Origin of the sequence: Streptomyces hygroscopicus (assembly GCF_026168105.1) — a bacterium.
GTDB lineage: Bacteria > Actinomycetota > Actinomycetes > Streptomycetales > Streptomycetaceae > Streptomyces > Streptomyces hygroscopicus_D.
Genome location: NZ_LBMW01000011.1, coordinates 115,152 through 170,937, shown reverse-complemented (window position 1 = coordinate 170,937; position 55,786 = coordinate 115,152). Strand labels below are relative to the sequence as shown.

Genomic DNA, 55,786 nt, shown 5'->3' with positions numbered 1-55,786 from the left:
ACCTGCACATCTCGTCGGTGAACGAACTGGCCGCCGCGATCGAGGCGGACGCGCTGCACGATCTGAAGGGCTTCGGCGAGAAGACGCAGGAGAACCTCCTGCACGGCATCACCCTGATGCGGCAGTCGGGCGGCCGCATTCCGCTGCACCTGGCCCTCGACACCGCCGAGGAGATCGTCGCCGAGCTGTCCGGGGTCACCGGCTGCAAGCGCTGCACCTATGCCGGATCCCTGCGCCGTATGCGGGAGACCATCGGCGACATCGACGTCCTCGTCGCGGCGAAGCGGTCCGCCCCGTTCATGGACGCCCTCGCCGCCCTGCCGGCCACCGCAGAGGTGATCGCCCACGGCACGAAGAAGACGTCGATCCGCACCACCAGGGGCATCCAGGTCGACCTACGGGTACTGCCGCCGGACTCGTGGGGCGCCGGACTGCAGTACTTCACCGGCTCCAAGGGGCACAACATCCGCACCCGCACCATCGCTGTCCGCCAGGGGCTGAAGCTCTCCGAGTACGGCCTGTTCGACGTGGACAGCGGGGAGTCGCTGGCCTCCCGCTCCGAGGAGGAGGTGTACGCCCGGCTCGGCCTGCCGTGGATCCCGCCGACGCTGCGTGAGGACCGGGGCGAGATCGAGGCCGCCCTGCGCGGGGAACTGCCCGATGTGGTGACCGAGCGGAGCATCCGGGGCGACCTGCACACCCACACGGACCTCACCGACGGCCTCGCGCCGCTGGAGACGATGGTGGCGGCCGCGGCCGAGCGCGGCTACGCGTACTACGCCGTCACCGACCACGCCCCCAACCTGTACATGCAGCGCATGACCGACGAGAAGATCCTCGTCCAGCGCGAGCAGCTGAAGGAGCTGGACGGCACCCACCACGGGATGCGGCTGCTGCACGGTACCGAGCTCAACATCGGCCCCGAGGGGGACGTGGACTGGCCCGACGAGTTCCTGGCCGGCTTCGACATCTGCGTGGCCTCACTGCACTCGCACTTCGACCTGGGCCGCAAGGCGATGACCCGGCGGCTCGTGCGGGCCTGCGAGAACCCGTACGTCAATGTCATCGGCCACCCGACCACCCGTCTCATCGGCAAGCGGCCGGGGGTCGACGCCGACTGGGACGAGGTGTTCGCCGTCTGCGCCCGCACCGGAACGGCACTGGAGGTCAATGCCCAGCCGGACCGGCTGGATCTGCGCGACGAGGACATCCTGCGCGCCAAGGAGCACGGCGCGAAGTTCGCCGTGAACACCGATGCCCACTCCGTCCTCCACCTCGCCCAGCTGCGTTACGGCGTCGGCACCGCCCAACGCGGCTGGCTCACACCGGACGACGTGATCAACACCTGGCCGCTGCGCCGCCTGCGGCGGTTCCTCTCCAAGGGCCGGGGGGCGTGAGGTACCTCGCGTTTGCCGCCCGGCGGACCGGAGACCCGATCGGCACGCATGGGACCAAGTACGTGAGGCGGTGCGGAAGTGACCGGGAACACCATGGGTGACGAGGTTTACCAGCCCCAGGACGACGAGGAGGTGCCGGCGGACGTCGGACCGCTCGAACCCGGGGACACCCTGGTCGACCGGGGTGCGGAACCCATGGAGGAGGGCTACTCGCCGCCCGGGAAGCCGCTGGCGGTGGACCAGCCGGGCACCACCGCCGCCGAGCAGCGCGAGGGCGAGCCGCTGGACCGGCGGCTGGCCCGGGAGGTACCGGAGGAACCCCGTCCGGGAGCCGACGGGATCGGGGACATGGCCGGTGCCGAGGGCGAACCGAGGGACGAGGAGGTCGGCGACCGGGATGCCGGTCGGCTCGTGGGTCCGGACGAGGGCGCGCACGCCGGCACCGACGCGGAACTCCTCGCGTTCGACGTGGGTGTCGACGGCGGTGCCCGCACCGCCGAGGAGGCGGCCGTGCACATCGTCCCCGAGACTCCCGAGAACCCTGGGAACCCCGGGAACGACGAGGAAGACGCGCACCCGTGACGCGTCCTCGGGTCAGGTGCCCTGGGCCGCGCGCAGCGGGCGGACAGTGAGCGTGCCGTCGGGCTCGCGGTCGACGCGGGTGGCGAAGTCCCGGCTGATCCTGTCGAGCACGTCACGCAGCCACGCGGTGTCCTCCGCCGAGGCGTGCTCCAGCCGCATCCTCCGCGTCTGGAAGGGGACCATCCGGACGGCCGCCGGGCGGCCGGTGTCCGGCTCGACCGACACCAGGTACAGCAACCGCAGGTCGTCCCGGTACCGGTCGTAGCCGCCGATGCCCTCGTAGTCGTCGACAAGGTCCCCGCAGCCGTACAGGATGAGCCTGCCCCGGTACGCCTCCAGCGGGCGCGGGTGGTGCGAGGAGTGTCCGTGCACGATGTCCGCGCCCGCGTCGACGAGCGCGTGGGCGAAGCCGACCTCGGCGCGGGAGACGCCGTAGCCCCAGTTGGCGCCCCAGTGGACCGAGGCGACGACGATGTCGCCCGGTCGCTTCGCCCGGCGCAGGCGGTCGGCGAGAGCCGCCGCGGCGGCCACCGACGGCGCCGCGACGAGGTCGACGCCGGGCCGCTCCTCGGTGGCGGCCCAGTCCTCGGGGATCCCGCTGGACGGCATTCCGAAGGAGAGGACGAGCACCCGTCCGCCCCCGTCCAGGGGGACGATCGCCGGCTGCTCGGCCGCGATCGCGTTCCGGCCCGCACCCGCCGTTCGCAGCCCTTGCGCCGCCAGGGAGTCGAGCGTCTCGCCCAGGCCGCGCCGGCCGAAGTCGAGGACGTGGTTGTTGGCCAGGACGCAGACGTCCGGGCGGGCCGCGGCCAGGCACGGCAGGTTGGCGGGGCTCATCCGGTAGTGGACGCCCTTGCCGGGCGCGAACTCGCCGTTGCGGGTGACGGCGGTCTCCAGATTGATCACCCGCACGTCGGGCGCGGCGTCGTCCAGCACGGGCAGTGCCTCGCCCCAGGGCCAGGGGAAACCGACCGGCCGGGGGATCGGCCCGTTCGCCGCCTCGGCCAGGCCGACATAGGCCCGGGCGTCGTGCACGTAGGTCTCCCGCAGCGCCGGGTCTCCCGGGTGCGGAAGGATCTGATCGACGCCCCGGCCGAGCATGACGTCACCGCCGAGGAACAGGGTGACCACGCCGTCCTGCACCCTCCCACGCTAAGGCGCGCGCGGGCCCTGAGGGAAGGATCTTCGCGTACGGGAGACGGGGCTGGGCCCACGGACCCGGCGCTCCGCGTGCGCCTTCGGAGCTCCGGAGCCCGGCTTGGCTCCCGGAGCCGGAGGTCCGGGGCGCTGCCGGAGTTCCGTGGCGCCACCGCAGTTCCGTGGCGCCACCGGAGTCCGTGCCGCGCCACCGCATTTCCGTGGCGCTACACGTGGGCGGGGGCCATGTGGTCGGTGAACCAGTGGCGGGCCAGGTCGGTCACCGCCTCCAGCGCGCCGGGCTCCTCGAACAGGTGCGTGGCGCCGGGGACGATCGCGAGCCGGTTCTCGCTCCGCAACTGGGCCTGCGCCTGCCGGTTGAGGTCGCGTACGCCCGGGTCGGCGCTGCCGACGACGAGCAGTGTGGGGGCGGTCACCGCGGGCAGCCGCGGCCCGGCGAGGTCGGGTCTGCCGCCGCGGGAGACGACCGCGGCGATGCGCGCCTCCGGCTCCGCGGCGGCCCACAGCACTGCGGCGGCTCCGCCGTCCGCGCCGAAGTACCCGATGGGCAGTCCCTCGGCCGCCGGCTGTCGGCGCAGCCAGCGGGTGGCGTCGGTCAGCCGTCCGGCCAGCAGACCCGTTTCGAACACCTCCGCCCGGTCCCGCTCCTCCTCGGTGAGCAGGTCGAACAGCAGCGTGCCGAGGCCGGCCCGGTTCAGCCCTTCGGCCACGAACCGGTCGCGCGGGCTGTGGCGGCTGCTGCCGCTGCCGTGCGCGAAGATCACGATCCCCGTCGCGCTCTCGGGCACCGTCAGCCCTCCCTCCAGCCGGACGGCACCTGCCACCACCTCCACCTCCTCCTGGCCCCCGGCGCCGGAGCCGGAGCCCGGGGAACGGCCGGCCGTACGTCGCAGACAGTCGGCGACCTCCTCGTCGTCGACCTCGGAGAAGTCGGCGTAGAACTGACCGACCGCGAAGAAGTCCCGTGGCGTGTCCAGGCAGACCAGGTCGTCGGCCTCCCCGCCCAGCCGCTCGGTCCAGTCCCACGGCGCCACGGGCACGGCCAGCACGATCCGTGCCGCTCCGCGGGCCCGGGCGATCCGGCACGCGGCCCGCGCGGTCGACCCGGTGGCCACGCCGTCGTCGACCACCACCACCGTCCGGCCCTCGACAGCGACCGGTGCGCGCGCACCCCGGTAGCGGCGGCCCCCGCGCTCCAGCACCTCGCGCTCGCGCTCCTCGACCTGCGCGATCTCCCCCTCCGTGACACGCGCCCCCTGCACCACCTGGTCGTTGATCACGCGCACGCCGTCCTCACCGAGCGCCCCCATGGCCAGCTCGGGCTGGAAGGGCACGCCCAGCTTGCGGACGAGGCAGACGTCCAGCGGCGCGTCGAGCGCGTCGGCCACCTCCGCGGCGACCGGCACCCCTCCCCTGGGGAGCCCCAGCACCACGACGTCCTCGCCCCGAAGGTGCCGTAGGCGGGCGCCCAACTGCCGTCCCGCTTCGAGACGATCCACGAAGACCACCATGGGGCCTCCTCACTCCTGGGCCGGCCAGAGCGGGGCGGGCGCGGGCTCCTCCGCCGCCCCGACCGCCGCGATGTCACCCTCGGCGCTGCGGAGCAGCTCCCGGCCCAGCGAGATCAGCGCCCGTCCGGCGGCGAGCTCGTCGCCGATCTCGGGCACCGCCTCGTCGTACGGGCTGCGGTGGGCCTCCGCACAGCTCTCCAGCACGTTGTCACCGGTGTCCAGGACGACCCGGGCGGTGGTGGCCGGATCGTGTTCGGAGAGGTACAGGCTCAGCCTCCACTCCTTGCCGCACGGAGGCCGGTCGCCGGTGGCTCGAGTCATCTTCCGTCCCTCCTGACGCCGGTGACAGGCACGGGACACGGGGGTGCGCGGCTGCCGACCCCGGCGCCTCCGGCCCCTTCCACTGTGACTCCTCAGGGCTCGCGCCGCACGGCGCCAACGGCCCTCGGCCGCACCCGGCGTGGCCGGGGCGTCCCGGCCCGGGGCCGCGGGGGCACTCGCCGGAGCGGGCAGAATGGCGGTCATGACCACGCGTTCCTGTCCCTGCGGGCTGCCCGGGGCGTACGAGAAGTGCTGCGGCCGTTACCACTCGGGGGCCGCCCTCGCGCCGACCGCCGAGGCGTTGATGCGGTCGCGGTACAGCGCGTTCCTGAAGCGGGACGCGGACTATCTTCTGCGCACCTGGCACCCGCGTACCCGGCCCGCGCGCCTCGACCTCGACCCCGGGATGCGCTGGACGGGTCTTGAGGTCCTTCAGACCACGGAAGGATCCGCCTTCCACTCCACGGGGACCGTGACCTTCCGCGCCTCCTACCGGGGCGGCACCCTGCACGAGCGCAGCCGGTTCGAACGGGTCGACGGGGCATGGGTGTACGTCGACGGAAGCTTCCTCGACTGACGGTGGCCTCGTCCCACGACGGCAAGGACCGTCCGCTACGGCGCCAGGATGTCCAGCTCGTGCAGCGCGCCGACGGTGATCTCGCGGGTCAGCTCCTCGGCACGGCTCGCGTCCCCCTCCCGTACCGCCTCGGCCACCTGCACATGGAGAGTGACCGCGGCCGGGTCGGGGTCCTCGAACATGACGTCGTGGTGGGTGCGGCCCGACAGGACCTCCGCGACGACGTCACCGAGGCGGGCGAACATCTCGTTGCCCGACGCGTTGAGGACCACCCGGTGGAACGCCACGTCGTGGACCAGATAGGCCTCCAGCTGATGGCCGCGTGAGTTCGCGACCATGCCCAGGGCGCACCGGGTGAGTTCGGCGCACTGTTCGGGAGTGGCGTTGCGCGCGGCCAGGCCCGCGGCCGCAGGTTCGATCGCCGAGCGCAGCACGGTGAGCGAGCGCAGTTGGTGCGGGCGGTCGGCGCCGGCCAGACGCCACCGGATGACCTGGGGATCGTAGACGTTCCACTCGGCCTTGGGGCGGACCGTCACGCCCACCCGGCGGCGGGACTCCACCAGGTGCATCGATTCCAGCACGCGCACCGCCTCGCGCATCACGGAGCGCGACACCTCGAAGTGCTGGGCGAGTTCGTCGGTACGCAGCACGCTGCCAGGCGGGTACTCGCCCGCAGTGATCGCGGGGCCGAGGGTGTCCAGTACACGGCCGTGCAGTCCCCGGCCCGGTGTGGTCATGCACTCAGCGTACGAGGCGGATCACGCGCAGAAAAAGTCAGACTTATTCGTCACAGAGTCTTGAATTCGTCGTACCTAATCGGTTTCAGTGACGTCGACATCAGATGTCGACGAAGACAGCGAGAGAACATTGCAGCCACTGCGTTCCCCCCACGTCGTCGTGGTCATGGGCGTCGCGGGCACCGGCAAGACCACGGTCGGTCCCCTGCTTGCGACCCGGCTCGGCGTTCCGTACGCCGAGGGCGACGACTTCCACCCCCAGGCCAACATCGCCAAGATGTCGGCCGGTGTCCCGCTCACGGATGAGGACCGGTGGCCCTGGCTCGACGCCATCGGCGACTGGGCGAACGGGCGGGCGGGGCACGGCGGGGTGGTCAGCAGCTCGGCGCTCAAGCGGGCGTACCGCGACCGGCTGCGGGCCGTGGCTCCCGATGTCGTCTTCGTGCACCTCACGGGCGACCGCTCGCTCATCGAGGAACGGATGGCGCACCGTCAGGGGCATTTCATGCCCACGGCGCTGCTGGACTCCCAGTTCGCCACGCTCCAGCCGCTGGAGCCGGACGAGAGGGGGGTCGCGGTGGACGTCTCGGGCAACCCCGAGGAGACCGCCGCCCGCGCCGTCGATGCCCTGCGGACCCTCGAGCGGTCTCCCGCCGGGCCCACGCAGTAACCCCTCGCAGTAACCCCTCGCAGTAACCCCTCGCAGTACCCCCGGTTCGGGGCCCCCTCCCCCGGGGGCCGCCGTGCCGCGGACCACCTCACCAGAAACCGAGAGTTCCTCTCCTCACCCAAGGGAACCCCCCGTGACCAGACTCAGCGTCGAGATGCTGGCAGCGGACACCGTCGCACCGATCACTTCGGCGGGCCACGCTCAACTGGGCATCGCGGTACTGGCGGGCATCGCCGTCATCGTGCTGCTCATCACCAAGTTCAAGCTCCACGCCTTCCTCGCCCTGACCATCGGCTCGCTCGCGCTCGGCGCGTTCGCCGGGGCGCCGCTCGACAAGGTGATCCTCAGCTTCACCACCGGGCTCGGCTCGACCGTCGCCGGTGTCGGCGTCCTGATCGCCCTCGGCGCCGTGCTCGGCAAGCTGCTCGCCGACTCCGGCGGCGCGGACCAGATCGTCGATACGATCCTCGCCAAGGCGGGGGGCCGGGCGATGCCATGGGCCATGGTGCTGATCGCCTCCGTGATCGGTCTGCCGTTGTTCTTCGAGGTCGGCATCGTGCTGCTGATCCCGGTCGTGCTGATGGTCGCCAAGCGCGGCAACTACAACCTGATGCGCATCGGCATCCCGGCGCTCGCGGGCCTGTCCGTGATGCACGGTCTGGTTCCCCCGCACCCCGGCCCGCTCGTCGCCATCGACGCCGTCAAGGCCAACCTGGGCGTGACGCTGGCGCTCGGCGTGCTGATCGCCATCCCGACGGTCGTCATCGCCGGTCCGCTGTTCTCCAAGGTCGCGGCCCGCTGGGTGGACGCACCGGTCCCGGAGCGGATGCTCCCGCCCCGCGCCTCCGAGGAGCTGGAAACGCGCCCCGGCTTCGGCGCCGCCCTGGGCACCATGCTGCTTCCCGTCGTCCTCATGCTGTCCAGGGCACTCGTGGACTTGGTCGTGGACGACCCGAAGGACCAGGTGCAGCGTGTCTTCGACGTGATCGGCTCCCCGCTGATGGCCCTGCTCGCCGCCGTCGTCGTCGCCGTCTTCACGCTGGGCCGCCCGGCCGGGTTCAGCAAGGAGCGGATCTCCCGGACCGTCGAGAAGGGACTCGCGCCCATCGCGGGCATCCTGCTCATCGTGGGCGCGGGCGGCGGCTTCAAGCAGACCCTGATCGACTGCGGTGCGGGCCAGATGGTCCTGGACATCTCCAAGCACTGGTCGATACCCGCGCTGCTGCTGGCCTGGCTGATCGCGGTGGCGATCCGGCTGGCGACGGGTTCCGCGACCGTGGCCACCGTCTCGGCCGCCGGTCTGGTCGCGCCGCTCGCGGCCGACATGTCGACCACCCACACCGCCTTGCTGGTGCTGGCCATCGGTGCCGGATCGCTGTTCCTCAGCCATGTCAACGACGCCGGATTCTGGCTGGTCAAGGAGTACTTCGGGCTCGGCGTCGGACAGAACTTCAAGACCTGGTCGGTCATGGAGTGCATCATCTCCGTGGTTGCCGGGGGCCTGGTCCTGCTGCTGTCCCTCGTGATCTAGGGGTCCGGGACGAGCCACCCTCTCTTCGACATCGGCGGCCGCACGCGCCGGTGACCGGTCCGCCGTCGACGTGACCGACGGCCCCTCGGTCGCGGCGGGCATCGCGGATGTCGAAGAGCGGGTCGGCCCGCGGGACATGCTGGTCAACAACGCGGGGGTGCAACTGCGCGGTCCACGCCCCGAGTTCACCGACTCCGACTGGAAGCGCATCCTGGACACCGACCTCACCGGCGCGTTCCTGGTGGGCCGTGAGCCGGCCCGGCTGATGACGGAACGCGGCTGCGGAAAGCATCGTCAACATCTGCTCGCTGCAGGCGAGGTGGTGCGCCCCGGCATCGCCCCGTGCCTCCTGGCGGCTACGGCCGCCACAGCGGATGTTCCCGCTCCGCCCAGGCACGGCTGACCAGGCCCGTCCGCAGGCCCCGCCGGGCCTCCGGGTCGCCCAGGGCCATGCCGATGTGGCCGGCGACGACGACGCCGATCGTCAGGGCGAGCCAGTCGTGGACGAAGGTCGCCGAGGTGCGCCACATCAGCGGGGTGAGGTGGGTGAACCACATCAGCAGTCCCGTGCCGAGCATCACCAGGGTGGCGCCCGCGATCCAGGCCGCGTACGTCTTCTGGCCCGCGTTGAACTTGCCCGCGGGCCGGGAGGCCCGGCGATGGTCGCGGCGAAGGGCCGCCCGCAGCCAGACCCGGTCGTGCGGCCCCCAGCGGTTGAGGTGCCCGAGGTCGGCGCGGAAGGCACGGGAGACCAGGCCCACCAGGACCGGGACCGGAAGCAGCACTCCGGCGATCTCGTGGACCCTGACGACGAGTTCGCGGCGCCCGACCAGCTCGGCGAAGGCCGGGATGTAGAGGCAGGCCGCGGTGGCCACGCACACCCCCATCAGTGCGGCCGTCGTGCGGTGGACCCAGCGCTCGGCACGTGTGAAGCGTCGTACCCGGGCGGGTGCGGCGACGGGATGAGCGGCGTCAACTCGTGGGGGCATCGTCACGTCCGTTCGACCGGCCGACCCACGCGTCCACGTCGTAGCCGCGGTCCTCCCAGTACCCGGGCTGCACGGCCTGGGTGACGGTGATGCCGGAGAGCCACTTCGCGGACTTGTAGAAGTACATGGGGGCGACATAGAGACGGACCGGGCCGCCGTGGTCGTGGCTCACCGGCTTGTCCTGCATCTTCAGGGCCACCAGGACGTCGCTGCGGCGCGCCTGTTCGAGGGTGAGGCTCTCGGTGTACGCACCGTCGAAGCAGGTGAAGTGGACGGCGCCCGCAGAGGAGCGGACGCCCGCGGCGTCCAGCAGCGTGGCGAGCCGTACGCCCTCGAACGGCGTCTTCCGCACGCGCCACCCGGTGACGCACTGGACGTCCTGCACAAGCCGGGTCTGGGGCAGCGCCCGCAGCTCGGCGAGTGTGTACGACTTCGGGTGGTCGACCAGGCCGCCCACGGTGAGTCGGTAGTTCGTCTCGTCGCGGCGGGGAACGGACGCGGTCACCGAGTAGTAGCGGAAGCCGCCGCCGTTGGGCAGCAGATCGGTCAGGCCCGTCGGGTCCTTGCCGGAGACGCCGCCCAGGAAGGCCTCCAGGCCCCGCTGAAGTGTGGGGGCGGCGACGACGCCGAGCGCGCCGAGTCCCAGGGTGCCCAGCAGGACCCTGCGGCCGATCGGGGTGCCGCTCGCCGCGGGACCGGGCGCCTGCGCGGGCTCGGTCGCCTCCCGGTCCGCGGGCTGCGGTGCCTCCCGCTCTTCGGGTGGTTCAGGGTTCACACTCCGATTCGAGCACCCGCCACCCCCTCGGTGCCAGGGCCGACGGGTGCCCGTCAGAATTCCGTAACCACTTCTCACCCGGTTCTCAGGGACCTATCCCGCCGATTCCGCCGCCTTGTCGAGCTGGAACGCCTCGTTGCCCAGTCCGATGCGGGCGTGCGCCTGCGGTCTGCGGGAGCGCAGCAGCAGACCCTGGACCAGGCCGAACACCAGCGCCATGCCGATGATCGCCGGGAGCAGCCGGCCCAGCGACGAGTCCGGACCCGTGCCGACCAGGACGTCGAAGTCCTTGACCGTGTAGCCGACGATCACGAGCAGGGCGAGGCAGGCCACCGCGGAGGTGGCGACCCTCCAGGTCTGGGCGCGGGCGGATCCGCGGCGGGCGAAGAAGACGATCACCGAGGCGGAGGCGGCCACCATCAGCACCGTGACGCCGAGAGCACCGACGCTGCCGAACCAGGTGAACAAGTGCAGGACGGGTGCGGTCGGGTCGCCGTTCGGCTTGTCGTCGGCCATCGCGAAGGCGATCACGATGAGAGTGGACACCGCGCTCTGCAACAGCGAGCCCGTGCCCGGGGCCCCACTCGTGCCGGTGGTGCGGCCGAAGGCGGCCGGCAGCAGGCCCTCGCGGCCCATGGCGAACGCGTACCGGGCGACCACGTTGTGGAAGCTGAGCAGCGCCGCGAACATGCCGGTCACGAACAGCACATGCAGCACATCGGTGAAGGTGTGCCCGAGGAGGGACTCCGTCAGCCAGAACAGCAGGCCGGCGCTCTGCTTCTGCGCGGCGGGGACGATCGCCGAGGGACCGGCGGCGACCGTCAGCGCCCAGCAACTGAGCGCGAAGAACACGGCGACGAAGCCGACGGCGAGGAACATCACCCGCGGCACGAGAACATGCGGGTGACTGGTCTCCTCGGCATAGACGGGCGCCTGCTCGAAGCCGAGGAAGGCGGCGACGCAGAAGCAGAGCGCGGTGCCGACGCCCGCCCCGGTGAGCGTGTCCGGGTTGAAGGCGTGCAGCGACAGTCCCTCCCTGGCCGGGTCCGCGACGGCGGCCACGTCGAAGACGACGACCAGCGCCACCTCGATGAGCAGCAGCACACCGAGCACGCGCGCGTTGACGTCGATCTTCAGCCAGCCGAGCGCGCCGACGACGGCGACCCCGGCCAGGGCCGGGATCCACCAGGCGACCTGGATGTCCGCATAGGTGGCGAACAGGCCGGAGACCTCGAAGCCGAAGATGCCGTAGATCGCGAACTGCAGCGCGCTGTACGCGACGAGGGCGACCGCCGCCGCCGCCGCGCCCGCCGTGCCGCCGAGTCCGCGGGAGATGTACGCGTAGAACGCGCCCGCGTTGTGGACGTGGCGGCTCATCTCCGCGTACCCGAAGGAGAACAGGCCCAGCACCACGCCCAGGACCACGAACAGCAGCGGCTGGCCGACTATGCCCATCACCCCGAATGTGGTGGGCATGACACCCGCGACCACCATGAGAGGGGCGGTCGCGGCCAGCACGGACAGCAGCAGTCCTCCAGTGCCGAGCCTGTCGGCGCGCAGCGCGCGGTCCTGCCCCTTGTAGGTGCTGATGGTGCCGCCGTCGGCGGTCTGTCTGCTCGCACTGGAACTGCCGCTCGTCATCGCACAGTTGTCCTTTCGGGTCTCGTGGGTGGGGAACTTCGCGATCACTTGGACGGGGACTTGCAGGTCTCCCGGGCGAGGACCTGCTGGTCTCCCGGGCGAGGACCTGCTGGTCTCCCGGGCGAGGACCTGCTGGTCTCCCGGGCGAGGACCTGCTGGTCTCCCGGGCGAGGACCTGCAGACCGCCCGAACGAGAACATGCAGGCCCGCCGGACGAGGACCGTGCGGGTCTGTCCGCCGGACGGTTTCGGAGCTCTGTCGTGGGGAGTCGTCATGCCATGCCCAGCGCCCTTTCGCGTGCGGTGCGGAATGCCTGGAACGGGTCGCGGTCCGGGTACGACCACGGCGCCTGGGTCGCATGGGTCCCGATGCGGTGGAACAGCGCGGCCGCCTCGGCGGCCCGGCCCTCGCAGTACTTCGCGTGGGCCAGGAAGTTGAGGTCGACATGGCGGCGCGGGTGGTCGTCACGTTCCCACTCCAGCCACCAGTCGAACGCGGCCTTCATCACCTGGCGGGCCCGCCGCCCCACCCAGTGCCCGGAGGCGGCGGGGTCCGAGGGCTGGGTACCGGCGGCGGCGAGGACGCGGTAGCGCTCCGCGTGCGCGACGACCGGGAGGATGGCGAGCGGCGAGTCCGCCGGGGGCTTGTTCGGCAGCCCAGTTGGCGAAGTCGTAGACCTCGTGCAGCGGATCCTGGCCGGTGTCGGGGCGGCGCTCGGCGAGCCGGGCGACCACCAGGTGATGTGCGTGGTGATGGTCCGGGTAGCGGGTGCGGACCTCGTCGAAGAGACGGAGGACGTCGTCCTCCCGACCGAGCGACTGTTCGAGGATGAGCAGGCCCAGCCAGGGCGTGGGGTCCTCGGGAGCCAGCTCGGCAGCTGCCCGGCAGGCCGCGCGGGCCGCCTCGGGGCGGTCCTTGCCCCGCAGCGCGCGGTGGACGACGGCATGGGCGACGAGGACGGAGGCCGAAGGCGACTCCGGTTCGGCGAGCTGCCAGTCGCGCGCCCAGGCGAGGGCGGCAGGTTCCTGCGCGAGGACGGTGACCCGGTGCCCGCGGCGGTCCCAGTCGTCGTGGGTCGCGGCGAGCAGGGTGCGCACGTCGGTCCACCGGCCACGGGCGAGGGACGCCCGGGCGGCAACGAGTTCGGTGTCGTCGAGTGCGGCGTCGAAGATGTGGGCCGCGCGTTTGCGGGCACGGCCCAAGGACGGTGGGGGTGGGGGTGGCACCGCGGGGATCCTTACAGAACGCGGTTCGTCAGGGGGTGGTCACGCACAGCAAACCTTTTCGCGGCGGGGTGCGTCAAGGGCGGACCGGAACCACTGCCCACGTCAACTCCTTGTAGATGCAAGGGAGTTGGTTCCCGACCGGCTCGCGGCGGGCGGCGTCCGTACGGGCCGCCGCCCTCGTTGCCCCACCCGAGGGCCCCCATTTCGGCTACCCGACCGCCTTCGCCGCCGCCCGACCGGCGATGCGCCCCGAGAACAGGCAGCCGCCGAGGAACGTGCCCTCGAGGGAGCGGTAGCCGTGCACCCCGCCCCCGCCGAAGCCGGCGGCCTCCCCTGCCGCGTACACACCGGCCAGCGGATCGCCGCCCTCCGTCAGCACCCGCGAGGAGAGGTCGGTCTCCAGGCCGCCGAGTGACTTGCGGGTGAGGATGTTGAGGCGCACCGCGATCAGCGGGCCCGCCTTGGGATCGAGGATGCGGTGCGGCGCAGCCGTGCGGATCAGCCGGTCGCCGAGGAACCTGCGCGCCCCTCGGATCGCCGTCACCTGGAGGTCCTTGGTGAAGGGATTGAGGATCTCCCGGTCGCGGGCGACGATCTCGCGGCGGAGTTCTGCCTCGTCGATGAGCGGCTCCTTGGTGAGCGCGTTCATCCCGCGCACCAGCGCACCCAGGTCCTTCTCGACGACGAAGTCGACGCCGTGTTCCATGAACGCCCTGACCGGCCCCGGCACGTCCGCGCGAGCCCGCCCGATGACGTCCCTGACCGACTTGCCGGTCAGGTCGGGGTTCTGCTCCGAGCCCGAGAGCGCGAACTCCTTGCCGATGATCTTCCGGTCGAGCACGAACCAGGTGTAGTCGTACCCGGTCCTCATGATGTGCTCCAGCGTGCCGAGGGTGTCGAAGCCGGGGAAGAGCGGGACGGGCAGCCGTCGGCCGCGGGCGTCGAGCCAGAGGGAGGACGGGCCCGGCAGGATGCGGATGCCATGGTTGTCCCAGATGGGGTTCCAGTTGTGGAGGCCCTCGGTGTAGTGCCACATGCGGTCGCGGTTGATCAGCCGGGCGCCAGCCTCTTCGGCGATGCCGAGCATCTTTCCGTCGACGTGGGCGGGCACGCCGGCGACCATCCGCTCGGGCGGGGTGCCGAGGCGCTCGGGCCAGTTGGCGCGGACCAGGTCGTGGTTGCCCCCGATACCGCCCGTGGTGATGATCACCGCCTGGGCCCTGAGCTCGAAGGCTCCGGTGACCGTGCGGCTGCTGGGCCTGCCCCGCGACACGTCCGACGGCTCCAGGATCTCGCCGGTCACGGTGTCGACGGCGCCCGCGCTGCGCGTGAGGCCGGTGACCCGGTGGCGGAACTTCAGCTGGACGAGACCGCGTGCGGCCCCGGCTTGTACCCGGCGAACGAACGGGGCGATCACTCCCGGGCCGGTCCCCCAGGTGATGTGGAAGCGTGGGACGGAGTTGCCGTGCCCCGTGGCGCCGTAGCCACCCCGTTCGGCCCAGCCGACCACCGGGAAGAAGCGCATGCCCTGCCTGTGCAGCCAGGAGCGCTTCTCGCCGGCCGCGAAGTCGACATACGCCTCCGCCCACCGGCGCGGCCAGTGGTCCTCGGGACGGTCGAAGGCGGCCGTGCCCATCCAGTCCTGGAGGGCGAGCGCATGACTGTCCCTGATCCGCAGACGGCGCTGCTCCGGCGAGTCGACGAAGAAGAGGCCGCCGAAGGACCAGAACGCCTGGCCGCCCATCGACTGCTCGGGCTCCTGGTCCAGGAGGATCACCTTCCGGCCGGAGTCCACCAGCTCCGCGGTGGCCGCGAGCCCGGCGAGGCCCGCCCCGATCACGATGACATCAGCGTCGTAGGCCATGCGCCCGTTCCTCTCGCGGTGACGACCGGTCGGTATGTTGTTACTGACGGGTCAGAATCCTTCGGCAGAAGAGTGACCGAGTCAACCGCCCGTCAACGGGTACTCGTTGTCCGCCATCGGCGGACTCCCGTCGCGCGCTGCATCGACGGGGGCTTGCCGGGAAGCGGTCAAGTGCGGGCGGGGTGCGGCCGGGAGCGTTACAGTCAGCGTGATACGCATCCCGTGACCCCGCTGAATCATCGAGGTACAGCGTGTCGGTACTGGTTCTGGCTCTCGCCGTGAGCGCGGCCTTCTGCCTGGGCACCGGGTTCGTGCTGCAGCAGAACGCCGCCCAGCAGGCACCGCTGAGCGACTTCCTCTCCCCCCGGCTGCTGCTGGACCTGATGAAGATGCCTCGGTGGCTCGGCGGTATCGGCCTGATGGTGACGGGCATGATCCTCAGCGCGATCGCGCTGGCCCACGGGGAGATCTCCCTGGTCGAACCGCTGGTCGCCACGAACCTGCTGTTCGCGCTGGTCGAGTCCCGCCGGCAGACCAAGCAGTCCCTGGGCCGCCAGGGGTGGGCCGGACTCGCGCTGCTCGCCGGCGGCGTCACGGCGTTCATCGTGGCGGGTCGGCCCCAAGGGGGCGTGGCGGTCACGGATCCCGTACGGCACTGGGTGATCATCGGTGTGACGGTCGGCCTGGCACTTCTGCTGACCACGTATGCGAAGAAGTCGCGGCTGCTCATCGGGCCGATGCTGCTGGGGCTGGCGGCCGGACTGCTCTACGGCGTGCAGGACGCGCTCACCCGGGTCAGCGGGCAGCGGCTCACGGCGGGCGGCTGGGCCGAGTTCATCACCGGCTGGCAGCCGTACGGCGTACTGGTGCTCGGAGTGAGCGGGCTGATCCTGGTGCAGAGCGCCTTCGAGACGGCGCCGCTGCGAATGTCCCTGCCGGCGCTCACCGCGGCCCAGCCGCTGGCCGGAATCCTCTGCGGGGTGGGCTTCCTCGGCGACCGGCTGCGGACCGACACGGGCGCCCTGGCCTGGGAGGCGGCGGGCCTGGCGGCGATCGTCCTGGGCATCGTGCTGCTCGGTCTGCACCCGGCCATGCCACGAGGATCGGCGGAACCGGAGCGGGAACGGGACTTGCAGCCGGGGTGAGGGGTGCCGGGTCACCGGCACGGGCGGGTGCGCCACGGCCGGGGCGCACGGTCGCGGCTGGCCGTCGCCGCGGCGGGAGGGACCCCGGGAGACTGCGGGGCGCAGACCGGGAGCGGGCGATCGGTTCGGCCCCGCGGAGACCCGACCCCGCGCCGGACCCGGCGGCAGGCAGGGGCCGCTCGGGTCGCCAGCGGCTTCGGAATGCTTGGATGGGCCCATGAGTGCCGCTGACGAGATTCTCGACATCGTGGACGAGGACGACAGGGTGATCGGGCAGTCGCCGCGCGGTGAGGCGTACGAGCGCGGGCTGCGTCACCGGTGTGTGTTCATCCAGGCGCGGGACGCCGAGGGCCGCGTCTTCGTCCACCGCCGCACCCCCACCAAGCTGGTCTTCCCCTCTCTGTACGACATGTTCGTCGGCGGTGTCGTCGGCGCGGGAGAGACGTACGACGACGCAGCCCTGCGGGAGGCCGAGGAGGAACTCGGCGTCAGTGGGCTGCCCCGGCCCGAGCCGCTGTTCAAGTTCCTCTACGACGACGGCGCCGGCCAGACCTGGTGGTCCTCGGTCTACCAGGTCCGGTGCGACCTGCCCGTGAGCCCCCAGGCCGAGGAGGTGGCCTGGCACGACTTCCTGCCGGAGGACGAGGTCGAACGCCGGCTGTCCGACTGGGAGTGGGTGCCGGACGGGCTCGCCGCGTACGAGCGGCTCAAGGCGTACCGCCGGTCCACGGGCTGATCTCCCCCGGGGCCCGCCGGGACCGACTCGGACACCTCGACGGGGTCGGAGCAGGACAGCCCGGTCTCCTGTGGTGCCCGTCGGGCTCGTCCTCGCGCGCCCGCCGGCCCGCCCGAGACGGGTGGCCGGAAGCCGGGCAGCCCCAGCTGGTGCTCGGCCGGTGCGACGCCGTGTCGGGCACGGCGTATCCCCTCAGAGGCTGCGGTACATCCATGCACGCACCGTAACGGGCGCCGCAACGGTGCCGGGCCGAGGCTCCGCCCAGTCGAACGGTAGGGTCCTGCCCGTGAGCGAATTCGTACGGAACGTCCGGCTGTGGTTCGCGCCCCAGGAGATCCGGCAGGAAGGCCGTACGCCCGACTACCGCTTCTCACTGGCCAACGAGCGGACCTTCCTGGCATGGCTGCGCACGGCGCTGGCGCTGATCGGCGGGGGCTTCGCCGTGGACCAGTTCCTGCCGGATCTGCCCTGGGCCTGGCGGGTCGGCCTCGCCCTCGCGCTGCTCGGCTCCGGGGTGCTGTGCTCGCTGCGCGCCGTCAACCACTGGGTGCGCTGCGAGCGGGCGATGCGGCGTGGCGAGGACCTGCCCGCGACGCGTTTCCCGGCGCTGCTCGGCATCGCCGTCGCCGTGGTGGCGGTCGCCATGGTCGTGGTCGTCCTCGTCGGCTGGGAAGGATGAACGGCCCGCCACCACCACGCGACCCGGGGCTGCAGCCGGAGCGCACCCGGCTCGCCTGGCGGCGTACGACCCTGTCGAACACCGTGGCCGCCGTCCTGGCGGTGAAGACGGCCCTGCACACGAGGACGGCGGCCGGCTTCGCGGTGGTCGCGATGTGCGCCCTGCTCTGGCTCGCCTTCCTCACCCTCGCCCACCGGCGTATCCGCGCCCTGGCGACCGCGGACGCCGGAGGCTCGCCACGCCTCACACCCCGCCACGCCGCCGCGGCGACACTCTGCACGGCCGCGCTCGCGGTGTGCGCGGCGGCACTTCTGTTCTGACGTCACATTCGGAATACCTCACAGGAGTACCCCGCATTCGGAGCACGTCAAGGGCTCACATAGCGGATTAGTCGGAAATGCACTGCTTCGTCTCGCTAGCCTGAGCCGTCACTGCACGACACCTCCGAAGGTGAGCGCCATGAGCACCCTGCACCAGGAACACACCGCGCACCAGCACAGCCACGGCCCGGCCTGCGGGCATGACGCCGTACCCCACGGGGACCACGTCGACTACGCCCACGACGGGCATCTGCACCGCGAGCACGGCGGCCACTGGGACGAGTGCGAGCCCAGCGATCACGTCACCCACGAAAGCCACGACCACCGGCACGGCGAGGGCTGCGGCCACCGCCCGGTCCGGCACGGCAACCACATCGACTACCTGCACGACGGACATCGGCACGCCGAGCACGAGGGTCACTGGGACGACCACTGACGACCGTGGGCCTGCCCTGACGAACACCGAACCGGAAACCCCTGGCTCCGGCCTCGCCGTCGACTGGCAGTCTGTTCCTGCCAGTTGACGACGACTCAGGGGGTCCCATGGCCGCGGCGGAGCCGTACACGGTCGCACTCGCCGACGACGTACACGCCTATGTGCAGCCGGACGGCGGCTGGTGCCTGAACAACGCCGGGTTCGTGAGCGACGGAACGGCCACGCTGCTGGTGGACACCGCCGCGACCGAGCGCCGCACACGCGCCCTGGGCGCGGCGGTCACCGCGGCCGGTGCGCCCGCGCCGAGGTTCGTCGTCAACACGCACCACCACGGCGACCACACCTACGGCAACGGCTTCTTCGCATCCACCGCGATGATCGTCTCGCACGCCGACTGCCGCCGGGAGGCCCTGGCCACGGGGCACCATCTGGCGCTGATCTGGCCCGGGACCGACTACGGGGACGTCCGGATACAGGGCGCCGACCTGACGTACACGGAGCACACGACGGTGCACGTCGGCGGGGTCGACGCGGAGGTGATCCACCCCGGCGTCGGGCACACCGCCGGCGACTCGGTGGTCTGGCTGCCGCACCGCCGCGTGCTGTTCACCGGTGACCTGGTCTTCGAGGGCGGGACGCCGTTCTTCCTGATGGGGTCGCTCAGCGGCTCGCTACGGGCGCTGGAGCGACTGCGTGCGCTGGGCGCGGAGACGGTCGTGCCCGGGCACGGGCCGGTCACCGACCCGTCCGCGTTCGATCGCACGGAGCGCTATCTGCGGTTCGTCGCCGAGGTGGCGCGGGAGAACCGCTCGGCGGGCCGTACTCCGCTGGAGGCGGCCCGCGCCACGGACCTCGGGGAGTTCGCGGCGCTGCGCGAGAGCGAGCGACTGGTGGCCAATCTGCACCGGGCATACTCCGAACTGGACGGGCTGCCCGGGGGCGCCCCCCTCGACCCGCTTCCGCCCTTTCGCGACATGGCGGTCCTGAACGGCGGGGAGATGATGGCCAGCCACGCCTGAGCGCGCGGCGGCGCCGTGCCGCCGTGACACCCCGGCCCGCCGGCGCCACGATGACGTCGTGGCGCCGATCACGTTTGCTCCGCCCACTGGACGACATACCGACCGGTCGGCATCATGAGGCAAGTCATGTTTCCGTGCATGTAGGAGCAACGATGAGCCCAGACCACCCGCCAGGTCTCGATCTCGACCGGCTGCGCGGCCTGCTCGACACCGAGCGGCCCGGCCTGGTGAACGGCCCCCTGACCGGCCGGCTGATCGAAGGCGGACGGTCGAACCTCACGTACGCCGTCTCGGACGGTACCGCCCGGTGGGTCGTACGACGGCCACCGCTCGGACACGTCCTGGCCACCGCACACGACATGAAGCGCGAGCACCGGGTGATCAGCGCGCTGTACCCGACGGCCGTTCCGGTGCCGCGTCCGGTGCTGCTGTGCGAGGACGACTCCGTCCTGGGCGCCCCCTTCTACGTGATGGACTTCGTCGAGGGCACCCCTTATCGCACCGCCGAGCAGCTGGCCCCGCTCGGCCCGCAGCGCACGCGGGAGGCGGTCCTCGGCCTGGTGGACACGCTGGTCGAGCTGCACGCGGTGGACCCGGCCGAGGCGGGGCTGGCCGACTTCGGCCGGCCCGAAGGCTTCCTCGACCGTCAACTGCGGCGCTGGGGAAAGCAGTTGGACGCCTCCCGCAACCGCGAGCTGACCGGCATCGACGAGCTGCACGCGGCACTCGGCCGCGCACTGCCGGTCTCGCCCGCGCCCACCGTGATCCACGGCGACTACCGCCTGGACAACGTGCTGCTCGGCGACGACGACCGCATCGCCGCCATCCTGGACTGGGAGATGTCCACGCTCGGCGACCCGCTAACCGATGTGGGTCTGCTGGTGATGTACAGCGTGCCGCTCACGCTGCCCGACTCCCCCATCTCCACCACCGCCTCGGCGCCGGGGCACCCGGACCCGGCCGAGCTCGTCGAACGGTACGCCCGGCGCTCCGGGCGTGACCTCTCCGCCGTCTCCTGGTACACGGCGTTCGCCTGGTTCAAGCTCGCCGTGATCCTCGAGGGCATCCACTACCGCTACACGCTCGGCCAGACGGTCGGCGCGGGCTTCGACCGCATGGGCGAGCTGGTGCCCGTCTTCATCGAGCACGGCCTGACCACCCTTCAGGAGGGCTGATCCGTCATGGACTTCGCATTCGACGCGCGCACCGAGGAGCTGCGCGCCAAATTGATGGCCTTCATGGACGAGCACGTCCACCCGGCCGAGGCCGTCGCCCACGAGCAGCGCGAGCACCTGGCCTCGCCGTGGGACACCCCCGCGATCGTCGAGGAGTTGAAGGCCGAGGCCCGCCGGCAGGGGCTGTGGAACCTCTTCCTGCCGGACGCCGAGTACGGCGCCGGGCTCACCAACCTCCAGTACGCCCCGCTCGCCGAGATCACCGGCCGTTCCCCGCAGCTTGCGCCCACGGCGCTGAACTGCGCGGCTCCCGACACCGGAAACATGGAGGTGCTCGCGCAGTTCGGCGACGAGCAGCAGAAGAAGCAGTGGCTCGAGCCGCTGCTCGCCGGGGAGATCCGCTCGGCCTTCGCGATGACCGAGCCGGAGGTGGCCTCCTCGGACGCCACCAACATCACCACGCTCATCGAGCGGGAGGGCGACGACTACGTCATCACCGGCCGCAAGTGGTACATCTCCGGTGCGATGAACCCGGACTGCAAGATCTTCATCGTGATGGGCAAGACGGACCCGGACGGACCCGACATCCGCCGCCAGCAGTCCATGGTGCTGGTGCCGCGCGACACCCCCGGCGTCCACGTCAGGCGCGCGATGCAGGTGTACGGCTACGAGGACCACTACCACGGCGGGCACGCCGAGGTGGTCTTCGACCACGCACGCGTGCCGGTGACGAATCTGATCGGCGAGGAGGGCGGCGGCTTCGCCATCGCCCAGGCCCGTCTGGGTCCGGGCCGCATCCACCACTGCATGCGGCTGATCGGCATGGCCGAGCGGGCGATCGAGCTGATGTGCAGGCGGGCGGTGGCGCGGACGGCGTTCGGCAAACCGCTGGCCCAGCAGGGTGTGCTCCACAACTGGATCGCCGACGCGCGGGTGGCCGTCGAGCAGCTGCGGCTGCTGGTCCTCAAGACGGCATGGATGATGGACACCGTCGGCAACAAGGGTGCCCACACCGAGATCCAGGCCATCAAGATCGCCACCCCGCGCACGGTCGTCGACATCATCGACAAGGCGGTCCAGCTGCACGGTGCGGGCGGGGTGAGCCAGGACTTCCCGCTGGCCGAACTGTGGGCGGCGGCCCGGACGCTGAGGATCGCGGACGGCCCGGACGAGGTGCACCAGCGGTCGCTGGCGCGCCGGGAGCTGAAGAAGTACGTGTGAGCCATGGGTAAGGGGCGGCCGCGACAGCGGCCGCCCCTTACCCATGTGCACCGGTCGGCTAGGGACGCAGCGCCCGCAGCAGCAGGTCCGCCAGATGGTCGGCGACCTCCTGCGGGCTGAGCGGACCACCCGGGCGGTACCACGTCGACAGGTGGTGCACCGAGCCGAAGTGGTAGTCGACGACCAGGTCGGCGGGCGTAGCCGTGGAGAAAACGCCCTCCTTCTGGCCCTCTTCGATGAGGGCGCGGAAACGCTCGTGGTAGCGGCGCCTCTCGGCCCGTACCTGCTTGTTCTTCTCCGGGCTCAGATGGTGCATGGACCGGAAGAAGATCATCGCGTCGTCGAGGTTCTCGATCGTGGTGACGACGACGTCGGCCGCCGCGTCCCTGAGGCGCTTCTCCACCGGCTCGTCGGCCTCCGCGAAGGCGTCGAGGCGCTCCTGCTGGACACGCAGCACGCGCGCGTACACCTCGTGCAGCAGATCGTCCTTGGACCCGAAGTAGTGGTACAACGCGCCCTTGGTGACGCCCGCCGCCTCGACGATCTCCTGCACTGAGGTGCGGTCGTACCCCTGCTCGGCGAAGAGCCGGGTGGCGGCAGCCAGCAGCCGCTGCGGGACGGGCGTACCGTCCCCGTCTGTCGTTCTGGGCACTGCCGCCACCTGCCTTTCCGTGATGTCTACCGACTCGTCTGCGGTCGGGAACGCAGTTCCCGACGGAGGATCTTCCCACTTGCCGTCTTCGGCAGGTCGGGCAGGATCTCCACCTGACGGGGGTATTTGTAGGCGGCCAGTCTCTCCTTGCAGTACGCGGCCAGCGCACCGGGGGCCGCCTCGGCGCCCGGCCGCAGGCTGATGAACGCCTTGACGGTCTCCCCGCGGTACCCGTCCGGTACCCCGACGACGGCAGCCTCGCGCACGGCCGGATGCGTGTACAGGACGTCCTCGACCTCACGCGGCCACACCTTGAAGCCGGACGCGTTGATCATGTCCTTCTTGCGATCGACGACGTACAGCCAGCCCTTCTCGTCCATGAAACCGATGTCCCCGGTGCGCAGCTCGCCGCCCGGGAAGGTCTCCGCGGTGGCCTCGGGGCGCCGCCAGTAGCCGGGGACGACCTGCGGGCCGCGGACGACGATCTCGCCCTGTTCGCCGAACGGAACCTCCGCGCCCTGGTCGTCGACGATGCGGACGACGGTCTCGGGACCCGGCACACCGACGGCCAGCGTCCCGGAGACCGGGTCCACGGGCGCCTCCCGGCCTGGCGGCACGGAGGCGCAGGGGGCGGTGCACTCGGTGAGGCCGTAGCCGTTGCGGATGTACGGGCCGAAACCGGACCGGAACTTCTCCACCAGGGCGGGCGGCAGCGGGGCCCCGCCGGAGGAGATGATCCGGAAGGAGGAGAAGTGCTCGGGCGTGACCGCCGGATGGGCGGCCAGCGCCATGAACGCGGTCGACGGGCCGACGGTGTAGTGGGGCCGGTGTTCGGCGAACGCGTCGAGGACGACGCCCGCCTCGAAGCGGTGGGCGAGGACCAGCGTGCCCGCGCTGTTGAGGCAGGCCGCGAGCTCGCAGACCATCCCGGTGATGTGGAACAGGGGCGCCATCGCGAAGTAGACCGGCGCCTCGGGCAGGCCGAGGCCCGTCCGCAGCCGCTCGGCGTTGTACATGATGTTGCCGTGTGTGTTGGTGGCTCCCTTGGGGGTGCCGCTGGTGCCGGAGGTGTAGCTGATCAGCGCGATGTCGGACGGGTTCGGGGCGCAACCCTCGGGCGCCTTGTCGCCCTGCCGGGCGACGGTCAGCAGGTCGTCGGCGTCCGCGGCCTGCGGGAGCCGCTCGAAGGTGAACACGCGCGCGTCGTCGCGGGTCTGGAGATCCAGCTCGCAGGCGGTGAGCACGATGCGGACGGGCGAGCCGGCGGCCGTGTCGCGCAGATACGACTCCCAGGCACCGTCGGAGCACACCAGCGCCGTCACGTCCGCGTCCTTCAGGATGTGCGTGACCTCGCCCGACTTGTACATCGGGTTGACGGGAACGACGATCGCGCCGGCCTTCCAGGCGCCGAGCAGGGCGAGCACGAAGTGCGGGGAGTTCTGCAGCAGGATCGCGACCCGGTCGCCGCGCCCGAGGCCGTGGGCGGCCAGGTGGCCCGCCACGGAGTCGGTCAGCTCGTTCAGTTCGGCGTAGGTGATCCGGCCGTCGAAGTAGGCGAGGGCGGTGCGGTCCGCGGGGGCCTCGCGCAGTGCGTGCACCAGCGATTCGGCCGGGCCGATCGGGGCACGCTGGGCGTCGTCGAGCAGGGCCAGCCAGGGCTTGGCGGCGTAGCGGGAGGCGGTCACCGGGCCGTCTCCCACTTCTGCTGGATGTGGTTCATGTTCGTCAGCCAGCGGTCCGGCTCGGTGGCGCGCGCCTGGTAGTACGCGGCGGCCTCCGGGTGCGGCAGGATCAGGAACCGGCCCTCCGCCATGCCCTTGAAGAGCGCGTCGGCGACGTTCTCGGGCTCGATCGCGGTGGGGGTGAGCACGAGTTCACCGGCGCTGCCGGCGGCGGTCAGCATGTCGGTGCGCACGCCCTGGGGACAGATCGCGTGGACCTTGACGCCGCGGTGCCGGTACGTCAGCGAGAGCCACTCCGCGAAGGCGTAGGCCCCGTGCTTGGTGACGCTGTACGGGGCGGCGCCGATCATGGTGAGCAGTCCGGCGGCCGAGACGGTGGAGACGAACCGGCCCTCGCCGCGTTCCAGCCAGGCAGGCAGAAGCGCGCGGGCGGCCCGCACGTGCGCCATGACGTTCACGTCCCAGGCCTGCGCCCACACCTCCTCGTCGGCGGCCTCGGTGCCGCCGGAGCCGAGGCCCGCGTTGGCGCAGTAGACGTCGACGGTGCCGCCGAGGGCGTCGCGCGCCTCGGCCACGATCGCGGAGGCGTCGCCCGGTACCGCCATGCCGCCGATCTCGTCGGCCACGGCCTTCGCCTTGTCGGCGTCCAGGTCGTTGACGACGACCCGGGCTCCCTCGGCGGCGAAGCGTCGGGCCAGCGCTGCCCCGATGCCGCCTCCCGCTCCGGTGACCACCACTCCCGCATCCTGCATGGCTTCCACCATCGGTCTCCTTCGACACGACGCGAATCGGCTCTGCTGCTGTCGGCTCTGCTGCGAGCGTCAGACTAACCAGTCGGTATGTGACGAGGGAAGGCTGCCCCAGTATGGACCCGGTCACGGACTCGGCCGGTCCGGTTCCTTCCGGCGGCCCCGGGGCCGCACTAGCGTGCGTGCGCATGACAGCTCAGTCGGTCACGGAGGTCACCGTATGAGGATGTCCAGACGTGGACTGCTTGCCGCGACCACGGCGGCCGTGTCGCTTCCCGCGCCCGTGGCGTCCGCCGCGGAGAGCCGCAAACGGTTGCGCACCGGCTTCGAACGGCTGGCGGCGGACGGGTATGCGCTGCTGGAGGGCCGTCGGGTGGGCATGGTCACCAACCCGACGGGGGTGACCGGTCGGGGCCCCTCCCCCTCGCACGAAGCCGCGAGTGCCGGAGTACGCCACATCGTCGACGTGATGCACTCCGACCCCACGGTGAACCTGGTCGCGGTCTTCGGGCCCGAGCACGGCTTCCGCGGCACCGCGCAGGCCGGCGGCTCGGAGGGCCGGTACGACGACCCGGCGACCGGACTGCCGGTCTACGACACCTATCTGAAGAGCGGTCAGGCACTCGCGGACGTGTTCACGGCCTCCGGCGTCGACACCGTCGCCTTCGACATCCAGGACGTGGGCGCCCGCTTCTACACCTACATCTGGACGCTGTACGACTGCATGGAGGCAGCAGGGCTCGCGGGCCTGCGGTTCGTGGTCCTTGACCGGCCGAACCCGGTGAGCGGGCGGTCCGCTCAGGGCCCGGTGCTGCACAAGGAGTTCGCGACCTTCGTGGGACGGCAGCCGATCTCGCAGGCGCACGGGATGACCGTGGCGGAGCTTGCCCGGCTGTTCAACGGCGAGTTCCTGCGCACGCCCGTACCACTGGAGACCGTCCTGATGACCGGCTGGCGCCGGTCGGACTTCTACGACGCCTCCCGTCTGCCCTGGGTGCCGCCGAGCCCGAACATGCCGACACCGGACACCGCCCTGGTCTACTCGGGGACATGCCTGTTCGAAGGCACGAACCTGTCGGAGGGACGCGGCACCACCCGCCCCTTCGAACTTCTCGGCGCGGACGGGATCGACGGCCGGTGGGCTGCCGAGGCGGAGCAACTGGGGCTGCCCGGCGTGCACTTCAGGGAGGCGTACTTCTCGCCCGTGTTCTCCAAGTTCCAGGGGAGGACCGTCGGAGGAGTGCAGATCCATGTGCACGACCGGGCCGCGTACGACCCCGTACGCACCGGGATCGCGCTGCTCGTCACCGCCAGGCGGGTCTGGGACGGCTTCGCCTGGCGCTCCGACGACTGGATCGACCGGCTCACCGGGTCCGCGCGGGTACGCACGATGATCGACGCGGGGGCGACGGCCGAGGAGGTGGTGGCCGCCTGGCAGGACGAACTGGCCGTGTTCCGGCGGGTGCGTGCGGAGTACCTCGTGTACGGATGAGTCCGGACGTATGGCCAACCTTCCCCACCGGCAGGACGATGCGCCCACAGCGCACTCGACCTCGGGAAAGGGGCCTGTCATGGCGGTACCGGCAATGAGCGTGAGTCCCTACTGGGAGCTGACCTTCGACGCGGACGGGGACGCGGACGGCGCCGAACGGGACCGGCTGGCCGCCGAGGTCACGCAGCGCGGCGTCCGTGACCTGATCGTCTTCGCGCACGGCTGGAACAACGACCGGTCGGGGGCGACCAGCATGTACGGCCACTTCTTCGCACCCTTTCCGCAGCTCGCACCGGCGGCCAGGATCGGCTACGCCGGCGTGATCTGGCCGTCGATGCTGTTCCCGGACGAGCCGATCCCCGACTTCCCCCGCACCGTGGCCGCCGAGCCGCCGCGCCCGGCACTCGACGCGGACACCCGGCACGCACTTTTGGAGACCTTTCCGGGCCGGGCGACTCTGATCGGTCAGATCGCCCGGCTGCTGGACGAACATACGGAGGACCCGGCCGAGTTGGAGGAGTTCGGGCAGTTGGTACGGATGCTCGTGGAGGTGGTGCCACCGGGACCGCAGGCGCAGTTCGCGGCGGACACGCTGGCGGAGGGGGTGCCCCAGAGCGAGCCCGCAATGTTCTCCGCGCCCGCCGCAGAGGTCTGTCAAGCCTTCGCACAGGCGCTGGCCGGGCTCGGATCGCCGGGCGGCGAGGAGTCGTTCACGCTGCCCAACCCGTGGGACGGGGCCCGCGAGCTGCTGCGGCAGGCGACGTACTACGCGATGAAACGGCGCGCCGGGACGGTCGGCGAGCGCGGGCTCGGCCCGGCGATCGGGCGGCTCGCGATGGCGGCACCGGACGTGCGGGTGCATCTGGTCGGGCACAGCTTCGGCGGGCGGCTGGTGTCATTCGCGCTGCGGGGGCTGCCCGACGGGGTGCACACGGTGAAGTCCGTGACCCTGCTCCAAGGGGCCTTCTCCCACTACGCGTTCGCCGCCCGGGTCCCCGACGACGACCACGCCGGCGGCGTCCTGAACGGGCAGCAGAACCGCATCGACGGTCCGCTGGTCTGCTGCTACTCCCACTTCGACAGTGCCCTCGGCACGATGTACCCGTTGGCCTCGCGCATGGCCGACGACGACAACTCGTTCGCCGGTCTCGACATCGGCGGGCTGCTGGGCGTCCGGTGGGGCGCGATGGGGCACGACGGGGTGCAGGCGGTGCCGGGTACGACCGCGCTGACCCTGCGAGCGGCCTTGACCTCTCCCTTGCCCGCGTCCGGCTGCGTCAACATCGACGCTGCGGCGGTGGTCTGCCGCGGAGGCGCGCCCTCGGGCGCGCACAGCGACATCCTGCATCCGGAGCTGGCGCGGATGGTACTGGCGGCGGGCCGCATTCGCTGACCCGCCGCCGTCCGGACCTCACCGGTGCGAGGTGTACTCCACGACCTGCTGGTAGGTGGGCCGGTTCTGCCAGCTGATCCTGCCGTGCTTGATGCCGCCGAGGGTGCGCTGGACGATGGAGTCGGCGCACCACTGGTCACCGGCCGAGCACTGGTCGTCGCCGGGGTAGACCTGGGACGCCGTGAGGCCGGCCGCCTGCTTGAGGGTGCTGATGAGGACGGAGCGGCAGGAGGCGAGGCTGCCGCCGCCGCAGTACTTCTGCGCCGGCGCACCCTGCACCGGCTCCCCAAGCACCGCCCGGATGTCCTTGTCGACATAGCTCCACCAGCCGAACTGGAAGGAGCTTCCGGCGTGCGAACCGGTCGGGCCGTGCGCGGCCGACGGGGACTCGTCGACCGGCAGGTTGCCGGTGATGGCCGTGTACAGGTCGCTGCCCAGACCGGGCTCGAACTCGGCCTTCACCAGCAGCGGCCACCAGGCGTCCAGGATGCGGATCGCGTCCGCGTCGGCGTACGTCTTCGAGCCGGCCGAGGTCTCCGTGCGCCTGGCTCCGGCCGCCATCCACGCGGACAGCTTGCTCACCGCCGCCGCGGCCGTGGGGTCGGTCACCGTGGAGCTGTTGACGACCTTCAGCAGCTTCGGGAGCACGTCCTCGGCGCGCAGATCGGCCAGCGCCGCGTCCGCCATCGCCTTCACCAGCGACGACCGGGTCACCCCGCCCGCCGCCACCAGCTTCTTCACCCGGTCCTCCAGCAGGTTGCCGCGGTGCACCGAACCGTCGCCCCAGGATGCGGTCGTGTAGTCCTGGGCCTGCTTGTTGTTCCAGGAGATGTAGTAGTCCTGGTCGATGGAGTTGGGGTGCTGGGAGGGCGGGGTGTAGTCGGCCGTGTTCGTCGCCGGGTCCCAGTTCCTCCACTCGTACGCCGACTGCGCCCACACCGGGAACTCGGCGTCGACACCGCTCGCACGCACCGGGTTGTCACCGCTGTTGTAGTACGCGGTGTGCCGGGAGTCGGCGTAGAACCAGTTGAAGGTGTAGTTGATGTGCTGCGCCGCGCTCTGGAAGTCCTGCGGGCCCTTGACGTAGTCGGGATCGTTGAGCATCTGGAAGCCGATGATGGAGTCGGCCTCGTGCAGGAAGGACGAGCGCAGGGTGGTGTAGGCGACCTTCTTGCCGCCGACCGTGGCGCGGTACTCCACGGGCCCGTACTTGGTGCGCCAGACCCGCATCGTGTAGGAGCCGGCCGGGGATGAATCGGCGGTCGTCGGTGACCAGGAGTTCTTCTGCTCGACCTGGTCCATGGCCGTGCAGGTGCCGTGGAACAGGTAGTGGTGGTCGTCCTGGCACAACTCGACCGCGTAGGTGTCGATGATGTCCTGGCCGGAGGTCGTGGCGCTCCACGAGTAGTCCCGGCCGCGGCCCAGTTCGACGTACATGCTCAGACCCGCGAAGGAGGCACCGCGGGCGCTGATGCCCGGTCCCTGGATCTCCTGGAGCATGAGCAGCTGGGGCGCGAAGTAGCCGGTCTGGGGGCCGAAGACGGCGATGGGGTGACCGCTCGCGGTGTACTTGCCGCCGACCACGAGGGCGTTGGACATGCCCCGCCTGGCGGAGCTCAGGGCGGTGGTTGCCGCGGACTTCGAGGCCTTGGCGGCGCTCGAGCCGGACGCGCTGCCGGTGCGGTCGTAGACCAGCGGCTCCTCGGTCACCGAACCGGGGTCCGGCAGCGCCTCGCCCTGGGGGACCGCGGGCCCGGACGCGTACGGGAAGCTCTCACCGTTGTGGACGGTGAGCACCGCCTCGGGGTCGTTGCGCTCGCGGAAGGACTCCCAGACCTTGGTGCCCTCCTCCACTCCGTACCTGGACTGGGCGGCAAGGAGGGAGAGCGCGTTGTTGACCTCGCCGCCGCCGCCCGAGCCGAAGAGCGCGCCGATGACGGAGGCGAGCGCGACCAGGTCGGTGAGCTTGAAGTGGTCGATGGTGCCGGCGTTGGTGATGGCGTCCTTGTGGCCGGTCAGGACGTACTCGCCGGGGAAGTAACGGCCGCTGTCGGAGGCGTCGATGTAGGCGTTCAAGCCGTCCAGGTAGGCACCCGCGTCGGCGAGGGCCTGTTTGCCGCGGTCACCCGCGCCGGCCACCGCATGGTCGATCTGGGCCTGCAGGTCGGCCTCGGTGTAGGGCGCATTGCGCCAGAACTGCTGTTCCAGACCCTGGTTGGCGGCGGCGCCGCCCGCGAAGGAGGTCAGTTGCCCGCGTCCGACGTGCCGGAAGACGTCCATCAGCCACAGCCGGTCCTCGGCCGCGGCATAACCGGCGCCGAACTCCGTGCCGTATCGAGTGGTTCCGGTGATGTGCGGGACACCCGTCTTCTTGTCCCGGACGATCGTCACGTCGCCGCGATCCGCGGGCTTCTCGGTGGAGGCGACCTGGTCGGAGGGGACCCCGAGCGACGCGTCGTTGAAGAAGTTGTTGATCTTCGCGTCGGTGAGGTCGGAGTAGCCGGTGACCAGGTTGGCGTACGGGCCGAGCTGGTCCTCGGCATGGCCGGGCTGGGTGCCGAAGGCCTGGTTGAGGATGATCTGGACGAGCGTGGCGTTGCCGTTCTCGCCTGGCGGGAGGATGTCCGAACACTGGCCGCCGCAGTAGTCGTTCGTGGATGCCGTGTCCGCGGCGGCCGCCTGCGAGATTGGCGACAAAAGACCGCCCACGAGGACGCATGTCGCGGCGGCCTTGAGGAACTTCGGAAATCTGCGGGGAGTTCTCAGTCTGTCGAGGACGTTGCGTGGGGTGCGCCGTGGCATGGCAGCTCCTCCCGACGGGTGGGGACAGGCAGGCGTTACCGCCGGTATCCCCGCGATTGAAGTTGAACAGGCGTCAGTTTTCAACCGTTCGGCAGGCGGCTTGTGAACGTCATCGGAAAACTGATGGAGCCGAATCGCTTGTCGATACGTCTATTCGGCGACGTCCGTACGACGACGCCGAAGTGACCGAAGTACAGGTGCAGGTGTGACGGAGGTGCAGGGCGATGGCCGGTTTCCGGAGTCTGGCGAGACAGGTGCGCGACCCGAGGTGCGACCTGGCACTGCGGCGCTACTCGCTGCGCAAGTGCCTGGAGAAGTTCGCCCCTTACGGGCACAGGGCCACCTGGGACCATCTGTGCTCACGGGCGGGATTCGGTCCCGAGGACAGGTCCCCCGATCCGGCGCGGCTCGTGGCCGCACTGGAGGAGTTGGAGGAGGCCCGCTCCGTCTGGCTCGGCTACGAGGCCGAGTTCACGCAGCGCCGCAAGAAGGAGAAGCACGACGGGCTGCGCAGGCCGGGCAGTGTGGACGACTGGCACCGGCTGACCTGGGGCGGTTTCGGGGTCGCCTGGTGCGACGACCCTCGTGTCCACCCTCATGAACCATTGGCGGAGGTGCTGCGCCGGCTCATCGCCGCACTGGAGCGCGAGCCGGGCTCGATGTGCCCGGCGTGCGCCGGTGAGCGCCTCATCTGGAGGTACGACCTGGCCCACGAGCCCTCGTCGGGTCCGGTCTGCACGGACTGCGGCATCGTGGTGCCCCGGCCCGTGCTGACGCCCGAGGCCCTGGCGGAGGCCAGGCGGGCACGGCTGCTGGTGTCGGCCTGAGGGCACGGGGGTGCGCCGGGGATGCCGCACCCCCCTTGTCGGCGGCGCGACCGTACCAGGCGCAAATCCGCTGGCTCCACCCCTTTCCGGCCAGGACAGTTGGGGGCGATGAAACACAGCTGAGCAACCCCGGGAGCCCCCATGTCGACGCTGCGCGTCACCGCCGAAGTGCTGACCGTCCACGAGCACCCCAATGCCGACGCGCTCGAACTGGCCCAGGTGGGCCTGTACCGAGCCGTCGTCGCCAAGGGCCAGTACCGCACGGGCGACACCGCCGTCTACATCCCCGAGCAGTCCGTGCTGCCGACCGGGCTGATCGAGGAGCTGGGGCTGACCGGACGGCTCGCGGGCGGCAACCGCGACCGGGTCAAGGCGGTACGGCTGCGCGGCGAGCTGTCGCAGGGCATCGTCTGCCGCCCCAGGGCGCTGGCGGACGTCGACCTCGCGCAGGCCGCGGCGGACGGCGCCGACTTCGCGGAGGCGCTCGGCATCACCAAGTGGGTGCCGCCGATCCCGCCGACCATGAACGGCGAGGTGGAGTCGGCGCCGGAGTTGCTGCCGTGGGTCGACATCGAGAACATCCAGCGCTACCCGGATGTCTTCGAGCCGGGCGAGTCCGTCGTCCTGACGGAGAAGCTGCACGGCTCGGCGTGCCTGCTGACGTACGTCGCGGCCGAGGACCGGGTGCTCGTCTCGTCGAAGGGCTTCGGGGCCAAGTCGCTGGCGCTCACGGAGGATCCGCGCAATCTGTACTGGCGGGCGGTGCGCGGCCATCGCGTCCCCGAGGCCGCGGCCCGGCTCGCCGAGCGGCTCGGTGCGCGCCGGGTAGGGATCTTCGGCGAGGTGTTCGGCGCGGGCGTCCAGGACTTGACGTACGGCGCCGACGGCCGGCGCGAGACGCTGGGATATGCCGTCTTCGACATCTCCGCGGAGATCGACGGCACGGTGCGGTGGCTGAATGCGACGGAGCTGCTCGCCGGTGAACTCCCGCTGGTGCCACGGCTCTACGAGGGGCCGTACGACATCGGGCGGGTGCTGGAGTTCGCCTCGGGAGGGGAGACGGTCTCCGGGCGTGCGCTGCATCTGCGCGAAGGTGTGGTGATCCGGCCGGTCACCGAGCGGTACAGCCCGGTGACGGGGGGCAGGGCGATCGCGAAGGCGGTGAGTCCGGCCTATCTGACGCGCAAGGGCGGGACGGAGTACGAGTGAGCGCCGGGCCGAGGGAAGGGACGCGCATCCCAGCGGCGGCCCAGCCGGGGAAAGAGACACGCATCCCAGCGGCGGCCCAGCCGGGAAAAGAGACACGCATCCCAGCGGCGGCCCAGCCGGGGAAAACGGACACGCATCTCAGCGGCCGCCGCCCGGTCCTTCCTCCCGCTCACGGCGGCGACCGCGCCGATCCACCATCAACCGCGACCCCGACTGCCGTTCACCGAAGGCGTCGTCCGGGTTGGACAGGACACAGGTCTGAAGCGACAGGCAGCCGCAGCTGATGCAGTCCGTGAGGTGGTCGCGCAGCCGGGTCAGCTGGCCGATGCGCTCGTCGAGTTCGGACCGCCATGCCTCGGAGAGCCGGGCCCAGTCCTCCCGGGTCGGGGTCCGCTCCTCGGGGAGTTCGGCGAGCGCCTCGCGGATGGTGGCCAGCGGGATGCCGACGCGCTGGGCGGCACGCACGAAGGCCACCCGGCGCAGCGCGTCACGCTGGTAACGGCGCTGGTTGCCCGCCGTGCGGCGGCTGCTGATCAGGCCCTTGGACTCGTAGAAGTGCAGGGCGGAGACCGCGGCCCCGCTTCGGGCCGACAACTGTCCGACGGTCAGCTCGTGGATCTTCTCGGGAATCTGGGGCACCCCTCAGAGCCTACTCAGCGCATCTCGGGCCCGGTCCGTTGACATGGCTCCCGTACCCGACCATGCTAAGCAGTTGCTTAGGTATGGAGACTTCGCGACGCGAGAGGCCGGGAACATGGCAGAGCCGAGGACCTTCACGTCCGCCGACGAGCTGAAGGCGGCGGTGGGCGAGCAGCTGGGGTACAGCGACTGGGTGGAGATCGACCAGAAGCGGATCGACCTGTTCGCGGACGCCACCGGCGACCACCAGTGGATCCATGTGGACCCGGAGAAGGCGGCCGCGGGACCCTTCGGCACGACCATCGCGCACGGTTACCTCACCCTGTCCCTGCTGCCGCTCTTCGGACCGCAGCTGATCAAGGTCGAGGGCGTGAGGATGGGTGTCAACTACGGGACGAACAAGGTCCGCTTCCCCTCACCGGTCCCCGTCGGCTCCCGCCTGCGCGCCACCGCGACGATCACCGGCGTCGAGGACGTGACCGGCGGAGTACAGCTGACCATGGCCTTCACGGTGGAACGCGAGAGCGGCGACAAGCCGGTGTGCGTGGCCGAGTCGGTGTCGCGCTACTACCTCTGAGCCGCCCCGGAGGCGGCTACTTTCCCGCCCCCACCATCCGCAGCACGAGGTCGGCGTAGAGCGCGCCGACCTCGTCCGGGGTACGGGGGCCGTCGGCTTTGAACCAGCGGGCCACGTCGATGCAGAGCGAGAGCACGGCGAGCGTGCTGCCCCGCACGTCGGGGACGTCGAACTCGCCCGCCGCCACGCCGTCCTCGATGATCCCGCGCGCCTCGGCGTCGACCTGGCGGCGCAGGGCGACGATCTCCGCGCGCGAGTCGGGGCCGAGCGCGTCCAGTTCGTACTGCACTACCCGCGCGACGGTGTGCTGTGCCGCGTGCCAGCGCACGAAGGAGCGCACAGCGTCCGCGAGACGCTCGGCGGCGGTACCCTCGCCCCGCGCCGCCGTGCGCAGGATCTCGAGGGCCTTCTCGTGCCCGATCCTGCTGATGCGGTGGAGCAGCTCCTCCTTGGTCTTGTAGTGGATGTAGAGCGCGGCCGGGCTCATACCGGCCCGGCCTGCGATGTCGCGTGTCGTCGTGGCGTGGTAGCCGCGCTCGGCGAAGGCCTCCACGGCGGCGATCAAGAGCCGCCGGGCCGCATCCGGGGTGACCTCGGCCCACGGCTGCATCTCGCTGCCGGCCGTCTCCTCCGCCGTACTCATCGCTCGCCCCTTCCACTGGCAGGACGAACACCATACCTCCGAAGGTGAGCGGTCGCTTAGAGCGCCCGCCGGGCGGTGTACGGCTTCCCGCTCAGATTTTCTCGAAGGGATCGTGCTCGGCGAGCAGCTTCTCCAGCCGCGCCTGGTCGACCCGGCTGACGATCTGACCGGCCTCCTGCCGGTCCCGGATCACCTTGGCGAGGGTGAAGGCGGAGGTCACGAGGTAGAGGACGGCGATTCCCAGGAAGCCCCGCACCCAGGCGTCGGCGTGCAGCCGGACGATGCCCACGGCCGTCGCCGTCAGCGCGATGGCGAAGGACGCGACGGCCTGGCCGTAGAAGGCGGCCGTGCTCTGCTGTCTGACCGGATTCTCACTCATGCGGACCAGGGTCGCCCCCGGGAGGCCGCCGTCGCATCCGCTCGCGTACTCATGCAGGTACTCAGAACGCCGAAACCCCGGTGAGCGCACGGCCGATGAGCAGCTTCTGGATCTGGCTCGTGCCCTCGTACAGTGTCATCACCCGGGCGTCGCGCAGGAGTTTGCCGACCGGGTACTCGTCGATGTAGCCGTAACCGCCGAAGACCTGGAGGGCGTTGTTCGCGGCGCGCACGGCCGCCTCGGAGGCGAAGAGCTTGGCCTTGGAGGACTCGACGGCGAAGGGCAGACCGCGGTCGATCAGGTCGGCGACCCGCCAGGTCAGCAGCCGCGCCGCGTCCACGTCGACGGCGATGTCGCTGAGGAGCTCCTGGACGAGCTGGTGGTGGGCGATGACCCTCCCGAACTGCTCGCGCTCGCCGGCGTACCGGACGGCCGCGTCCAGCGCGGCCTGGGCTATGCCGACGCAGCCCGCCGCGACCGACATGCGCCCCTTGGCGAGCGCGGACATGGCCACGGAGAACCCCTTGCCCTCGGGTGCCAGCATCGCGGAGGCGGGCACCCGGACGTCCTCGAGGACCAGCTCGGCGGTGGCCTGGCCGCGCAGGCCGAGCTTGCCGTGGATCGGGCGGCGGGTCAGCCCGGGCGTGTCGGCCGGCACGAGGAAGGCGGAGACACCCTGATGGCCGGGGTCGTCCGTGGATCGGGCGAACAGGAGCACCACATCGGCCCAGGTGCCGTTGGTGATGAACGTCTTGGTGCCGTTGATCACGTAGCCGTCGCCGTCCCGGACGGCCTTCGTGGTGAGGTTGCCCGCGTCGGAACCGGTGCCGGGCTCGGTGAGGCCGAAGCAGCCGACGTACGTCCCGGAGGTGAGCCCGGGCAGCCACCGCCGCTTCTGCTCCTCACTCCCCCAGGCGGCGACGGACTTGGCAACGAGGCCGAGCGAGACGGACACGATCCCGCGCACCGACGAGTCGCCACGGCCCAGCTCCTCGGTCACCAGGCAGTACGCCAGGTGGTCGCCACCCGAGCCGCCGTACTCCTCGTCGATGGTGAGGCCGAGGAACCCGACCTCGCCCAGCTTCTTGACGATCCCCCGGTCGACCTCCTCGTTGCGGTCCCAGGCCACGACGTGCGGGGCGATCTCACGGGTCACGAAGTCCTCGGCCAGCCGCCGGACCGCGGCCTGCTCGTCACTGAGCTCCAGATTCACGACGCGTCACCCCACGGGAAGGTCTTTGAAAGCGGCACATTTAAATTAGCACTGCTAGTTTCCATCGGCAGCCCTACTATGTGCGCCATGGCCCGACCGCGCAAGCCCCTGCTCAGCACAGACCGCATCGTCGAGACCGCGCGGGCGCTGGTGGACGCGGAGGGCCTCGCGGCCGTCTCCACGCGCAGGCTCGCCGCCGAACTCGGCGTCAGCGGCCCGTCCCTCTACAACCACTTCCGCACCAAGGACCAGATCCTGGAGGCGGTGGCGGACTCGGTCAGCGCGCAGGTCGACCTGTCGATGTTCGAGGACGGCCGGGACTGGCGGACCGCGCTGCACGACTGGGCGGTCTCCTACCGTGCCGCGCTGCGCGACCACCCGAACATCGTGCCGGTCCTGGCCCGAGGACCCGGCCGCCGCCCGGCCGCCCTGCGTCTGGCGGACGCCGTGTACGGCGCGATGGTCCAGGCGGGCTGGCCGCCCGCCCAGGCCACCTCCATCGGCGCCCTGATGCGCTACTTCGTCATGGGCTCCGCGCTCGGCTCGTTCGCGGGCGGCTTCGTCGACGACGAGAGCGCGTACGACCCGGCCGACTACCCCCACCTCGGCCAGGCCCACCGCCTCGCCGAGCTGCAGGGGAAGATCGACGAACGGGCCTTCGAGACCGGGCTCAGGGCGCTGCTCGACGGGTTGGAACGGCAGTACGAGCAGCTCGGGCGGACCGCGTAGGACAGGATCGGCACCCTTCGGCGGGCGCCGAAGTGTCCGTGCCGCATGCTGGAGTGCATGACCACCAAGGGTTCAGGACGGGCACGGGCGGCGGACGGCCGCGCACCGGGACTCGCGGCGCTCGCCGGGCTCATCGCCGACGTGTCACGGGCCGACTGCCTGCTGGCGCTGCTGGACGGACGGGCGTGGACCGCCGGCGAGCTGGCGCGACACGCGGGCGTTGCCGCGTCGACCCTCAGCGAACACCTGGGCAAGCTCGTCGCGGGCGGGCTGCTGGCCGAGGAGCGGCAGGGGCGGCACCGGTATGTGCGGCTGGCCGACGCGAGGGTGGCCCAGCTGATCGAGGACCTGGCCGCACAGGTTGGGTCGGATGCCGCGGCGGAGCGCCCGCGCACACTGCGCGAGGCGAGTGCCGGATCCGCGATGGCTCGTGGCCGTACGTGTTACGACCACCTCGCCGGGCGCATCGGCATCGCCGTCACCGACGCGCTGACCGCGCACGGGCTGCTCGGAACGTACAAGGAAACGGACACCGGTTTCGTGCTCACGGACGCGGGCCTGAGGTGGTTCGACGCCGCGGGCATCGTCCTCGAGCACCGGGGCCGGCGCCCCCTGGCCCGCGCCTGCCTCGACTGGACCGAGCGCCGCCCCCATCTCGCGGGTGTCGCGGGCGCCGCCCTGTGCCGGCACGCCCTGGACGAGGGCTGGTGCGTGCGCATCGGCTCCGAACGGGCCGTGAAGGTCACGGCGTCGGGCGAGCGCGCGCTCTTCGAGCTGCTGGGGATCGAGGCGGCGGCACTGTGCTGAGCCGGTCGACACCCCGTACGACGCAACGCCGACCGCCAGGTCGGAAATCCGCATGTACCCGATCCGCTTCCTTCCTGACCTGTGGAGCATGATGAACGACTCCCCGTCCCGTCCGGCCGCGGCCGCGGCCACGGTCACCGTGATGCTGTGGGCCTCCGCCTTCGTCGCCATCCGCAGCGCGGGCACGGCGTACTCGCCGGGTGCCCTGGCGCTCGGACGGCTGCTTGCCGGGGCCCTGACGCTCGGGGTGATCTGTCTCGTGCGGCGGGAGGGACTGCCGCCTCGTACCGCGTGGCGGGGCATCGCGATGTCCGGCGTGCTGTGGTTCGGCTTCTACATGGTCGCCCTCAACTGGGGTGAGCAGCAGGTGGATGCCGGGACCGCCGCGCTGGTCGTCAACGTAGGTCCCATCCTGATCGCGCTGCTGGGTTCGCGGCTGCTGGGCGACTCCATGCCGCCGCGGCTGCTCGCGGGAATGGCGGTTTCGCTCGCGGGCGCCGTGACCGTGGGGCTGTCGATGTCGGGCGGCGGCAGGTCCTCGGTGCTCGGGGTGGTGCTGTGTCTGCTCGCCGCGATGGCGTACGCCGCCGGTGTCGTCGCGCAGAAGCCCGCGCTGAGCACGGCGGGCGCACTGCAGGTGACCACGTTCGGATGTCTCGTCGGTGCGGTGGGCTGTCTGCCCTTCGCCGGGCAACTGGTGCACGACGCGGCCGGTGCCCCGGTCTCCGCGACGCTCTGCATGATCTATCTCGGCGTCTTCCCGACCGCGCTCGCCTTCACCACCTGGGCCTACGCGCTGGCCCGTACGACCGCCGGCCGCATGGGCGCGACGACTTACGCCGTGCCGGCGCTGGTCGTGGTGATGTCCTGGCTGTTCCTCCATGAGGTACCGGGGCCGCTGACGCTCGCGGGCGGTGTGCTGTGCCTGGCGGGCGTGACGGTCTCCCGGTCCCGCCCGCGCCGGGCGGCGCCGGTCCCGGAACCCCGCGCCGCGTCCGAGAGGACACCGGCCGGGGAGTCCTAGAACACCACCAGCGCCCGGCCTCCCTTGCCCGCCAGCATGTTGTCGAACGCCGCCGGAATCCCCTCCAGCGCGATGCGTTCCGTCACCAGCGCGCCCAGGTCCAGGCGGCCCGCCCGCACATGCTCGGCCAGGACCGGCAGGTCCTCGGCCGGGTTCGTGTTGCCGTAGACGCAGCCCGAGAGCGTGCGGCCCCAGTGGAAGATCTCCAGGGCGTTGAACGTGACCTGCTGGTCCTTGCCGCCGATGCCGACGACCGTCGTACGGCCGCCACGGCGCGTGGAGTCCCAGGCCGCCCGGATGGTGACCGCCCGGCCCACGCACTCCACCGCCACGTCGACGCCCTGATTGTCCGTGAGACCGCGGATCTCGCGGGGCGTGGTGTCGGAGGCGAGGACGAAGTCCGTGGCGCCCGCCCGCCGGGCCAGTTCCTCCTTCCCGGGCGACACGTCCACCGCGATGATCCGCTCCGCGCGGGCGATCCGTGCCGACTGGAGCGTCGCGAGGCCCACTCCGCCGACGCCGAACACCGCGACGGTCTCCCCCGGCCGCACCTTCGCCGCGTGGTGCACGGCCCCGTACCCCGTAAGGACGGCACAGCCGAGCAGCGCCGCGTCGGTCAGCGGCACCCCGTCGGGCACAGGCAGCACACAGGACGCCGCCACCACGGTCTCCTGCGCGAACGCGGCCACGTTCAGACCGGGATGCAGATCCGTGCCGTCGTCCCCGCGGCGGGCGTGGACGCCGCCGGCGCCGGTCAGCGCGTTCACGCACAGCCACACCTCGCCCAGCCCGCAGGCATGACAGCTTCCGCAGGACGGAGCCCAGTTGAGGACCACGCCGGTGCCGGGCGCGACATGGGTGACTCCGTCGCCCACGGACACCACGGTTCCCGCGCCCTCATGGCCGAGAACCGCGGGCACCGGTACGCGCATGGTGCCGTTGGACAGCGACAGGTCGGAATGGCAGACCCCGGCGGCGGCGAGCCGGACCCGCACCTGCCCTGGGCCGGGCTCCGGCAGCTCGATCTCGGTGACCTCCAGCGGGGCACCGACGGCGGGCAGGACAGCGGCACGGACCATCTCGCTCAACGCTCCTGGAACTGGAGGGACTTGGTCTGGAGGTACTCGGCGAGCCCGTGCGTACCCAGCTCACGGCCCACCCCGGACTGCTTGTAACCACCGAACGGGGCACGGGGGTTGAAGCGTCCGCCGTTGATGTCGACCTGCCCGGTCTCCAGCCTCCGCGCGAACGCGACCGCCTCCGCGTCGTCACCCGCCCAGACGGCGCCGGCCAGACCGTACACCGTGCCGTTCGCGATCCGCAGGGCCTCCTCCTCGTCCTCGTAGGGGAGGATCGACAGCACCGGGCCGAAGATCTCCTCCTGGGCGATCGTCATCGCGGGGGTCACGTCGGCGAAGACGGTGGGCCGCACGAAGTAGCCCCGCTCGCGCGGGGAGTCCGGGCCGCCCGCGACCAGACGCGCTCCGTCGGCCACGCCCTTGTCGATGTAGCTCAGCACCCGCGCCCGCTGCTTGGCGTTCACCAGCGGGCCGATGCGGTCGGCGTACTTGTCCGCGGCCTCGGCGGCGAGGGCGACCGCCTCCTCGTACCGCTCCCGGTGCACCAGCATCCGCGTCCATGCGCTGCACGTCTGGCCGGAGTTGGACATCACGTTCGCGACGCCGACGTTCACCGCCTTGGCGAGGTCGGCGGTCGGCAGGATCACGTTCGCGGACTTGCCGCCCAGCTCCAGGGCCACCTTCTTGACGGCCGCCCCCGCCGTCGCGCCGATCTGCCGGCCCACCGCGGTGGAGCCGGTGAAGGAGACCAGGTCGACCCCTTCGTGCTCGGCGAGCGCCTGGCCCGCGACCGGGCCGAGGCCGGTGACGAGGTTGAACACCCCGGCCGGTACGCCCGCTTCATGGACCGCCTCCGCGAAGAGCTGCGCGGTCAGCGGGGTGTCCTCGGCGGGCTTGAGCACCACCGTGCAGCCCGCCGCCAGCGCCGGGGCGGCCTTGGCGACGATCTGGTGGAGGGGGTAGTTCCAGGGAGTGATCGCGCCCACGACACCGACCGGCTCCTGGTAGACGGTCGAGTTGCCGACCCTCTCCTCGAAGGTGTGCGTCGCGGCCAGTTCGGCGTACGAGCCCGCGACCAGGATCGGCAGACCCACGTGGACGGCCTCCGAGAACTGCAGCGGGGCGCCCAGTTCCGCCGTGACCGTCTCGGCGATCTCGTCCTTGCGGGCCACGAACACGTCCCTGAGGGCGGTGAGCCGGGCGGCCCGTTCGGCCGGCGCGGTGGCGGCCCAGGCCGGGAGGGCGGCCCGGGCGGCGCGCACGGCGGCGTCGACGTCCGCTGCGGTGCCCGCCGGGACCCGGCCGATGACCTCCTCGTCGGCCGGGTTCACGACCTCGATGGTGTCGGGCCCGGCAGCGGGGCGCCAGGCGCCGTCGATGTACATGCCGTCATGTGCCTTCATCGTCATCCTTCCGAGCCGGCCGGCGTCGTCCGGGCCCCAAACTAACGCCGTTAGTTTTGTGACGCCAGGGGACTCCAGGGCATGTCGACTTGGGTCCCGCTCAGGCTCCGTTGCCGGACCGGACCGCGCTCCGGCGCAGGACCGGACCGCGCTCCCGGTGCCGAACCGGATCACGCTCCGCTCCCGGACAGGACCCCGCTCGGGTATCTCGGCGCGGACCACGTTCCGGGCGCCTGAGCTGCAGGTCAGCGCGGCGTGTCGAGTGGTGCGACCACGACGGGCACGCCGTTGAGCACCGCGTTGCCCGACAGCGGGTCGAGCAGACTGCCGTCGAGGAGCTGGTTGACGTTGACACCGGGATCCAGCGCGGCGTGGCTCATCCGGGTGCCGGGCCGGTCATGGCCCCAGCCGTGCGGAAGGCTCACCACCCCGCGCCGGATGCCGTCGGTGACCTCGACGGGTGTGATCACCGCTCCCCCGGCCCCCTTCACCCGGACCGGCACGCCGTCGGCGAGCCCGAGCCGCTCGGCGTCGTCGGGGTGGATGTGCAGGGTGCAGCGGTTGGAACCGCCGGTGAGGGCGGGCACGTTGTGCAGCCAGCTGTTGTTGGACCGCAGATGGCGGCGCCCCACGAGCACGAGCCCGTCGGCCCGCTCGCTCAGGGTCTGCCTCAGGCGCGGCAGATCGTCCGCGATCGGCTGCGGCAGCAGTTCGACCTTGCCGCTCACCGTCTTCAGCGGCTGCGGCAGTCGGGGCTGGAGCGGACCGAGGTCGATCCCATGCGGGTGGGCGAGCAGCTTCTCGAGGCTGAGCCCGTCGGGCCGGGCGCCGAATCCGTCGCCGTACGGGCCGAGGCGCAGCATCATGTCGAGCCGCCGCTCGGGTCCGCTCTGGCCGGTGAGCTGCCGTGCCAGTTCACCTGGATCGCGGCCGTGAACGGGAGAGTGGGCCTCGGTGACCGCCTTGCCCAGGGTCTGCCCGATGACCAGGACGTCGACGGCGGCCGGGTCGGCGCCGTGCTTCCCCGGGCTCTCGGCTGCGCTCGAGCGGGGGAGCCCCCAGTCGGTCACGGCGAGGACCAGTCTCGCCAGGATCTCGGTCTCGGCCATGCGGCCCGCCTCCAGGGGGACGGCGGCGCGGGTGTAGCGGACCTGGTTACGCACGGCCAGGGTGTTGAAGGCGAAGTCGAAGTGCGGTGCCTGGGAGGGCGGGGGCGGCGGCAGGACGACGTGCGCATGGCGCGAGGTCTCGTTGAGGTACGGGTCGACGCTCACCATGAAGTCGAGAGAGCCGAGCGCCTTGTCGAGGCGGTCGCCGTCCGGCGCGGAGAGCACGGGGTTGGCGGCGACGGCGATGACGGCGCGCACGGGGCTGCCCTCGTCGGTGGCGGTGTCGATCTCCTCCGCCAGCGCGGCGATCGGCAGCTCGCCCTTGGCTTCGGGGTGCCGGCTCACCCGCGAGTGCCAGCGCCCGAGGGCGAAGCCGTGGCCGGGCCCGGCGGGCCGGGGTGTCCGGTCCGTGGCCGACAGCGGGAAGAGGGCGCCGCCGGGCCGGTCGAGGTTGCCGGTGAGGACGTTGAGCACGTCGACGAGCCAGCTGGCCAGGGTGCCGTGCGGCACGGTGCAGCTGCCGATGCGGCCGTAGACGGCGGCTGTGGGCGCGGCCGCCAGCTCGCGGGCGAGGGCACGGATGGTGTCCGGCTCGACGTCACAGGCATCGGCGACGGCTTCGGGGGTGAAGTCCCGTACGGACGAGGCCAGTTCGTCGACGCCTTGGACATGCGGGGCCAGGCCCCCGAGGTCGACGAGGTCCTCCTCGAAGAGGACGTACGCCATGGCCGCGAGCAGCAGGGCGTCGGTGCCGGGGCGGACGGCGACGTGCCGGTCGGCGAGGCGGGCGGTCCGGGTGCGGCGCGGATCGATCACGGTGAGGGTGCCGCCGCGGGCCTTGAGGGCCTTGAGCTTGCCGGGGAAGTCGGGGGCCGTGCACAGACTTCCGTTGGATTCGAGGGGGTTGGCGCCGATCAGCAGCAGGTGGTCGGTGCGGTCGAGGTCGGGCACGGGGATGGCGCCCGCGTCCCCGAACAGCAGCCCGCTGGAGACGTGCTTGGGCATCTGGTCCAGCGTGGAGGCCGTGAAGATGCTGTGGGTGCGCAGGCCGGCGAGCAGGACGGGCGGGTAGAGCGCACCGGCCATGGTGTGCACATTGGGGTTGCCGAGGACGACCCCGACGGCGTGCGGCCCGTACCGCTCGACGATCGGCCTGATCCCCGCGGCGACCGCGTCGAAGGCCTCCTCCCAGGTGGCCTCGCGCAGTTCCCCGTCCTGGCGCACGAGGGGGACGCGCAGTCGGTCGGGGTCGGAGTCGGCGGCCCCGAAGGAGGCGCCCTTCGGGCAGATGAACCCCTGGCTGAACACATCGTCGCGGTCGCCGCGGGCGCCGCTGACACGGGTGCCCTCGATGGTGAGCGTCAGCCCGCAGGTGGCCTCGCAGAGGGGGCAGATACGCAGGGCGGTGCGGGACACGGATCCTCCCGGAGGGATGGCGGCAACGGTGACACACGAACGGGGCCGAGCATACCGACCGGTATGGATGGTGTGGAGGGGCGACGGAGCACGAGTCGGAAATCAACGAGCAGCCTGTCCCGCCCCGCGCCACAAGGCCCCTCAGTCCAGCACCCGTCCCAGATAGGCCCGCAGCAGCGTCCGCGTCTCCTCGATGATCTTCTCGTCGCCCTCCGGGGCCACCCGGAAGGCCAGATGAACCAGGGTGTCGGCCGCTTCCACCGCGATCAAGAACCTACGGCGCATGTCCTCGTCCGGTTCGCGATCGAGGTACGCCGACAGCAGGTCCGTCAGACGGTCGGCGACCCGGTGGTTGGGCTCGGCGTGGCGGGCGCCGACCGGGATCTGGTTGCCGAAGTCGACGAGGGAGAAGCCGGGCGCGGTGCGCTTCATGTCCAGGTACTCGTCCAGCACCGCGTCCATGGCCGCGCGCCAGCCGCCCTCACCCTCCGTCCGGGCCAGGCGGCGGGTGACGCGCTCGGTGTAGCGCTCCAGGTTGCGTTCGGCGAGGGCGTCGACCATTGCTCGCTTGTTGCCGAAGAAGCGGTACACGGAGCCGATGGGCACACCCGCGCGCAGGGCGACGGCCCGGGTGCTCAGGGCGTCGTAGCCGACCTCGTCGAGGAGGTCCGCGCAGGCGTCGAGGATCCTGGTCAGTCGTTCCGCGCTCCGGCGTTGGACGGGCGCGCGGCGCAGCGATGTCGCTTGGGGCACGGGCTTCATAATGCCTTTCCGCCGGGGGCCGGTGAACCTCACCCGTCTGTACGAAGGCCGGTGGCCCCACCACTCATCGGACGGCCCTGGCTCACCCGGGGCTCGCCGCCGCCCCCGACGCAGTGATGTCCGCCGTGCTCTCGACCGGCTTGCCGCGCACCGCCCAGACGGTCCGGTCGTCCGCGTACAGCCGGGCGGTGAGATGGTGGGTGCCGCGCGGGACCAGCCTGCCGGGGAGGCGGTAGTCACCGGTGCGCAGCCGGGTGAGGGAGTGGCCGTCCAGGTAGAGCCGGGCGACGCCGCGGCCCGCCACGGCCACCGGGCGCGCGCCCGGTGGCGAGAAGCGGAAGTGGCGGACCGTCAGCCGCACGTCCCAGGTGTCGCCGGAATCCGGCTGGACCTCGACCTCCACCTGGGGTGCGCCCTGCTTGCCGACCTCACGGTAGTGCCACCCTTCCTCGTCCGTGTCCTCCAGCACCTTGCCCACCGGCGAGGCCGACGCCCGTGCCTTCCGCTCGTGCGCGTCGCCGGAACCACAGCCCGCCGAGCCGCCGAGCAGGGCACCCACCGCGACCACGAAGAGCACTCCGCGCGTCCACGACATGCAGCGAGCGTAGACGCACCGTTCGGGCGGCCGAATCCCCCTGGAGTCTGGTTCTCGCCGAGGCGGCCCCGGCCGGTCGCCCTCCGCGCCGTGCTCCCCCCTTGCGCAGCAGCGCCCCGAATCCTACGGTGATGCATAGGAATCAGTGACAAGGGAGCGGTGATGTACGGGGACGCGAGGAAGATCGCCGAGGGACTGTCCTATCTCTCCGGTTTCGGCAACGAGCACAGCTCGGAAGCGGTCCCGGGCGCGCTGCCCGAGGGCCGCAACTCGCCCCAGCGCGCACCGCTCGGGCTGTACGCGGAGCAGCTGAGCGGGACGGCGTTCACCGAGCCCCGGGCGCACAATCGCCGTTCGTGGCTCTACCGGATCCGCCCTTCGGCGGCACACCCTCAGTTCACCCGCACGGACAACGGCACGATCCGCTCCACGCCGTTCACGGAGACGGTGCCCGACCCCAACCGGCTGCGGTGGAATCCGCTGCCCGCGCCGGCGGCCGGGACGGACTTCCTCGGCGGCCTGTGGACCCTCGGCGGCAACGGCGACGCCACCCAGCGCACCGGCATGGCCGTGCACCTCTACCACGCCAACGCCTCCATGGACCGTGTCTTCAGCGACGCGGACGGCGAGCTGCTGATCGTCCCGGAGCGCGGCGGGCTGCTGCTGCGCACCGAGTTCGGGCTGCTGCATGTGGAGCCCGGCCATATGGCGCTGATCCCCCGTGGGGTGCGCTTCCGTGTGGAGCTGCTCGACACCGCATCGGACGGCGGGCAGACCCCGACGGCCCGCGGTTATGTCTGCGAGAACTTCGGCGCCCCCTTCCAGCTCCCCGACCTCGGCCCGATCGGCGCCAACGGCCTGGCGAACGCACGGGACTTCCGGGCCCCGGTCGCCGCGTACGAGGACGTCGAGGGCCCCGTCGAGGTGGTGAACAAGTTCTGCGGCAACCTCTGGACGGCGACCTACGACCACTCGCCGCTCGATGTCGTCGCCTGGCACGGAAACCATGTGCCGTACGTCTATGACCTGCGGCGCTTCAATGTGATCGGCAGCATCAGCTACGACCACCCGGATCCGTCGATCTTCACGGTGCTGACCTCGCCGAGCGACACCCCCGGGCTGGCGGGCGTCGACTTCGTGGTGTTCGCGCCGCGCTGGCTGGTGGGCGAGGACACGTTCCGGCCGCCGTACTTCCACCGGAACGTGATGAGCGAGTACATGGGCCTGATCGAGGGCGCGTACGACGCCAAGGCGGAGGGCTTCGTGCCGGGCGGCGGCTCGCTGCACAACATGATGTCGGCGCACGGTCCGGACCAGGAGACGTTCGAGCGGGCGAGCACCGCCGAACTGCGGCCGCACAAGGTGGACGACGGGCTGGCGTTCATGTTCGAGACGCGCTGGCCCATGACGCTGACCCCGCAGGCGGCGCACGCGGAGCACCTGCAACACGGGTACGACGATGTGTGGCGGGGTCTCGAGCGCCACTTCCGCCCGTTGCACCCGTCGCCGGGGACAGGTACGGATAGGCCGTGACCTCCTTCGCCCCCGACTCGATCGTCCTGAACCGCAAGCTGCCGCTCTGGTACCAGGTGTCGCAGTCGCTGCGTGCCTCGATACTCGGCCGTTCGCCCCGGGATCCGCTGCGGCTGCCCACCGAGGAGCAACTGGCGGCGCACTACGGGGTGAGCGTGCTGACCATGCGGCAGGCGCTGAAGGAGCTGGAGGACGAGGGGCTGATCTCGCGCCACCGCCGGCGCGGCACGTTCATCGAGCCCAGTGCGCGAAGGGGCGCTCCGGTCCGTCTGCTGGGCTCGGTGGACGCGATCGTGGCCCAGCAGTCCGGTATGACGACCGAGCTGCTGCACCATGGCACGGTGCGGGTGCCGGCCGAACTCGCCGAGCACTTCCCGGATCTCGAGGAGGTGGCGACGTACCACCGGCTGCGCAGCGACGAGAAGACGGACGAGCCCACCAACCACGCCCTCAACTACGTCCGTCCCGAACTGGCCGACCGGATCGACCTGGACGACCTGGTCCGCTGGCCGATGACGAAGGTGCTGCGAGACGTCGTGGGCGCGGACATCAGCCGTATCACGGACACGGTGGAGGCCCGGCTCGCGGACCCGGAGACGGCGCGGCTGCTGCACGTCCCGCTGCTCAGCCCCATCCTGCGCTACACGGGCGTCACCTATGACACCGGCGGGCGCCCCCTCGACGTGGCGGTGATCCACTACCGCGGGGACCGCTTCTCGTTCACGGTCACCCTCGACGCCACCTGACCACGTCGTACGATGCCCACCGTGACGCACGACGACGCTCCGCTGCTCGCGGACCTCATGCCGTGGTCCGTCCCATCCCTGCGGCCGGGCCGCGCCTGGCCGGCGGGGCCCGACGCCGCCTCGCTGAGGGCGCGCTGGGACGCCCTCGTGAAGGCCGAAGGGCCCGACCGGGAGACGCTGTTCGAGCCGACGCGCTCACGCACCCTGCACTCGGCGGTCGGTCAGCTGCCCGGGCAGTCCAGCGGCACGGAGAAGCTGGTCCGCGCCTCGGGCCCGTGCCCGGAGCCGGTGCGCGTGCTGCGGGCGCCCTTCGACGAACAGTGGCTCATCCCCGACCACCGCCTGCTCGACGTCGCACGGCCCGAGGTGTGGCGCGTGGCCGACGAGCACCAGATCTTCGCCGTGGAGACGGCCGCCGCCCCCGGCTCCTCCGGTCCCCCGCTGCTCGCGACCTCCCTGCTGCCCGTGCTGCGCGCCGGGCGCATCCGCCCGCTGTACCGGCGCCCCGGCGGCGAGGAACCCAACCTGGCGCCCGGCCTGTTGGAGCACCTGGGCGAGCGTCTGGGGCCGACCCCCGCCCCCTTGGACGTCCTCGCCTGGAGTGCGGCGGCGGCACGCCCCGGCCCCGAGGGCCTCGTCGTCCCGCTCACCGAGGACACCGGCGTCTGGGCGCGGGGCGTCGAGCTGGGCCGCCGCATGCTCTGGCTGATGCGCCGCGACGGCGAACGCCCCAGGCTTCCCGGCGGCCGCCGCCCCTATGTCCGCGCCCCTCTGCCCGCACGCCCGCTGACGCTGCACTACGACCGTGACGAGGAGGCCCTCCACCTCGGTGAGGGCCGCATCTCCCCGGTGCCGCCCCAGGCCTGGGACTTCGAGGTGGACGGAGTGCGCGTCCTGGAACAGTGGTTCGCGGCCCGGACCGCCGAGCCCCCGCCCGGCACGCTGGAGGCGATCCGTCCGGCCGCCTGGCGGCAGACCTGGACGTCCGAGCTGCTGGAGCTGGTCACGGTGCTCGCTCTCCTCGCGGAACTGCGGCCGCAGCAGTCGGATCTGGAGGTGGCCGCCCCCCTCACGACCACCGAACTGCGCAAGGCGGGCGTACTGCCGGTGGAGGCGGCGGCACGACGGCCCGCGTCGGTGCTGGACCATCACGAGGAAGGCCCGGAGGGCCAGTTTGCGCTGATCTAGCTCTTGGGCTCGAACCCGTCCAGCAGCCGCCACAACATCCGCCCGAACGCCGCCTCCGGATCGACCGGCCCCGGAGCCTCGGAAAAGACGGCGGCCATCCGCGGGTACCGGCCCGTGGCCATGCGGCCGGCGAGATACGCGATCCGCACCGCACTCTCCTGCTCCTCGGACCAGGGCAGCGACCGGGCCCGCTCGGCGGTGGCCAGCTCATTGGCCACGTACATGGTCACCACGCTGTTGAGCATCGCGACCAGCTCCATCTTCGCGCCGTTGGGCACCTCGAGAGGGTCCAGGCAGACGAGGCAGTGCTCGACGTACCGCAGGGCGTTGGGGCTGAAGCCGTAGATCCCCGACATCAGGCGCGGAAGCCAGGGGTGGCGGTGCATGAGGGCGCGGGTCTGGCGCGCCACCCGCAGCATGTCGGCGCGCCAGTCACCCGAGGGTTCCCACAGTTCGTGCTCGCCGCTGACGGCGTCGACCATCAGCTCGTACAGGTCCTCCTTGCGGGGGACGTAGTTGTAGAGCGACATCGTGCCGCAGCCCAGCTCGCCCGCCACGCGCCGCATCGAGACCGCTTCGAGCCCGTCGGCGTCGGCGATCCGTACCGCGGCGGCGGCGATGTCGGCACGGCTGAACGCCGGTTTGGGACCACGGCCCATGCGCTCGGGGCGCGCCCAGATCACTTCGGGTTCGGCCGCTCGGCCCGCCATCGCTCATCACCTCGACCACCATCCTAGTTACGTACGCCGTACGTAGTGCGCTATGGTCGACCCATGACAACTACGTACGCTGTACTTAGTGAGGGGCTGGCGAAGCGGTTCGGGACGGTCCGGGCCGTCCAGGGGCTGGACCTGGCGGTGCCGCAAGGCACGGTCTGCGGGGTTCTCGGGCCCAACGGCGCGGGCAAGACCACGGCGGTACGGCTGCTGACGACACTGCTGCGGCCCGATGCGGGCTCGGCCCGGATCGCGGGGCACGATCTGGTGCGGGACCCCGCGGGCGTACGCCGCAGGATCGGCGTCACCGGGCAGTACGCGTCGGTCGACGGAGACCTCACCGGACGTCAGAACCTGCGGCTGTTCGCCCGGCTGCACAGGATCCGGGACGCGGCGGCGCGCGCCGCTGAGCTGTTGGACCGATTCGGTCTCACCGAGGCCGCCGACCGGCCCGCGTCCACCTACTCGGGCGGCATGCGACGCCGTCTCGACCTCGCGGCCGGCCTGCTCCGCCGCCCCGACGTGCTGTTCCTCGACGAGCCCACCACGGGCCTCGACCCGGCGAGCCGCAAGCAGATCTGGGAGGCCGTGCGCGCCGTCAAGGAGCAGGGCACGACCGTCCTGCTGACCACGCAGTACCTGGAGGAGGCCGACCGGCTCGCCGACGACATCGCCCTCGTCGACCGGGGCCGGGTGGCCCACACGGGATCTCCGTCCCACCTCAAGGCGCTCATCGGGTCGTACGCCGAGGCCGTCGTCGCCGACACGGACCTGCTGGTGAAAGCGGCGGGCGTCCTGGACCGGCTCACCGGCGCCGAGCCGTCCCTCGACCGCGAGCGCAACGCCGTGGGGGCGGTCACCACGGATCCCACGCTCACCCTTCCGCGCCTGGTGCGCGAACTCGACGCGGCGGGCGTGCCGTTGCTCGACGCGAGCCTGCGGCCACCGAGCCTAGACGACGTCTTCCTGCGGCTGACGGGCCACTTGGCCGACAGCAAGGAGCCGGCGGCATGAGCACATGGGCGTACGACGGCACCGCGATGGTGGGCCGGCAACTGCGCCGGGTCCGGAACAACCCGGGCCTCGCGATCCTGACCCAGACCATGCCGATCACGATGCTGCTGTTCTTCGGGTACGTCTTCGGCAGTGCGCTCGCCGTGCCGGGCAAGGAGTACCGGAGCTTCCTGGTGCCGGGGCTGCTGGCGGCGACGGCCGCGGGCGGGATCATGACCGGGATGTTCCAGGCGGCCGCGGACTCCCACCGGGGCGTGATGGACCGCTTCCGCTCACTGCCGGTGAGCCGGACGGCCGTCCCGCTCGGCCAGGCTGCGGCCGACCTCGTCGTCACCGCCGCCGGGACGGTGCCATTGCTGCTGGTCGGGCTTGCGGTGGGATGGCGGGTCGAGGGGACGGTGCCCGAAGCGGCGGGCGCCATGGGTCTCCTGCTTCTGTTCCGGTTCGCGTGCACCTGGATCGGGATCTTCCTCGGGCTGCTCACCCGGAGCGAGGACGCCGCAGGGCAGCTCGGCGGCGCGACCTTCGTCCTGCCGCTGCTGTCCAACGCGTACATCCCGACGGGGAACCTCCCGGGCTGGCTGCGCACGCTCGCCGAGTGGAACCCGATCAGCGCGGTGACCACCGCCCTGCGGGACCTCTTCGGGAAGGCGCCCGTGCCCCGGGGAGCCGCCTGGCCGGTGGCCCATCCCGTCGCCGGGGCCCTGGCGTGGAGCGCGGCGCTCATCGCGGTGTTCCTGCCGCTCGCCGTCCGCCGGTACACGCGCGGCGAGGGGTGAGCTGCGTCATCCCGGGGTGCCCGGTCCGGCATCCGTGCATGACAACCACGGGGGGCAGGGGCCATGATCCCCCGCATGGAGCCACTTCCCCTGCCCCTGGAGGGCATCACCGTCGTCACCGTGGAGCAGGCCGTCGCCGCACCCTTCGCCACCCGCCAGCTCGCCGATCTGGGCGCGCGCGTGGTCAAGGTGGAGCGGGTCGACGGAGGTGACTTCGCCCGTGGCTACGACACCGCCGCCCGGGGTCTCGCCTCGCACTTCGTGTGGTGCAACCGCGGCAAGGAGTCGATCGCACTGGATCTGAAGGATCCGCGGGGCCTTGACGTCGTGCGGCGGCTGATCGCGGACGCGGACGTGTTCGTGCAGAACCTCGCCCAGGGCGCCGCCGCCCGGCTCGGACTGGACGCGGCCGCGCTGTGCGCGGTGCACCCGCGGCTGATCGCCGTGGACATCTCGGGCTACGGGGCGTCCGGGCCGTACGTGCGGAGGAAGGCCTACGACATGCTCGTGCAGTGCGAGGCGGGGCTGGTGTCGGTCACCGGGACGCCGGAGCAGCCGGTCAAGGCGGGGATTCCGGCGGCCGACATCGCGGCGGCCATGTACGCGTTCTCCGGGGTGCTGGCGGCGCTCGTCCGGCGGGGCACGACCGGACGCGGCGGACCGGTCGAGATCTCCATGCTGGAGGCGCTCGCCGAGTGGATGGGGCATCCGCTGCACCACGCGATGCACGACGGCACTCCCCCGGCGCGGACGGGTCTGGCACACGCCGTCATCGCGCCGTACAACGCCTACCCGACGGCGGACGGCGGACGGGTGCTGCTGTCCGTGCAGAACGACCGGGAGTGGCAGCGGCTCGCGGCCCAGGTGCTCGGCCAACCGGAGCTGGGGACCGATCCGGCGTACGCGACGAACGCGGCCCGGGTCGCCCGCCGGGAGCGTACCGACGCGCTGGTCGCCAAGGCGCTGGGAGCGCTCGGAACGGACCGGGCCATGGCCCGTCTGGAGGCGGCCGACATCGCCTGCGCGCGCCTCAGGGACCTGCGGGACGTGGCGGAGCATCCGCAGTTGGCGGCCCGGGAGCGGTGGCGGGAGGTGGGGACGCCGGTCGGGCCGCTGAGGGCATTGCTGCCGCCGATCACGCTGCCGGGCGGAAACGACGCGCGGATGGGGGACGTGCCCGCGCTCGGGGAGCACACCGAGGCGCTGCTGCGTGCCGTGGGGATGACGGACGACGAGATCACAGCGCTGCGCCGGGACGGTGTGGCGGCCTGAGCGCGGGCCCTTGCAGGGCGCCCGCTCGCGGGCGCCGTGAGGAACGCAGGTGTCGCTCAGCGTCCGCCGAACAGCGAGCGGCGCAGCCGACGCAGCGGCGCGAAGAGCGAGACCTTGCTCATGCGCGCACCCCTGCCGCTCCGCTGGTGCACGGTGTCACGTGCGGTGAGCTCGAGCATCAGTGAGGTCGCCTCGGCCGCCTCACGCTGCGGGATGGCAGGGCCTCCCAGCACCGAGAGATGGCGGTCGAGGCGCGAACTGGTCGCGCTGCTCCCGCAGGTGATCGCAGGGACCCTTGCCCTGCTGCGCACTGTTATCTGTTCCATGTCACTCCCCACCCGTACGAGTCCACCCGGCCCGGGCAGAGTAACCCTATCGCTCCGTCGTGGCACTCGTGTATCGCGGGCACAGGATTCACCTTCTCTGTAAGGGGGTTGACGACTACTGTCCGAATCCGACGGATTGCAGGGCGAGTTGAACAACTGGCTGACCGGTGGGTTGAGCTGAGCCCCCGTCGGGTTCCACGGTTACTGCGAGTGACGTCGCGGACTTGCCGAGGCCGCTCGCGACCAGGGGCGCGTCACCGCTGAAGAGCCCCAGGGAGCGCGGTTGCACGTTGGGGCGCATGAGCCAGAGCTGATGCACACGGCCGCTCGGAAGTGCTCCGAGTCCGCTGAGGGTGACGACGGCGCGCCCCTCGGATGCGGAAGCAACTACTCCGATTCCTCGGCCGTCGGCGTCCCGGTCGCTGGTCGCACGGGCGTCCGGGGCGGCGAGAACGTGGGCGATCTCACGCGCCTGCGCGCGCTCCGCGGCCAGTCGGTCCTGCGTGTGGGTGGCCTGCACGGCGAAGAGCGCGGCGACGACGAGGGCCGCCGCGGCCGTGGCGGTGGCGAACGGGGCGAAAAGTGGCCGCATTCGGGGCGCACGGGCGCGCGGGGGCGGCGGTGCGGCACCCCAGACGTGCGGGGGCAGATGCGGGGCGCGGGCGCGGGGCGCGTCCTGCGCCGGCGAGGGGTCCTGGGGCATGGTGCGTACGGCGGTGAGGACCCGGTCCCGCAGACCGGGCGGGGCCAGGGCCGTGGTGGACCAGGCGAGGCGGACGGCGTCCTCGGACAGGGCACGCACCTCGCCGGCGCAGCGGTCACAGCCCTTGAGGTGCTTCTCGAAGCGACGCCGCTCGTCGGGTTCGAGCGCGTCGAGGGCGTAGGGCGCGGCGAGGGAGTGCAGATCGCCGGAGCGCAGACGGGAGAAGATGCTCATGCGACCCCTCCCAGGCATTCGCGCAGCCGGGTGAGTCCGTCGCGCATCCGTGTCTTGACCGTGCCGAGCGGCAGCGAGAGCCGCTCGGCGACCTCACGGTACGTGTAACCGTCGTAGTAGGCGAGCGTGACGGACTGCCGTTGCAGGGCCGTGAGACGGTCCAGGCACCGTCGCACCCACTCGCGCTCCAGGCCCGCCTCCACCTCCTCGGCGACGTGGTCGAAGGCGGGGTGGAGGGCGCGCCGGGCCTCGCGCCGCTCGCGCTCGCCGGCCGCGCGGGCGCTGCGCACCCGGTCGACCGCCCGGCGGTGCGCGAGGGTGAGTATCCACGACAGGGCGCTGCCGCGGCCGGGATCGAACCGCGGTGCCGAGCGCCACAGTTCGAGCAGCACCTCCTGAGCCACCTCCTCCGACTGCGCCGGGTCCCGTACGACCCGGCGCACCAGCCCGAACACCGGTCCGGAGACCAGTCCGTACAGTTCTTCGAAGGCCTTCTGGTCGCCTCCGGCCACGAGCACCAGAAGTTCGTCCGCCTCCACCCGTAACCCCCTCTCCGCCGCTCGCACGGCAGCTTGCGTCCCTGTGGCACCTTCTGCGCTCACGCCCTCGGACGGTGTTACGGATCAGCGTGGCGAAAACGCGGGTGGAGCAGGCACGAAATGATTTTTCAGACTCGACCAATCCGCTACGGCGTCCGCTCCGAATCCCCGAGCGTCAGGCAAGTTGGCACTGAGGACGGACGGCATGACACCTATCTCCAGGAGAGGCGTGGGGCGCAGGAGCATCGCGGCCCTCATCTGTGGCGCGCTGGCCGCCGGAGGGCTCGCGGCCGCCGGTGTGACCGTGCTGGAACCGGGGGCGGCCTCCGCCTCCTCCCACCGGGAGGCCCCGCTGATCTCCGGACAGCCGCAGTACGACAACACCGACCTGTACGCGTTCGTGAGCCCCGACAAGCCCGACACGACGACGGTCATCGCGAACTTCATCCCCTTCGAGGAGCCCGCGGGCGGACCGAACTTCTACACCTTCGCGGACGACGCCCAGTACGACATCCACATCGACCGGAACGGTGACGCCCAGAGCGATCTGGTCTTCCGGTACACGTTCAAGACGCACAGGAAGAACGGCAACACCTTCCTGTACAACACCGGCGCGGTCAAAAGCCTCGACGACCCCAACCTGAACATCACGCAGACCTACGACATCGACCTGCTCAAGCTGCACAAGGAGAAGGTCGTCGCCCGGACCAAGGTCGCCGACAACGTTCCGGTCGCGCCGTCGAACGTCGGCAAGGCGTCGATGCCGGACTACGGCAAGCTGCGTTACCAGGCCGTGTACAAGCTCGCGGGCGGCGCGACGACGTTCGCCGGACAGGCCGAAGACCCCTTCTTCGCGGATCTGCGCGTCTTCGACCTGCTGTACGGCGGGAACCTCTCGGAGGTCGGCAACGACACCCTCAAGGGCTACAACGTCAACTCCCTCGCCCTGCAGGTGCCGAACGACCTGATCCGCGATTCGAAGGACCAGCCGGTCGTCGGTATCTGGTCGACGGTCCAGCGCAAGGACGCGCACGGCGACTGGACGCAGGTCTCGCGGCTCGGCAACCCGCTCGTCAACGAGGTGGTCAACCCACAGAAGGACAAGGACAAGTTCAACGCGTCCTCACCGAGCCACGACGCGCAGTTCCTGAAGAACGTGACCAACCCGGAGCTGCCGAAGCTCATCGAGTCGATCTACAAGATCAAGGCGCCGTCCGAGCCCCGCAACGACCTGGTGGACGTCTTCCTGAAGGGCGTGAAGGGCCTCAACCAGCCGCCGAACGTACGGCCGGCGGAGGAGCTGCGGCTCAACACCTCGATCAAGCCGAGCGCCGACCCCAAGCGGCTGGGCGTACTCGACGGTGACAACGCGGGCTTCCCGAACGGGCGTCGGCTCACCGATGACGTGATCGACGAGGCGCTGCAGGTGATGGAGGGCTTCCTGAGCGGTCAGAAGACCGGCCTCGGGGACGGGGTCGACGCGAACGACCAGAAGTTCGGGCACTCCTTCCCGTATCTGGCGGAGCCGACTTCGGGCTCGCGCGGTCCGCTGGCGAAGGGCACCGGCAACAGCGTGCGCGACCAGCTGGGCGACGGGCTGCAGGCGACCGGTGCGAGCGGCTCCGACACCACACTGATCGCGACGTCGGCGGCGGCGGGCGTCGCCGGGGTCCTGCTGGTCGGCACCGCGGTGATGTGGTGGCGCCGACGCACCCGCTACCGGGCCTACTGACCCGGCCCACCGGACGGGACCGGTTTCTTCGGCCCCGTCCCCCTCGACCGGCGCGGCCCGTACCTCCCCATCCCCCACGGCGCGGGCCGCGCCGCCCGACCGTTTCCGCCCAG

General features: G+C 71.5%; 53 protein-coding genes and 2 pseudogenes (1 of these 55 running past the window's edge). 29 read left to right on the top strand and 26 right to left on the bottom strand.

The window, feature by feature from the left end; genetic code table 11:
- On the top strand, positions 1-1,397 hold the 3' portion of the coding sequence (gene polX, locus AAW14_RS14185) for a DNA polymerase/3'-5' exonuclease PolX (RefSeq protein ID WP_265563786.1). 331 nt of this gene lie to the left of the window's left edge; 1,397 of the gene's 1,728 nt are visible here — the last part of the coding sequence; the start codon falls outside the window, past its left edge; the stop codon is at positions 1,395-1,397.
- Between the two features lie 93 nt (positions 1,398-1,490).
- Complete coding sequence (locus tag AAW14_RS14180) at positions 1,491-1,979, top strand: DUF5709 domain-containing protein (protein WP_265563785.1); 489 nt, start codon at positions 1,491-1,493, stop codon at positions 1,977-1,979.
- Between the two features lie 12 nt (positions 1,980-1,991).
- On the opposite strand, the gene AAW14_RS14175 is transcribed toward AAW14_RS14180, so the two are convergent.
- From AAW14_RS14175 to AAW14_RS14165, 3 genes are all read right to left on the bottom strand, one after another.
- Positions 1,992-3,122 (bottom strand): CapA family protein, encoded by a 1,131-nt coding sequence (locus AAW14_RS14175; protein WP_265563783.1) that lies wholly within the window; start codon positions 3,120-3,122, stop codon positions 1,992-1,994.
- A 221-nt stretch (positions 3,123-3,343) separates the two neighbouring features.
- On the bottom strand, positions 3,344-4,645 hold the full coding sequence (locus AAW14_RS14170; RefSeq protein WP_265563816.1) for a phosphoribosyltransferase family protein: 1,302 nt from the start codon (positions 4,643-4,645) through the stop codon (positions 3,344-3,346).
- Between the two features lie 12 nt (positions 4,646-4,657).
- The gene (locus AAW14_RS14165) at positions 4,658-4,969 is read right to left on the bottom strand and encodes a dsRBD fold-containing protein (protein WP_265563781.1); all 312 of its coding nucleotides are present in this window, start codon (positions 4,967-4,969) and stop codon (positions 4,658-4,660) included.
- A 202-nt stretch (positions 4,970-5,171) separates the two neighbouring features.
- Between AAW14_RS14165 and AAW14_RS14160 the strand changes: the two genes are divergently transcribed.
- Positions 5,172-5,546, top strand: a complete 375-nt coding sequence (locus AAW14_RS14160) for a YchJ family protein (RefSeq protein WP_265563779.1) — start codon at positions 5,172-5,174, stop codon at positions 5,544-5,546.
- Between the two features lie 35 nt (positions 5,547-5,581).
- On the opposite strand, the gene AAW14_RS14155 is transcribed toward AAW14_RS14160, so the two are convergent.
- Positions 5,582-6,283 (bottom strand): FadR/GntR family transcriptional regulator, encoded by a 702-nt coding sequence (locus tag AAW14_RS14155; RefSeq protein WP_265563777.1) that lies wholly within the window; start codon positions 6,281-6,283, stop codon positions 5,582-5,584.
- A gap of 139 nt (positions 6,284-6,422) precedes the next feature.
- On the opposite strand from AAW14_RS14155, the gene AAW14_RS14150 reads away from it, so the two are divergent.
- The 3 genes and pseudogenes from AAW14_RS14150 to AAW14_RS14140 form a co-directional block, all read left to right on the top strand.
- Positions 6,423-6,953 carry a gluconokinase gene (locus tag AAW14_RS14150; RefSeq protein ID WP_265563814.1) on the top strand — a complete coding sequence of 177 codons (531 nt, stop codon included), beginning with the start codon at positions 6,423-6,425 and terminating at the stop codon, positions 6,951-6,953.
- 133 nt (positions 6,954-7,086) lie between these two features.
- The gene (locus AAW14_RS14145) at positions 7,087-8,484 is read left to right on the top strand and encodes a gluconate:H+ symporter (RefSeq protein ID WP_265563775.1); all 1,398 of its coding nucleotides are present in this window, start codon (positions 7,087-7,089) and stop codon (positions 8,482-8,484) included.
- A 34-nt stretch (positions 8,485-8,518) separates the two neighbouring features.
- A pseudogene (locus AAW14_RS14140) lies at positions 8,519-8,827 on the top strand (SDR family NAD(P)-dependent oxidoreductase); the annotation flags it as partial.
- Between the two features lie 13 nt (positions 8,828-8,840).
- Here AAW14_RS14140 and AAW14_RS14135 read toward each other — a convergent pair.
- From AAW14_RS14135 to AAW14_RS14115, 5 genes and pseudogenes are all read right to left on the bottom strand, one after another.
- The gene (locus AAW14_RS14135; RefSeq protein WP_265563774.1) at positions 8,841-9,473 is read right to left on the bottom strand and encodes a cytochrome b/b6 domain-containing protein; all 633 of its coding nucleotides are present in this window, start codon (positions 9,471-9,473) and stop codon (positions 8,841-8,843) included.
- Positions 9,457-10,248 carry a molybdopterin-dependent oxidoreductase gene (locus AAW14_RS14130; RefSeq protein ID WP_265563772.1) on the bottom strand — a complete coding sequence of 264 codons (792 nt, stop codon included), beginning with the start codon at positions 10,246-10,248 and terminating at the stop codon, positions 9,457-9,459. The genes AAW14_RS14135 and AAW14_RS14130 overlap by 17 nt, the downstream gene beginning before the upstream one ends.
- 93 nt (positions 10,249-10,341) lie before the next feature.
- On the bottom strand, positions 10,342-11,889 hold the full coding sequence (locus AAW14_RS14125; RefSeq protein ID WP_265563770.1) for an APC family permease: 1,548 nt from the start codon (positions 11,887-11,889) through the stop codon (positions 10,342-10,344).
- A gap of 271 nt (positions 11,890-12,160) precedes the next feature.
- Positions 12,161-13,115: pseudogene (locus tag AAW14_RS14120) on the bottom strand (hypothetical protein).
- Between the two features lie 208 nt (positions 13,116-13,323).
- Positions 13,324-14,979, bottom strand: coding sequence for an FAD-binding dehydrogenase (locus AAW14_RS14115; protein WP_265563768.1), 1,656 nt, complete (start codon positions 14,977-14,979; stop codon positions 13,324-13,326).
- Between the two features lie 251 nt (positions 14,980-15,230).
- Between AAW14_RS14115 and AAW14_RS14110 the strand changes: the two genes are divergently transcribed.
- The 8 genes from AAW14_RS14110 (at position 15,231) to AAW14_RS14075 (ending at position 21,710) form a co-directional block, all read left to right on the top strand.
- Positions 15,231-16,124, top strand: a complete 894-nt coding sequence (locus tag AAW14_RS14110) for a DMT family transporter (RefSeq protein WP_265563767.1) — start codon at positions 15,231-15,233, stop codon at positions 16,122-16,124.
- 217 nt (positions 16,125-16,341) lie between these two features.
- Positions 16,342-16,860, top strand: coding sequence for an NUDIX hydrolase (locus tag AAW14_RS14105; protein ID WP_265563765.1), 519 nt, complete (start codon positions 16,342-16,344; stop codon positions 16,858-16,860).
- 286 nt (positions 16,861-17,146) lie between these two features.
- Positions 17,147-17,539, top strand: coding sequence for a YidH family protein (locus tag AAW14_RS14100; RefSeq protein WP_265563763.1), 393 nt, complete (start codon positions 17,147-17,149; stop codon positions 17,537-17,539).
- Complete coding sequence (locus AAW14_RS14095; protein ID WP_265563761.1) at positions 17,536-17,859, top strand: DUF202 domain-containing protein; 324 nt, start codon at positions 17,536-17,538, stop codon at positions 17,857-17,859. The genes AAW14_RS14100 and AAW14_RS14095 overlap by 4 nt, the downstream gene beginning before the upstream one ends.
- A 139-nt stretch (positions 17,860-17,998) precedes the next feature.
- Positions 17,999-18,295, top strand: a complete 297-nt coding sequence (locus AAW14_RS14090) for a hypothetical protein (protein WP_265563759.1) — start codon at positions 17,999-18,001, stop codon at positions 18,293-18,295.
- Between the two features lie 107 nt (positions 18,296-18,402).
- Complete coding sequence (locus AAW14_RS14085) at positions 18,403-19,314, top strand: MBL fold metallo-hydrolase (protein WP_265563757.1); 912 nt, start codon at positions 18,403-18,405, stop codon at positions 19,312-19,314.
- Between the two features lie 152 nt (positions 19,315-19,466).
- The gene (locus tag AAW14_RS14080) at positions 19,467-20,489 is read left to right on the top strand and encodes a phosphotransferase family protein (protein WP_265563755.1); all 1,023 of its coding nucleotides are present in this window, start codon (positions 19,467-19,469) and stop codon (positions 20,487-20,489) included.
- A gap of 6 nt (positions 20,490-20,495) precedes the next feature.
- On the top strand, positions 20,496-21,710 hold the full coding sequence (locus AAW14_RS14075; RefSeq protein ID WP_265563753.1) for an acyl-CoA dehydrogenase family protein: 1,215 nt from the start codon (positions 20,496-20,498) through the stop codon (positions 21,708-21,710).
- 58 nt (positions 21,711-21,768) lie between these two features.
- Here the strand turns inward: AAW14_RS14075 and AAW14_RS14070 are convergent, their stop codons facing one another.
- Genes AAW14_RS14070 through AAW14_RS14060 form a run of 3 tightly spaced genes read right to left on the bottom strand, consistent with a single transcriptional unit; the run spans position 21,769 to position 24,808 of the window.
- Positions 21,769-22,362 carry a TetR/AcrR family transcriptional regulator gene (locus tag AAW14_RS14070; RefSeq protein ID WP_265563752.1) on the bottom strand — a complete coding sequence of 198 codons (594 nt, stop codon included), beginning with the start codon at positions 22,360-22,362 and terminating at the stop codon, positions 21,769-21,771.
- A 26-nt stretch (positions 22,363-22,388) separates the two neighbouring features.
- The gene (locus tag AAW14_RS14065) at positions 22,389-24,047 is read right to left on the bottom strand and encodes a class I adenylate-forming enzyme family protein (protein WP_265563749.1); all 1,659 of its coding nucleotides are present in this window, start codon (positions 24,045-24,047) and stop codon (positions 22,389-22,391) included.
- Positions 24,044-24,808 carry an SDR family oxidoreductase gene (locus AAW14_RS14060; protein ID WP_265563747.1) on the bottom strand — a complete coding sequence of 255 codons (765 nt, stop codon included), beginning with the start codon at positions 24,806-24,808 and terminating at the stop codon, positions 24,044-24,046. Before AAW14_RS14060 ends, AAW14_RS14065 begins: the two co-directional genes overlap by 4 nt.
- Before the next feature lie 205 nt (positions 24,809-25,013).
- Between AAW14_RS14060 and AAW14_RS14055 the strand changes: the two genes are divergently transcribed.
- Both AAW14_RS14055 and AAW14_RS14050 read left to right on the top strand, forming a co-directional pair.
- Positions 25,014-26,285, top strand: coding sequence for a DUF1343 domain-containing protein (locus AAW14_RS14055; RefSeq protein ID WP_265563745.1), 1,272 nt, complete (start codon positions 25,014-25,016; stop codon positions 26,283-26,285).
- A gap of 79 nt (positions 26,286-26,364) precedes the next feature.
- Entirely contained in the window at positions 26,365-27,678 is a 1,314-nt protein-coding gene (locus AAW14_RS14050; protein ID WP_265563743.1) for a serine-threonine protein kinase, read from the top strand.
- 18 nt (positions 27,679-27,696) lie between these two features.
- Here AAW14_RS14050 and AAW14_RS14045 read toward each other — a convergent pair whose 3' ends face one another.
- Positions 27,697-30,480: a penicillin acylase family protein gene (locus AAW14_RS14045; protein ID WP_265563742.1), complete on the bottom strand. Its 2,784-nt coding sequence runs from the start codon at positions 30,478-30,480 to the stop codon at positions 27,697-27,699.
- A 224-nt stretch (positions 30,481-30,704) separates the two neighbouring features.
- Between AAW14_RS14045 and AAW14_RS14040 the strand changes: the two genes are divergently transcribed.
- On the top strand, positions 30,705-31,307 hold the full coding sequence (locus AAW14_RS14040) for a hypothetical protein (protein ID WP_265563740.1): 603 nt from the start codon (positions 30,705-30,707) through the stop codon (positions 31,305-31,307).
- Positions 31,308-31,448: 141 nt separating this feature from the next.
- Positions 31,449-32,516, top strand: coding sequence for an RNA ligase (ATP) (locus tag AAW14_RS14035; RefSeq protein WP_265563738.1), 1,068 nt, complete (start codon positions 31,449-31,451; stop codon positions 32,514-32,516).
- A 138-nt stretch (positions 32,517-32,654) separates the two neighbouring features.
- Here AAW14_RS14035 and soxR read toward each other — a convergent pair whose 3' ends face one another.
- Complete coding sequence (gene soxR / locus AAW14_RS14030) at positions 32,655-33,155, bottom strand: redox-sensitive transcriptional activator SoxR (protein ID WP_265563736.1); 501 nt, start codon at positions 33,153-33,155, stop codon at positions 32,655-32,657.
- Between the two features lie 115 nt (positions 33,156-33,270).
- Between soxR and AAW14_RS14025 the strand changes: the two genes are divergently transcribed.
- Entirely contained in the window at positions 33,271-33,732 is a 462-nt protein-coding gene (locus AAW14_RS14025; protein WP_265563733.1) for a MaoC family dehydratase, read from the top strand.
- Between the two features lie 16 nt (positions 33,733-33,748).
- On the opposite strand, the gene AAW14_RS14020 is transcribed toward AAW14_RS14025, so the two are convergent.
- From AAW14_RS14020 to AAW14_RS14010, 3 genes are all read right to left on the bottom strand, one after another.
- The gene (locus AAW14_RS14020) at positions 33,749-34,375 is read right to left on the bottom strand and encodes a TetR/AcrR family transcriptional regulator (RefSeq protein ID WP_265563732.1); all 627 of its coding nucleotides are present in this window, start codon (positions 34,373-34,375) and stop codon (positions 33,749-33,751) included.
- A 91-nt stretch (positions 34,376-34,466) separates the two neighbouring features.
- The gene (locus tag AAW14_RS14015) at positions 34,467-34,754 is read right to left on the bottom strand and encodes a YiaA/YiaB family inner membrane protein (RefSeq protein WP_265563729.1); all 288 of its coding nucleotides are present in this window, start codon (positions 34,752-34,754) and stop codon (positions 34,467-34,469) included.
- Positions 34,755-34,815: 61 nt separating this feature from the next.
- Positions 34,816-35,967 (bottom strand): acyl-CoA dehydrogenase family protein, encoded by a 1,152-nt coding sequence (locus AAW14_RS14010; protein ID WP_265563726.1) that lies wholly within the window; start codon positions 35,965-35,967, stop codon positions 34,816-34,818.
- 87 nt (positions 35,968-36,054) lie between these two features.
- Here AAW14_RS14010 and AAW14_RS14005 point away from each other — a divergent pair, with 87 nt between their 5' ends.
- From AAW14_RS14005 to AAW14_RS13995, 3 genes are all read left to right on the top strand, one after another.
- Positions 36,055-36,696: a TetR/AcrR family transcriptional regulator gene (locus tag AAW14_RS14005; RefSeq protein ID WP_265563725.1), complete on the top strand. Its 642-nt coding sequence runs from the start codon at positions 36,055-36,057 to the stop codon at positions 36,694-36,696.
- 57 nt (positions 36,697-36,753) lie between these two features.
- A complete protein-coding gene (locus AAW14_RS14000) occupies positions 36,754-37,503 on the top strand; it encodes an ArsR/SmtB family transcription factor (RefSeq protein WP_265563723.1) in 750 nt (249 codons plus the stop codon).
- A gap of 91 nt (positions 37,504-37,594) precedes the next feature.
- Positions 37,595-38,527 (top strand): DMT family transporter, encoded by a 933-nt coding sequence (locus AAW14_RS13995; protein ID WP_265563811.1) that lies wholly within the window; start codon positions 37,595-37,597, stop codon positions 38,525-38,527.
- Here the strand turns inward: AAW14_RS13995 and AAW14_RS13990 are convergent.
- The 5 genes from AAW14_RS13990 to AAW14_RS13970 form a co-directional block, all read right to left on the bottom strand.
- Positions 38,524-39,606 carry a Zn-dependent alcohol dehydrogenase gene (locus tag AAW14_RS13990; RefSeq protein ID WP_265563810.1) on the bottom strand — a complete coding sequence of 361 codons (1,083 nt, stop codon included), beginning with the start codon at positions 39,604-39,606 and terminating at the stop codon, positions 38,524-38,526. The two genes, AAW14_RS13995 and AAW14_RS13990, sit on opposite strands and share 4 nt — an antisense overlap.
- Positions 39,607-39,611: 5 nt before the next feature.
- Positions 39,612-41,009 (bottom strand): aldehyde dehydrogenase family protein, encoded by a 1,398-nt coding sequence (locus AAW14_RS13985; RefSeq protein ID WP_265563721.1) that lies wholly within the window; start codon positions 41,007-41,009, stop codon positions 39,612-39,614.
- A gap of 245 nt (positions 41,010-41,254) precedes the next feature.
- Positions 41,255-43,534: a molybdopterin oxidoreductase family protein gene (locus AAW14_RS13980; protein ID WP_265563719.1), complete on the bottom strand. Its 2,280-nt coding sequence runs from the start codon at positions 43,532-43,534 to the stop codon at positions 41,255-41,257.
- Between the two features lie 141 nt (positions 43,535-43,675).
- Positions 43,676-44,296 carry a TetR/AcrR family transcriptional regulator gene (locus AAW14_RS13975; RefSeq protein WP_265563717.1) on the bottom strand — a complete coding sequence of 207 codons (621 nt, stop codon included), beginning with the start codon at positions 44,294-44,296 and terminating at the stop codon, positions 43,676-43,678.
- 82 nt (positions 44,297-44,378) lie between these two features.
- Positions 44,379-44,891 (bottom strand): hypothetical protein, encoded by a 513-nt coding sequence (locus AAW14_RS13970; protein WP_265563715.1) that lies wholly within the window; start codon positions 44,889-44,891, stop codon positions 44,379-44,381.
- 162 nt (positions 44,892-45,053) lie between these two features.
- Here AAW14_RS13970 and hmgA point away from each other — a divergent pair, with 162 nt between their 5' ends.
- The 3 genes from hmgA to AAW14_RS13955 are packed head-to-tail and all read left to right on the top strand — an operon-like array spanning position 45,054 to position 48,358.
- Positions 45,054-46,424 (top strand): homogentisate 1,2-dioxygenase, encoded by a 1,371-nt coding sequence (hmgA, locus tag AAW14_RS13965; RefSeq protein WP_265563714.1) that lies wholly within the window; start codon positions 45,054-45,056, stop codon positions 46,422-46,424.
- Entirely contained in the window at positions 46,421-47,170 is a 750-nt protein-coding gene (locus tag AAW14_RS13960; protein WP_265563713.1) for a GntR family transcriptional regulator, read from the top strand. The genes hmgA and AAW14_RS13960 overlap by 4 nt, the downstream gene beginning before the upstream one ends.
- A 12-nt stretch (positions 47,171-47,182) precedes the next feature.
- Positions 47,183-48,358 (top strand): type ISP restriction/modification enzyme, encoded by a 1,176-nt coding sequence (locus tag AAW14_RS13955; protein ID WP_265563711.1) that lies wholly within the window; start codon positions 47,183-47,185, stop codon positions 48,356-48,358.
- On the opposite strand, the gene AAW14_RS13950 is transcribed toward AAW14_RS13955, so the two are convergent.
- Entirely contained in the window at positions 48,355-49,068 is a 714-nt protein-coding gene (locus AAW14_RS13950; RefSeq protein WP_265563709.1) for a TetR/AcrR family transcriptional regulator C-terminal domain-containing protein, read from the bottom strand. The two genes, AAW14_RS13955 and AAW14_RS13950, sit on opposite strands and share 4 nt — an antisense overlap.
- 63 nt (positions 49,069-49,131) lie before the next feature.
- Here AAW14_RS13950 and AAW14_RS13945 point away from each other — a divergent pair, with 63 nt between their 5' ends.
- From AAW14_RS13945 to AAW14_RS13935, 3 genes are all read left to right on the top strand, one after another.
- The gene (locus AAW14_RS13945) at positions 49,132-50,088 is read left to right on the top strand and encodes an ATP-binding cassette domain-containing protein (protein WP_265563707.1); all 957 of its coding nucleotides are present in this window, start codon (positions 49,132-49,134) and stop codon (positions 50,086-50,088) included.
- Complete coding sequence (locus tag AAW14_RS13940) at positions 50,085-50,867, top strand: ABC transporter permease (protein WP_265563705.1); 783 nt, start codon at positions 50,085-50,087, stop codon at positions 50,865-50,867. Before AAW14_RS13945 ends, AAW14_RS13940 begins: the two co-directional genes overlap by 4 nt.
- A 63-nt stretch (positions 50,868-50,930) precedes the next feature.
- The gene (locus tag AAW14_RS13935) at positions 50,931-52,139 is read left to right on the top strand and encodes a CaiB/BaiF CoA transferase family protein (protein WP_416223298.1); all 1,209 of its coding nucleotides are present in this window, start codon (positions 50,931-50,933) and stop codon (positions 52,137-52,139) included.
- A 56-nt stretch (positions 52,140-52,195) separates the two neighbouring features.
- Here AAW14_RS13935 and AAW14_RS13930 read toward each other — a convergent pair whose 3' ends face one another.
- The 3 genes from AAW14_RS13930 to AAW14_RS13920 all read right to left on the bottom strand — a co-directional run bounded on the left by AAW14_RS13930 (position 52,196) and on the right by AAW14_RS13920 (position 53,968).
- The gene (locus tag AAW14_RS13930; RefSeq protein WP_265563701.1) at positions 52,196-52,465 is read right to left on the bottom strand and encodes a hypothetical protein; all 270 of its coding nucleotides are present in this window, start codon (positions 52,463-52,465) and stop codon (positions 52,196-52,198) included.
- A gap of 115 nt (positions 52,466-52,580) precedes the next feature.
- Positions 52,581-53,402, bottom strand: a complete 822-nt coding sequence (locus AAW14_RS13925; RefSeq protein WP_265563699.1) for an anti-sigma factor — start codon at positions 53,400-53,402, stop codon at positions 52,581-52,583.
- Positions 53,399-53,968, bottom strand: a complete 570-nt coding sequence (locus tag AAW14_RS13920) for a sigma-70 family RNA polymerase sigma factor (RefSeq protein WP_265563808.1) — start codon at positions 53,966-53,968, stop codon at positions 53,399-53,401. Before AAW14_RS13920 ends, AAW14_RS13925 begins: the two co-directional genes overlap by 4 nt.
- A gap of 178 nt (positions 53,969-54,146) precedes the next feature.
- On the opposite strand from AAW14_RS13920, the gene AAW14_RS13915 reads away from it, so the two are divergent.
- Positions 54,147-55,673: a DUF4331 domain-containing protein gene (locus tag AAW14_RS13915; protein ID WP_265563697.1), complete on the top strand. Its 1,527-nt coding sequence runs from the start codon at positions 54,147-54,149 to the stop codon at positions 55,671-55,673.
- Positions 55,674-55,786: the final 113 nt, after the last annotated feature.

What these genes read in the sequence shown, in the direction of transcription:
- AAW14_RS14180 (WP_265563785.1), top strand. Translation starts at nt 1,491, where the DNA reads ATGGGTGACGAGGTTTACCAGCCCCAGGACGACGAGGAGGTGCCGGCG.
- AAW14_RS14165 (WP_265563781.1), bottom strand. Translation starts at nt 4,969, where the DNA reads ATGACTCGAGCCACCGGCGACCGGCCTCCGTGCGGCAAGGAGTGGAGG.
- AAW14_RS14160 (WP_265563779.1), top strand. Translation starts at nt 5,172, where the DNA reads ATGACCACGCGTTCCTGTCCCTGCGGGCTGCCCGGGGCGTACGAGAAG.
- AAW14_RS14155 (WP_265563777.1), bottom strand. Translation starts at nt 6,283, where the DNA reads ATGACCACACCGGGCCGGGGACTGCACGGCCGTGTACTGGACACCCTC.
- AAW14_RS14135 (WP_265563774.1), bottom strand. Translation starts at nt 9,473, where the DNA reads ATGCCCCCACGAGTTGACGCCGCTCATCCCGTCGCCGCACCCGCCCGG.
- AAW14_RS14125 (WP_265563770.1), bottom strand. Translation starts at nt 11,889, where the DNA reads ATGACGAGCGGCAGTTCCAGTGCGAGCAGACAGACCGCCGACGGCGGC.
- AAW14_RS14115 (WP_265563768.1), bottom strand. Translation starts at nt 14,979, where the DNA reads ATGGCCTACGACGCTGATGTCATCGTGATCGGGGCGGGCCTCGCCGGG.
- AAW14_RS14105 (WP_265563765.1), top strand. Translation starts at nt 16,342, where the DNA reads ATGAGTGCCGCTGACGAGATTCTCGACATCGTGGACGAGGACGACAGG.
- AAW14_RS14095 (WP_265563761.1), top strand. Translation starts at nt 17,536, where the DNA reads ATGAACGGCCCGCCACCACCACGCGACCCGGGGCTGCAGCCGGAGCGC.
- AAW14_RS14090 (WP_265563759.1), top strand. Translation starts at nt 17,999, where the DNA reads ATGAGCACCCTGCACCAGGAACACACCGCGCACCAGCACAGCCACGGC.
- AAW14_RS14085 (WP_265563757.1), top strand. Translation starts at nt 18,403, where the DNA reads ATGGCCGCGGCGGAGCCGTACACGGTCGCACTCGCCGACGACGTACAC.
- AAW14_RS14080 (WP_265563755.1), top strand. Translation starts at nt 19,467, where the DNA reads ATGAGCCCAGACCACCCGCCAGGTCTCGATCTCGACCGGCTGCGCGGC.
- AAW14_RS14075 (WP_265563753.1), top strand. Translation starts at nt 20,496, where the DNA reads ATGGACTTCGCATTCGACGCGCGCACCGAGGAGCTGCGCGCCAAATTG.
- AAW14_RS14060 (WP_265563747.1), bottom strand. Translation starts at nt 24,808, where the DNA reads ATGGTGGAAGCCATGCAGGATGCGGGAGTGGTGGTCACCGGAGCGGGA.
- AAW14_RS14055 (WP_265563745.1), top strand. Translation starts at nt 25,014, where the DNA reads ATGAGGATGTCCAGACGTGGACTGCTTGCCGCGACCACGGCGGCCGTG.
- AAW14_RS14050 (WP_265563743.1), top strand. Translation starts at nt 26,365, where the DNA reads ATGGCGGTACCGGCAATGAGCGTGAGTCCCTACTGGGAGCTGACCTTC.
- AAW14_RS14045 (WP_265563742.1), bottom strand. Translation starts at nt 30,480, where the DNA reads ATGCCACGGCGCACCCCACGCAACGTCCTCGACAGACTGAGAACTCCC.
- AAW14_RS14040 (WP_265563740.1), top strand. Translation starts at nt 30,705, where the DNA reads ATGGCCGGTTTCCGGAGTCTGGCGAGACAGGTGCGCGACCCGAGGTGC.
- AAW14_RS14035 (WP_265563738.1), top strand. Translation starts at nt 31,449, where the DNA reads ATGTCGACGCTGCGCGTCACCGCCGAAGTGCTGACCGTCCACGAGCAC.
- AAW14_RS14025 (WP_265563733.1), top strand. Translation starts at nt 33,271, where the DNA reads ATGGCAGAGCCGAGGACCTTCACGTCCGCCGACGAGCTGAAGGCGGCG.
- AAW14_RS14020 (WP_265563732.1), bottom strand. Translation starts at nt 34,375, where the DNA reads ATGAGTACGGCGGAGGAGACGGCCGGCAGCGAGATGCAGCCGTGGGCC.
- AAW14_RS14015 (WP_265563729.1), bottom strand. Translation starts at nt 34,754, where the DNA reads ATGAGTGAGAATCCGGTCAGACAGCAGAGCACGGCCGCCTTCTACGGC.
- AAW14_RS14005 (WP_265563725.1), top strand. Translation starts at nt 36,055, where the DNA reads ATGGCCCGACCGCGCAAGCCCCTGCTCAGCACAGACCGCATCGTCGAG.
- AAW14_RS14000 (WP_265563723.1), top strand. Translation starts at nt 36,754, where the DNA reads ATGACCACCAAGGGTTCAGGACGGGCACGGGCGGCGGACGGCCGCGCA.
- AAW14_RS13995 (WP_265563811.1), top strand. Translation starts at nt 37,595, where the DNA reads ATGAACGACTCCCCGTCCCGTCCGGCCGCGGCCGCGGCCACGGTCACC.
- AAW14_RS13990 (WP_265563810.1), bottom strand. Translation starts at nt 39,606, where the DNA reads ATGGTCCGTGCCGCTGTCCTGCCCGCCGTCGGTGCCCCGCTGGAGGTC.
- AAW14_RS13985 (WP_265563721.1), bottom strand. Translation starts at nt 41,009, where the DNA reads ATGAAGGCACATGACGGCATGTACATCGACGGCGCCTGGCGCCCCGCT.
- AAW14_RS13975 (WP_265563717.1), bottom strand. Translation starts at nt 44,296, where the DNA reads ATGAAGCCCGTGCCCCAAGCGACATCGCTGCGCCGCGCGCCCGTCCAA.
- AAW14_RS13970 (WP_265563715.1), bottom strand. Translation starts at nt 44,891, where the DNA reads ATGTCGTGGACGCGCGGAGTGCTCTTCGTGGTCGCGGTGGGTGCCCTG.
- hmgA (WP_265563714.1), top strand. Translation starts at nt 45,054, where the DNA reads ATGTACGGGGACGCGAGGAAGATCGCCGAGGGACTGTCCTATCTCTCC.
- AAW14_RS13955 (WP_265563711.1), top strand. Translation starts at nt 47,183, where the DNA reads ATGCCCACCGTGACGCACGACGACGCTCCGCTGCTCGCGGACCTCATG.
- AAW14_RS13950 (WP_265563709.1), bottom strand. Translation starts at nt 49,068, where the DNA reads ATGGCGGGCCGAGCGGCCGAACCCGAAGTGATCTGGGCGCGCCCCGAG.
- AAW14_RS13945 (WP_265563707.1), top strand. Translation starts at nt 49,132, where the DNA reads ATGACAACTACGTACGCTGTACTTAGTGAGGGGCTGGCGAAGCGGTTC.
- AAW14_RS13940 (WP_265563705.1), top strand. Translation starts at nt 50,085, where the DNA reads ATGAGCACATGGGCGTACGACGGCACCGCGATGGTGGGCCGGCAACTG.
- AAW14_RS13935 (WP_416223298.1), top strand. Translation starts at nt 50,931, where the DNA reads ATGATCCCCCGCATGGAGCCACTTCCCCTGCCCCTGGAGGGCATCACC.
- AAW14_RS13930 (WP_265563701.1), bottom strand. Translation starts at nt 52,465, where the DNA reads ATGGAACAGATAACAGTGCGCAGCAGGGCAAGGGTCCCTGCGATCACC.
- AAW14_RS13925 (WP_265563699.1), bottom strand. Translation starts at nt 53,402, where the DNA reads ATGAGCATCTTCTCCCGTCTGCGCTCCGGCGATCTGCACTCCCTCGCC.
- AAW14_RS13915 (WP_265563697.1), top strand. Translation starts at nt 54,147, where the DNA reads ATGACACCTATCTCCAGGAGAGGCGTGGGGCGCAGGAGCATCGCGGCC.